The 55,064-nt window shown below is 63.0% G+C and carries 61 protein-coding genes and 1 tRNA gene (2 of these 62 running past the window's edge); 41 read left to right on the top strand and 21 right to left on the bottom strand.

What is annotated here, in order from left to right; all coding sequences use genetic code 11:
• From AU465_RS06135 to AU465_RS06155, 5 genes are all read left to right on the top strand, one after another.
• A protein-coding gene (locus AU465_RS06135) for a Dabb family protein (protein WP_192244950.1) crosses the window boundary here: on the top strand, positions 1-13 show its 3' portion. 278 nt of this gene lie to the left of the window's left edge; only the last 13 of its 291 coding nucleotides appear in the window; the start codon falls outside the window, past its left edge; its stop codon occupies positions 11-13.
• A gap of 80 nt (positions 14-93) precedes the next feature.
• Positions 94-969, top strand: a complete 876-nt coding sequence (locus tag AU465_RS06140; protein WP_192244952.1) for a VOC family protein — start codon at positions 94-96, stop codon at positions 967-969.
• The gene (gene kdsA, locus AU465_RS06145; RefSeq protein WP_192244954.1) at positions 966-1,811 is read left to right on the top strand and encodes a 3-deoxy-8-phosphooctulonate synthase; all 846 of its coding nucleotides are present in this window, start codon (positions 966-968) and stop codon (positions 1,809-1,811) included. Before AU465_RS06140 ends, kdsA begins: the two co-directional genes overlap by 4 nt.
• 76 nt (positions 1,812-1,887) lie before the next feature.
• Positions 1,888-2,091: a dodecin family protein gene (locus AU465_RS06150; protein WP_192244956.1), complete on the top strand. Its 204-nt coding sequence runs from the start codon at positions 1,888-1,890 to the stop codon at positions 2,089-2,091.
• 85 nt (positions 2,092-2,176) lie between these two features.
• A complete protein-coding gene (locus tag AU465_RS06155; protein WP_192244958.1) occupies positions 2,177-2,542 on the top strand; it encodes a PRC-barrel domain-containing protein in 366 nt (121 codons plus the stop codon).
• A 66-nt stretch (positions 2,543-2,608) separates the two neighbouring features.
• On the opposite strand, the gene AU465_RS37080 is transcribed toward AU465_RS06155, so the two are convergent.
• Complete coding sequence (locus tag AU465_RS37080; protein WP_281396695.1) at positions 2,609-2,731, bottom strand: hypothetical protein; 123 nt, start codon at positions 2,729-2,731, stop codon at positions 2,609-2,611.
• A gap of 200 nt (positions 2,732-2,931) precedes the next feature.
• Here AU465_RS37080 and eno point away from each other — a divergent pair, with 200 nt between their 5' ends.
• Complete coding sequence (gene eno, locus AU465_RS06160) at positions 2,932-4,206, top strand: phosphopyruvate hydratase (RefSeq protein WP_192244961.1); 1,275 nt, start codon at positions 2,932-2,934, stop codon at positions 4,204-4,206.
• Positions 4,207-4,354: 148 nt separating this feature from the next.
• On the opposite strand, the gene AU465_RS06165 is transcribed toward eno, so the two are convergent.
• Positions 4,355-4,951, bottom strand: a complete 597-nt coding sequence (locus tag AU465_RS06165; RefSeq protein ID WP_192244962.1) for a gamma carbonic anhydrase family protein — start codon at positions 4,949-4,951, stop codon at positions 4,355-4,357.
• Positions 4,948-5,466, bottom strand: a complete 519-nt coding sequence (locus AU465_RS06170) for a MarR family winged helix-turn-helix transcriptional regulator (RefSeq protein ID WP_192244964.1) — start codon at positions 5,464-5,466, stop codon at positions 4,948-4,950. The genes AU465_RS06165 and AU465_RS06170 overlap by 4 nt, the downstream gene beginning before the upstream one ends.
• 199 nt (positions 5,467-5,665) lie before the next feature.
• On the opposite strand from AU465_RS06170, the gene AU465_RS06175 reads away from it, so the two are divergent.
• The 10 genes from AU465_RS06175 (at position 5,666) to AU465_RS06220 (ending at position 14,466) form a co-directional block, all read left to right on the top strand.
• Positions 5,666-5,989 carry an FtsB family cell division protein gene (locus tag AU465_RS06175; protein ID WP_192244966.1) on the top strand — a complete coding sequence of 108 codons (324 nt, stop codon included), beginning with the start codon at positions 5,666-5,668 and terminating at the stop codon, positions 5,987-5,989.
• A 175-nt stretch (positions 5,990-6,164) separates the two neighbouring features.
• Entirely contained in the window at positions 6,165-7,211 is a 1,047-nt protein-coding gene (pdhA, locus tag AU465_RS06180; RefSeq protein WP_192244968.1) for a pyruvate dehydrogenase (acetyl-transferring) E1 component subunit alpha, read from the top strand.
• Between the two features lie 15 nt (positions 7,212-7,226).
• Positions 7,227-8,612, top strand: coding sequence for a pyruvate dehydrogenase complex E1 component subunit beta (locus AU465_RS06185; RefSeq protein ID WP_192244970.1), 1,386 nt, complete (start codon positions 7,227-7,229; stop codon positions 8,610-8,612).
• Positions 8,613-8,630: 18 nt separating this feature from the next.
• Positions 8,631-9,995, top strand: coding sequence for a pyruvate dehydrogenase complex dihydrolipoamide acetyltransferase (locus AU465_RS06190; protein ID WP_192244973.1), 1,365 nt, complete (start codon positions 8,631-8,633; stop codon positions 9,993-9,995).
• A 14-nt stretch (positions 9,996-10,009) separates the two neighbouring features.
• Positions 10,010-10,435 carry a hypothetical protein gene (locus AU465_RS06195; RefSeq protein ID WP_192244975.1) on the top strand — a complete coding sequence of 142 codons (426 nt, stop codon included), beginning with the start codon at positions 10,010-10,012 and terminating at the stop codon, positions 10,433-10,435.
• A complete protein-coding gene (locus AU465_RS06200) occupies positions 10,432-11,070 on the top strand; it encodes an SGNH/GDSL hydrolase family protein (RefSeq protein ID WP_192244977.1) in 639 nt (212 codons plus the stop codon). The genes AU465_RS06195 and AU465_RS06200 overlap by 4 nt, the downstream gene beginning before the upstream one ends.
• 27 nt (positions 11,071-11,097) lie before the next feature.
• Positions 11,098-12,543, top strand: coding sequence for a dihydrolipoyl dehydrogenase (lpdA, locus tag AU465_RS06205; protein ID WP_192244979.1), 1,446 nt, complete (start codon positions 11,098-11,100; stop codon positions 12,541-12,543).
• Between the two features lie 102 nt (positions 12,544-12,645).
• A complete protein-coding gene (locus AU465_RS06210; RefSeq protein ID WP_192244981.1) occupies positions 12,646-12,903 on the top strand; it encodes a GlsB/YeaQ/YmgE family stress response membrane protein in 258 nt (85 codons plus the stop codon).
• A 130-nt stretch (positions 12,904-13,033) separates the two neighbouring features.
• Entirely contained in the window at positions 13,034-13,999 is a 966-nt protein-coding gene (gene lipA / locus AU465_RS06215; protein ID WP_192245287.1) for a lipoyl synthase, read from the top strand.
• Positions 14,000-14,010: 11 nt separating this feature from the next.
• Entirely contained in the window at positions 14,011-14,466 is a 456-nt protein-coding gene (locus AU465_RS06220) for a type II toxin-antitoxin system RatA family toxin (RefSeq protein WP_192244983.1), read from the top strand.
• Here AU465_RS06220 and AU465_RS06225 read toward each other — a convergent pair.
• Both AU465_RS06225 and AU465_RS06230 read right to left on the bottom strand, forming a co-directional pair.
• The gene (locus AU465_RS06225; protein WP_192244985.1) at positions 14,463-14,951 is read right to left on the bottom strand and encodes a CinA family protein; all 489 of its coding nucleotides are present in this window, start codon (positions 14,949-14,951) and stop codon (positions 14,463-14,465) included. The genes AU465_RS06220 and AU465_RS06225 overlap by 4 nt on opposite strands.
• On the bottom strand, positions 14,948-16,177 hold the full coding sequence (locus AU465_RS06230) for a bifunctional 2-C-methyl-D-erythritol 4-phosphate cytidylyltransferase/2-C-methyl-D-erythritol 2,4-cyclodiphosphate synthase (RefSeq protein WP_192244987.1): 1,230 nt from the start codon (positions 16,175-16,177) through the stop codon (positions 14,948-14,950). The genes AU465_RS06225 and AU465_RS06230 overlap by 4 nt, the downstream gene beginning before the upstream one ends.
• 139 nt (positions 16,178-16,316) lie before the next feature.
• Here AU465_RS06230 and dusB point away from each other — a divergent pair, with 139 nt between their 5' ends.
• Genes dusB through ntrC form a run of 3 tightly spaced genes read left to right on the top strand, consistent with a single transcriptional unit; the run spans position 16,317 to position 19,938 of the window.
• Positions 16,317-17,339, top strand: coding sequence for a tRNA dihydrouridine synthase DusB (dusB, locus tag AU465_RS06235; RefSeq protein WP_192244989.1), 1,023 nt, complete (start codon positions 16,317-16,319; stop codon positions 17,337-17,339).
• Positions 17,336-18,481 (top strand): two-component system sensor histidine kinase NtrB, encoded by a 1,146-nt coding sequence (locus AU465_RS06240; protein WP_192244992.1) that lies wholly within the window; start codon positions 17,336-17,338, stop codon positions 18,479-18,481. Before dusB ends, AU465_RS06240 begins: the two co-directional genes overlap by 4 nt.
• Complete coding sequence (ntrC, locus tag AU465_RS06245) at positions 18,478-19,938, top strand: nitrogen regulation protein NR(I) (protein ID WP_192244994.1); 1,461 nt, start codon at positions 18,478-18,480, stop codon at positions 19,936-19,938. The genes AU465_RS06240 and ntrC overlap by 4 nt, the downstream gene beginning before the upstream one ends.
• A 97-nt stretch (positions 19,939-20,035) precedes the next feature.
• Here ntrC and AU465_RS06250 read toward each other — a convergent pair whose 3' ends face one another.
• Entirely contained in the window at positions 20,036-20,926 is an 891-nt protein-coding gene (locus AU465_RS06250; RefSeq protein ID WP_192244996.1) for an NAD-dependent epimerase/dehydratase family protein, read from the bottom strand.
• Between the two features lie 117 nt (positions 20,927-21,043).
• Here AU465_RS06250 and AU465_RS06255 point away from each other — a divergent pair, with 117 nt between their 5' ends.
• From AU465_RS06255 to hflX, 6 genes are all read left to right on the top strand, one after another.
• A complete protein-coding gene (locus AU465_RS06255; protein WP_192244998.1) occupies positions 21,044-21,865 on the top strand; it encodes an AraC family transcriptional regulator in 822 nt (273 codons plus the stop codon).
• Positions 21,866-22,030: 165 nt separating this feature from the next.
• Complete coding sequence (locus AU465_RS06260; RefSeq protein WP_192245000.1) at positions 22,031-24,322, top strand: sensor histidine kinase NtrY-like; 2,292 nt, start codon at positions 22,031-22,033, stop codon at positions 24,320-24,322.
• Entirely contained in the window at positions 24,312-25,673 is a 1,362-nt protein-coding gene (gene ntrX / locus AU465_RS06265; protein WP_192245003.1) for a nitrogen assimilation response regulator NtrX, read from the top strand. Before AU465_RS06260 ends, ntrX begins: the two co-directional genes overlap by 11 nt.
• An 81-nt stretch (positions 25,674-25,754) precedes the next feature.
• The gene (locus AU465_RS06270; RefSeq protein WP_192245005.1) at positions 25,755-26,618 is read left to right on the top strand and encodes a D-amino-acid transaminase; all 864 of its coding nucleotides are present in this window, start codon (positions 25,755-25,757) and stop codon (positions 26,616-26,618) included.
• Between the two features lie 143 nt (positions 26,619-26,761).
• Positions 26,762-27,007 carry an RNA chaperone Hfq gene (gene hfq / locus AU465_RS06275; RefSeq protein WP_006202172.1) on the top strand — a complete coding sequence of 82 codons (246 nt, stop codon included), beginning with the start codon at positions 26,762-26,764 and terminating at the stop codon, positions 27,005-27,007.
• Positions 27,008-28,396: a GTPase HflX gene (hflX, locus tag AU465_RS06280; protein WP_192245007.1), complete on the top strand. Its 1,389-nt coding sequence runs from the start codon at positions 27,008-27,010 to the stop codon at positions 28,394-28,396.
• Between the two features lie 65 nt (positions 28,397-28,461).
• On the opposite strand, the gene mazG is transcribed toward hflX, so the two are convergent.
• Entirely contained in the window at positions 28,462-29,286 is an 825-nt protein-coding gene (mazG, locus tag AU465_RS06285) for a nucleoside triphosphate pyrophosphohydrolase (RefSeq protein ID WP_192245009.1), read from the bottom strand.
• Positions 29,287-29,367: 81 nt separating this feature from the next.
• Positions 29,368-30,552, bottom strand: a complete 1,185-nt coding sequence (locus AU465_RS06290) for an amino acid aminotransferase (protein WP_192245011.1) — start codon at positions 30,550-30,552, stop codon at positions 29,368-29,370.
• A gap of 159 nt (positions 30,553-30,711) precedes the next feature.
• Here AU465_RS06290 and AU465_RS06295 point away from each other — a divergent pair, with 159 nt between their 5' ends.
• The 5 genes from AU465_RS06295 to AU465_RS06315 all read left to right on the top strand — a co-directional run bounded on the left by AU465_RS06295 (position 30,712) and on the right by AU465_RS06315 (position 34,252).
• A complete protein-coding gene (locus tag AU465_RS06295; protein WP_376774826.1) occupies positions 30,712-31,245 on the top strand; it encodes a sigma-70 family RNA polymerase sigma factor in 534 nt (177 codons plus the stop codon).
• A complete protein-coding gene (locus tag AU465_RS06300) occupies positions 31,242-32,015 on the top strand; it encodes an anti-sigma factor family protein (RefSeq protein WP_192245015.1) in 774 nt (257 codons plus the stop codon). Before AU465_RS06295 ends, AU465_RS06300 begins: the two co-directional genes overlap by 4 nt.
• 36 nt (positions 32,016-32,051) lie before the next feature.
• Positions 32,052-32,768: a Bax inhibitor-1/YccA family protein gene (locus AU465_RS06305; protein WP_192245017.1), complete on the top strand. Its 717-nt coding sequence runs from the start codon at positions 32,052-32,054 to the stop codon at positions 32,766-32,768.
• Between the two features lie 194 nt (positions 32,769-32,962).
• Positions 32,963-33,838: an aldose 1-epimerase family protein gene (locus AU465_RS06310; RefSeq protein WP_192245019.1), complete on the top strand. Its 876-nt coding sequence runs from the start codon at positions 32,963-32,965 to the stop codon at positions 33,836-33,838.
• A 3-nt stretch (positions 33,839-33,841) separates the two neighbouring features.
• Complete coding sequence (locus tag AU465_RS06315; RefSeq protein WP_192245021.1) at positions 33,842-34,252, top strand: hypothetical protein; 411 nt, start codon at positions 33,842-33,844, stop codon at positions 34,250-34,252.
• Here the strand turns inward: AU465_RS06315 and AU465_RS06320 are convergent.
• On the bottom strand, positions 34,249-34,692 hold the full coding sequence (locus tag AU465_RS06320) for a class I SAM-dependent methyltransferase (protein ID WP_192245023.1): 444 nt from the start codon (positions 34,690-34,692) through the stop codon (positions 34,249-34,251). The genes AU465_RS06315 and AU465_RS06320 overlap by 4 nt on opposite strands.
• A 145-nt stretch (positions 34,693-34,837) precedes the next feature.
• Here AU465_RS06320 and AU465_RS06325 point away from each other — a divergent pair, with 145 nt between their 5' ends.
• Complete coding sequence (locus AU465_RS06325; RefSeq protein ID WP_192245025.1) at positions 34,838-35,230, top strand: GFA family protein; 393 nt, start codon at positions 34,838-34,840, stop codon at positions 35,228-35,230.
• Positions 35,231-35,283: 53 nt separating this feature from the next.
• On the opposite strand, the gene AU465_RS06330 is transcribed toward AU465_RS06325, so the two are convergent.
• Complete coding sequence (locus tag AU465_RS06330; protein WP_192245027.1) at positions 35,284-36,801, bottom strand: winged helix-turn-helix domain-containing tetratricopeptide repeat protein; 1,518 nt, start codon at positions 36,799-36,801, stop codon at positions 35,284-35,286.
• 212 nt (positions 36,802-37,013) lie between these two features.
• Here AU465_RS06330 and AU465_RS06335 point away from each other — a divergent pair, with 212 nt between their 5' ends.
• Entirely contained in the window at positions 37,014-37,262 is a 249-nt protein-coding gene (locus AU465_RS06335; protein WP_376774825.1) for a DUF1127 domain-containing protein, read from the top strand.
• Positions 37,263-37,535: 273 nt separating this feature from the next.
• On the opposite strand, the gene AU465_RS06340 is transcribed toward AU465_RS06335, so the two are convergent.
• The 7 genes from AU465_RS06340 to AU465_RS06370 form a co-directional block, all read right to left on the bottom strand.
• The gene (locus tag AU465_RS06340; protein ID WP_192245029.1) at positions 37,536-38,357 is read right to left on the bottom strand and encodes an MBL fold metallo-hydrolase; all 822 of its coding nucleotides are present in this window, start codon (positions 38,355-38,357) and stop codon (positions 37,536-37,538) included.
• 1 nt (position 38,358) lies between these two features.
• Positions 38,359-39,153 carry a TatD family hydrolase gene (locus AU465_RS06345; protein ID WP_192245031.1) on the bottom strand — a complete coding sequence of 265 codons (795 nt, stop codon included), beginning with the start codon at positions 39,151-39,153 and terminating at the stop codon, positions 38,359-38,361.
• Entirely contained in the window at positions 39,153-40,703 is a 1,551-nt protein-coding gene (gene metG / locus AU465_RS06350; protein WP_192245034.1) for a methionine--tRNA ligase, read from the bottom strand. The genes AU465_RS06345 and metG overlap by 1 nt, the downstream gene beginning before the upstream one ends.
• Positions 40,704-40,781: 78 nt before the next feature.
• A complete protein-coding gene (locus tag AU465_RS06355; protein WP_192245036.1) occupies positions 40,782-41,837 on the bottom strand; it encodes a DNA polymerase III subunit delta' in 1,056 nt (351 codons plus the stop codon).
• Positions 41,834-42,508, bottom strand: coding sequence for a dTMP kinase (gene tmk, locus AU465_RS06360; RefSeq protein ID WP_192245038.1), 675 nt, complete (start codon positions 42,506-42,508; stop codon positions 41,834-41,836). The genes AU465_RS06355 and tmk overlap by 4 nt, the downstream gene beginning before the upstream one ends.
• Before the next feature lie 72 nt (positions 42,509-42,580).
• The gene (locus tag AU465_RS06365) at positions 42,581-43,759 is read right to left on the bottom strand and encodes a D-alanyl-D-alanine carboxypeptidase family protein (RefSeq protein ID WP_192245040.1); all 1,179 of its coding nucleotides are present in this window, start codon (positions 43,757-43,759) and stop codon (positions 42,581-42,583) included.
• A gap of 82 nt (positions 43,760-43,841) precedes the next feature.
• Complete coding sequence (locus tag AU465_RS06370; protein WP_192245042.1) at positions 43,842-45,107, bottom strand: septal ring lytic transglycosylase RlpA family protein; 1,266 nt, start codon at positions 45,105-45,107, stop codon at positions 43,842-43,844.
• 807 nt (positions 45,108-45,914) lie between these two features.
• Here AU465_RS06370 and AU465_RS06375 point away from each other — a divergent pair.
• Positions 45,915-46,004 (top strand) — tRNA-Ser (locus AU465_RS06375).
• 239 nt (positions 46,005-46,243) lie between these two features.
• On the opposite strand, the gene AU465_RS37085 is transcribed toward AU465_RS06375, so the two are convergent.
• On the bottom strand, positions 46,244-46,375 hold the full coding sequence (locus tag AU465_RS37085; protein ID WP_281396696.1) for a hypothetical protein: 132 nt from the start codon (positions 46,373-46,375) through the stop codon (positions 46,244-46,246).
• Positions 46,376-46,780: 405 nt separating this feature from the next.
• Between AU465_RS37085 and AU465_RS06380 the strand changes: the two genes are divergently transcribed.
• Positions 46,781-47,242 carry a YybH family protein gene (locus AU465_RS06380; protein ID WP_192245044.1) on the top strand — a complete coding sequence of 154 codons (462 nt, stop codon included), beginning with the start codon at positions 46,781-46,783 and terminating at the stop codon, positions 47,240-47,242.
• 30 nt (positions 47,243-47,272) lie between these two features.
• Here AU465_RS06380 and AU465_RS06385 read toward each other — a convergent pair whose 3' ends face one another.
• Entirely contained in the window at positions 47,273-47,581 is a 309-nt protein-coding gene (locus tag AU465_RS06385; RefSeq protein ID WP_192245046.1) for a hypothetical protein, read from the bottom strand.
• A 93-nt stretch (positions 47,582-47,674) separates the two neighbouring features.
• On the opposite strand from AU465_RS06385, the gene AU465_RS06390 reads away from it, so the two are divergent.
• From AU465_RS06390 to rimO, 7 genes are all read left to right on the top strand, one after another.
• Positions 47,675-47,980: a hypothetical protein gene (locus AU465_RS06390; protein WP_192245048.1), complete on the top strand. Its 306-nt coding sequence runs from the start codon at positions 47,675-47,677 to the stop codon at positions 47,978-47,980.
• A gap of 304 nt (positions 47,981-48,284) precedes the next feature.
• On the top strand, positions 48,285-48,443 hold the full coding sequence (locus AU465_RS06395) for a hypothetical protein (protein ID WP_192245050.1): 159 nt from the start codon (positions 48,285-48,287) through the stop codon (positions 48,441-48,443).
• A gap of 790 nt (positions 48,444-49,233) precedes the next feature.
• A complete protein-coding gene (locus AU465_RS06400; RefSeq protein ID WP_192245052.1) occupies positions 49,234-49,395 on the top strand; it encodes a hypothetical protein in 162 nt (53 codons plus the stop codon).
• Between the two features lie 1,079 nt (positions 49,396-50,474).
• Positions 50,475-50,774 (top strand): hypothetical protein, encoded by a 300-nt coding sequence (locus tag AU465_RS06405; RefSeq protein ID WP_192245309.1) that lies wholly within the window; start codon positions 50,475-50,477, stop codon positions 50,772-50,774.
• A 152-nt stretch (positions 50,775-50,926) separates the two neighbouring features.
• A complete protein-coding gene (locus AU465_RS06410) occupies positions 50,927-51,334 on the top strand; it encodes a DUF930 domain-containing protein (protein ID WP_192245054.1) in 408 nt (135 codons plus the stop codon).
• A gap of 190 nt (positions 51,335-51,524) precedes the next feature.
• Positions 51,525-52,184, top strand: coding sequence for a TerC family protein (locus AU465_RS06415; RefSeq protein WP_192245057.1), 660 nt, complete (start codon positions 51,525-51,527; stop codon positions 52,182-52,184).
• Positions 52,185-52,324: 140 nt separating this feature from the next.
• Positions 52,325-53,638, top strand: a complete 1,314-nt coding sequence (gene rimO, locus AU465_RS06420) for a 30S ribosomal protein S12 methylthiotransferase RimO (RefSeq protein WP_192245060.1) — start codon at positions 52,325-52,327, stop codon at positions 53,636-53,638.
• A 92-nt stretch (positions 53,639-53,730) separates the two neighbouring features.
• On the opposite strand, the gene AU465_RS06425 is transcribed toward rimO, so the two are convergent.
• Complete coding sequence (locus AU465_RS06425) at positions 53,731-54,165, bottom strand: hypothetical protein (RefSeq protein ID WP_192245062.1); 435 nt, start codon at positions 54,163-54,165, stop codon at positions 53,731-53,733.
• Positions 54,166-54,493: 328 nt separating this feature from the next.
• Positions 54,494-55,064, bottom strand: partial view of a BMP family ABC transporter substrate-binding protein gene (locus AU465_RS06430; RefSeq protein ID WP_192245064.1) — the 3' portion only. Its footprint extends 497 nt past the window's final position; 571 of the gene's 1,068 nt are visible here — the last part of the coding sequence; its start codon lies off the right edge, out of view — the gene reads right to left on this strand; it ends in the stop codon at positions 54,494-54,496.

Below are 55,064 nucleotides of genomic sequence, written 5' to 3' on the forward strand. Positions count from 1 at the left end.
GGCCGCCGCATGAACCGAGCAGTCCGCGCCTCCATCAATGCTTTGAACGCCGGACCTTGAACCGCTTTCCGGAATGGGGCACACCGCGCCGGTATGATCGAAACTTCGACCCATCCGCTCGACCACCTGGTTCTGCCGACGCTGAGCCTCGAGATCGCGAGGCAGCGCCTCTCGTCGCTCGGCTTTGTCGTCGCGCCGACCGGCATCCATCCTTTCGGGACCGAGAACGCTTGCGTCTTTTTCGCAGACGGCACCTATCTGGAGCCGTTGGCCGTCGGCGATGAGAAAACGGCGGGACACGCGATAGGCGAAGGCAACGTCTTCGTCGCGCGCGACCGCCTTTACCGCAACAAGCTTGGCGACGAGGGTTTTTCCGCGGTCGTGTTCGGGACCGCCGATGCCGATGCCGACCACGCGCGCTATGTCGAAGCAGGGCTGTCGGCCGGGGATATGCTGAGCTTTTCGCGTGCCTTCACCGACACCGAGGGCAAAAGCGACACGGCATCGTTCAAACTGGCGTTCGTGGCCGATAGAAAAGCAACGGACGCATTCCTGTTCGCCTGTCAGCGCATCAACGCGCCGAAGATCGACCGCACCGCCCTGCAGGCGCATGCCAATGGAGTGACCGGCATCGTCGAGATCGTCGCTGTCAGCGACAGGCCTTCGAGCCAGGCCGGGCTGGTGTCGACCGCAGCCGGCAAGGTCGCGAAGGACGGTGACAAGGTTGAATTGCCCAACGCGACCCTCACCATCCTGACGCCTGATTCAATAGCCTCCCGCTTCGATATTCCGGCAGGGGGCGCTTCGGACCTGCGTTTTGCAGCCATCGTTTTGTCGACCCGCAGCACGGCCGATGTCGCGCATCTGCTTGCAGCCAACGCAATCGAACACAACATGAGCGGCGACGATATCGTCGTGCCGCCGGCGCCCGGTCAGGGCGCGGCGGTCATCTTTCGGGAGATCCCATGAGCGAGTCCCTGACGCCCAATAGATCGGTAACCGTTGGCAAGGTCGTCTTCGCCAACGATGCGCCGCTGTCGCTGATTGCCGGCCCCTGTCAGCTCGAATCGCGCCAGCACGCCTTCGACATGGCCGGCGCGCTGAAGGAACTGACTGAGCGGCTGGGCATCGGCCTCGTCTACAAGACCAGCTACGACAAGGCCAACCGCACCTCGCTGACGGCGACGCGCGGCGCAGGGCTCGAGGCGGCGATGCCCATTTTCGACGATCTGCGCAAGACGTTTTCCATCCCCGTGCTGACGGACGTCCACACCGAGGAACAGTGCGCGATCGTAGCGCCGCATGTCGACGTCCTGCAGATACCGGCTTTTCTATCGCGACAGACCGACATGCTTGTCGCCGCGGCACGGACGGGCAAGGTCGTCAATGTGAAGAAGGGCCAGTTCCTGGCACCATGGGACATGAAGAATGTCGTCGCCAAGATCACCGGCTCCGGCAACCTGAACGTGCTGACCACCGAACGTGGCGCCTCGTTCGGCTACAACACGCTTGTGTCGGACATGCGCGCGCTGCCGATCATGGCTGAAATCGGCGCGCCGGTGATTTTCGACGCCACCCATTCCGTGCAGCAGCCGGGCGGGCAGGGCGGCTCCTCCGGCGGCGAACGCCGCTTCGTCGCAACGCTGGCCTGCGCGGCCGTCGCCGTCGGCGTTGCGGGGGTCTTCATCGAAACCCACCATGATCCGGATAACTCGACCTCTTCCGACGGCCCCAACATGGTGCCTCTCAAGGACATGCCGGCCCTGCTGGAAAAGCTCATGGCGTTCGACCGCGTCGCCAAGGGACGCTGACAGCGGCTGGCTGCGCCGAATCCGGTGGCGGCTTGTACGCTCGCCTTGCAACTGAGCGTCTTGGCAGGAGGAAGCCATGTCTGTCGCCCGCGTCACCGAAATCACGTCGTCGTCCCAGAAGAGCTTTCAGGACGCGATCGAGAATGGCATTGCGCGTGCCGCAAAGACCCTGAAGAATGTCGAGGGCGCCTGGATCCAGGACCAGAAGATCGTCGTCGAAAACGGCAGGATCGCTGCCTACCGGGTCAACATGAAGGTGACCTTCATCCTCACCGACTAGGATCAGGCTGCCGGCGGAAAAGTCTGGAACCTTCACCCGCTCCCCTCATTGTCCAAGCATGCATTGAATCGAGAGGAGCACCACCATGACTACCCCGTCTGGGCATACTGAAGCCATTGCCGCCTCGCGCGTCATCGGCACCTCGGTCTACAATACCGAAGGCAACAGCATCGGCAGCATTGAGGATGTCATGCTCGACAAGATGTCGAACGGCATCATGTTCGCCGTGATCGGTTTCGGCGGTTTCCTCGGCATGGGCGAGAAATACCACGCCATCCCGTGGGCCAGCCTCGACTACGATGCGGACAAGGGCGGCTACGTCGTGCCTTTCACCAAGGACCAGCTCAAGGCGGCGCCCGCGTATTCGATCAAGGAGTTGACCGGCGCCGACGGCGAAGCGGCGCGCGATGCATCCTTCGAGTATTACCACGTAGCGCCTTACTGGCATTGACCGGCAAACAGCGGATCGGAATCGAAAGGCCCCCGGAAATCCGAGGGCCTTTGTGTTTCTGGACCTCTACTCCGCTGCGCGGAGAGTAGAAAGCTCCATCGAGCTTTGCTGGGGTTTCTGATCATCACAGGACGTCAGGAACGCCGCCGCGATCAGGAACAAACTCACGATACCGCTCAACTGGGACATGGCGAAACTCCTCCTGTTTCGCCCCGCGCGAACACGACCATAGATCAGAAGGGCCGGTCATGCGCATGACTTATGATGACAGAAATTTGCGCTTCGTGACTCTTGCCGCCGGCAATAATTGCGGACCGCCCGATTGCCTTTTGCGGTGCTTTGGCTAAGAGGGGCGCGACGCTTCAATCGATCAATCGGGGACATCGCAAATGACCGCCATCATCGACATTGTCGGGCGTGAAATCCTGGACAGCCGTGGAAATCCGACCGTCGAGGTCGACGTGGTGCTGGAAGACGGCTCGATGGGCCGCGCCGCGGTCCCGTCGGGCGCCTCGACCGGCGCCCATGAGGCGGTCGAAGTGCGCGACGGCGGGCCGCGTTATCTCGGCAAGGGCGTTGAGCGCGCGGTCGAGGCAGTGAACGGCGAGCTGTTCGAGGCGATCGGCGGCATGGAAGCCGAGAACCAGATCCATATCGACCAGACGATGATCGAGCTCGACGGCACGCCGAACAAGAGCCGCCTCGGCGCCAACGCCATCCTCGGCGTGTCGCTGGCGGTCGCCAAGGCTGCGGCCGAAGCCGCCGGCCTGCCGCTCTACCGCTATGTCGGCGGCGCGAATGCGCATATCCTGCCGGTGCCGATGATGAACATCATCAACGGCGGCGCGCATGCCGACAATCCGATCGACTTCCAGGAATTCATGATCCTGCCGGTCGGCGCGCCGACGCTGCGCGACGGCGTGCGCTGGGGCTCGGAGATCTTCCACACGCTGAGGAAGAAGCTGAAGGACGCCGGCCACAACACCAATGTCGGCGACGAGGGCGGCTTCGCCCCCAACTTGAAGAGCGCGCCGTCGGCCCTCGATTTCATCATGGAATCGATCGAGAAGGCCGGGTTCAAGCCTGGCGAGGACGTCGCGCTCGGCCTCGACTGCGCGGCGACCGAGTTCTTCAAGGACGGCAACTACGTCTATGAGGGCGAGAAGAAGACGCGCGATCCGAAGGCGCAGGCCAAATACCTCGCCAAACTCGCTTCCGACTATCCGATCATCACCATTGAGGACGGCCTTGCCGAGGACGACTGGGAAGGCTGGAAGATCCTGACCGACCTCATCGGCACGAAGACCCAGCTCGTCGGCGACGACCTTTTCGTCACCAATACGGCGCGGCTGCGCGACGGTATCCGCATGGGCGTCGCCAACTCGATCCTGGTCAAGGTCAACCAGATCGGCTCGCTGACCGAGACGCTGGATGCCGTCGAGACCGCGCACAAGGCCGGCTACACCGCCGTCATGTCGCACCGTTCGGGCGAGACGGAGGATTCGACCATTGCCGACCTCGCTGTCGCCACCAATTGCGGGCAGATCAAGACCGGCTCGCTGTCGCGCTCCGACCGCATGGCCAAGTACAACCAGCTCATCCGCATCGAGGAGGAGCTCGGCAAGCAGGCGCTCTACGCCGGCAGGTCGGTCGTCAAAGGCTGATCCCGGCAATTTCCGGGGAATGCAAGCGCGCTCGTTCGCTGAGCCGCTAATGCATGTCGCTCAAAAGCGCTCAGAACGACATGCATCAAAACAAAGACTTAAAGCGCGCCGCTGGGTCACGCGACGCGCCTGCGAGCACCGCGCTCCCTCAAAAGCTTTCCGTGCGATGCACGCCGAGCGCCACCGATAGGCCTCCCGTGATTTTCTGCATCACATCTGGCTGGTTTCGGTCGACGTCGTAGACGTAACCTGGGAAATCGAGCGGTTGCTGGTGGGACCAGATTGCCTCGTGCTGGTCGGGGGGCAGGACTTGAGCCGGGTCGCCAACGGCAACCCAGCCGATCGGAACGATGGTGCCAGGCTCGAGGCGGGTGCGCAGGTGAACGGTACCGTTGATGCGGACTTCCGATCCACGCCCTATGTGCGCGCCATGGAACACCGCCGCGCCCGTAGCGATAAAAACCTCATCGCCGACTTCTGCGCCAACCACGTGGCTATTGGGGCCTACAAGGCAATTGTTCCCGATCGTGCAAGGGTGACGTGCTGTGGCGCGGATCACCGCATTCTCCAACACGATGCAGTTGCGGCCAATGCGGATCGAGCCGCCTGCCTCCGCCACGAGGCGGGCGCCATGCATGACCCGGCTGCCAGCGCCAATGGCCACATCGCCACACACGGTGGTGTCCGGGGCGACCCACGCGTCGGTATCGACCTCCGGCGAATACCCAGCATAAGAAATGATCATCGCTCGCTCTCCTGTTTCTCGATCTCAGCCGCGCGACAGCCGATCGGGCAGACCTCGGCTCCGCAAAGATCATGCTCGCAGAGGCGACACGTTGTTCTCGCGAAGGCCCGGGAAGTCGTCGCGCCGGCAAGAATCCTATCCAGCATGGAAACAAAGCGCTGCCGCTCATCCGGTCGCAGTGCGGACAGCAATCCGTCGAGCGCGGCGAGTCGGAGAGCTTGCATCTCCTTGACCTGGGCGTGGCCTCTCTTCGTTAGCGTCAGCGGCGTGACACGACCCTCCGGTTTGCCACGCACAATCAGCGCCTGCCGCTGCAGCCCGTCGATCAAACGCACAGCAGTCGGTTGACTGACACCGACAACGTCAGCGAGTTCCGTCGTCGTCAGTCCCGGCTTGAAATGCAGCGTCGACAGCACCGCCGCCGCGCTCGGCGAAAGCTCCCTCAAGGATGCTTCCGTCCTGTCGCGAATCATGGCGCCGAACGCGCCGAGCTTGTTGGCGTCCAATAATTGCATAGCGTATGCATACATTACTTCAGGGCAACGTCAACCTTTTTGCGCATGCAAAGCTGCGCGACCGCAAACGCGTTGAGGCAACTTGCCGCCGGGTCATTCCAGTTCGCCAAAGTCCACGGTCCGTAACCGTCCATTAAGCACAATCGGGCGAAAAAGACTCGGATAGCCACTTGCGTTCGCGGTAGTGAGGGTTCGGGTCATGTGGACACGTCAGCACAAGCAGAGAAACACCGGCAGGCTGATCATTCCGTCGCTCTGCGTGCTGTTCCTCACCTATTTCGGCTTCCATGCCTATCATGGCGAGTTCGGCATCTACTCCAAGTATCGGCTGCAGGCCCAGGCGGTCGAGCTGCAGGCCCAACTCGACGCCGTCAAGGCGCGCCGGGTCGACTTCGAACGCCGTGTCCAGCTCATGCATGAAGGCACGCTGGAGAAGGACATGCTTGACGAGCAGGCCCGAAAGGCGCTCAATCTGTCCCAGCCTGACGAAATCACCATAATGCTGCCCGTCTCGGCAAAATAACCGAATTTCGGTTAATCGCTCTTATTCGCAATGATTCTAAACGCTTAGATGCATGCCAGCCGTGCATTTTTCAGCATGGCGCAATGCATCCTTGCATGTTAGCCTCGCTCAAATCGGTTGGGAGACGATCGCTCTCCCTGAATGTCCGCGAAGAGACGCCAACAGGGAGTGATGCATGGCCACCGCCGCCAGAAAAGCGCCTGCCAAGTCCAAATCCAAATCCGACGGCAAATCGTCGGGCCTTTCCACCCCCAAGCCAGCCGAATTCACCAAGGAAGAAGAGCTTGCCGCCTACCGGCACATGCTGCTCATCCGCCGCTTCGAGGAGAAGGCCGGCCAGCTCTACGGCATGGGCTTCATCGGCGGCTTCTGCCACCTCTATATCGGCCAGGAGGCCGTCGTTACCGGCATGAAGATGGCGCTGATCGAGGGCGACCAGATGATCACCGCCTATCGCGACCATGGCCATATGCTGGCGATGGAGCTGTCGCCGCGCGGCGTGATGGCCGAGCTCACGGGACGCCGCGGCGGCTTGTCGAAAGGCAAGGGCGGCTCCATGCACATGTTCTCCAAGGAGAAGCATTTCTATGGCGGCCACGGCATCGTCGGCGCGCAAGTGTCGCTGGGCACCGGTCTCGCCTTCGCCAACCGCTATCGCGACAACAAGAATGTCTCGCTGACCTATTTCGGCGACGGCGCCGCCAACCAGGGCCAGGTCTACGAGAGCTTCAACATGGCTTCGCTGTGGAAGCTACCGGTGATCTACATCATCGAGAACAACCGCTACGCCATGGGCACGTCGGTATCGCGCTCGTCCGCCGAGACCGACTTCTCCAACCGCGGCGCTTCCTTCAAGATTCCCGGCATCCAGGTCGACGGCATGGATGTGCGCGCGGTCAAGGCCGCCGGCGATGTCGCCGCCGAATGGTGCCGCGCCGGCAACGGCCCGCTCATCCTCGAAATGCAGACCTACCGCTATCGCGGCCACTCGATGTCCGATCCGGCGAAATACCGCTCCAAGGAGGAAGTGCAGAAGATGCGCTCCGAGCATGACCCGATCGAGCAGGTCAAGGCGCGGCTGATGGACAAGAAGTGGGCAAGCGAGGACGAGCTCAAGGCCATCGACAAGGAGGTTCGCGACGTTGTCGCCGATGCCGCCGAATTCGCCCAGAACGACGCCGAGCCGGATCCGTCCGAGCTCTGGACCGATATCGTACTCTAAGGAGAGGGCAAGGACATGCCGATCGAAATTCTCATGCCCGCGCTCTCGCCGACGATGGAAGAGGGCAATCTTTCCAAATGGCTGAAGAACGAAGGCGACAAGGTCGTCGCCGGTGACGTCATCGCCGAGATCGAAACCGACAAGGCAACGATGGAAGTCGAGGCCGTGGACGAAGGCACGCTCGCCAAGATCGTGGTTCCCGCCGGCACCGAAGGCGTCAAGGTCAACGCGGTGATAGCCGTGCTTGCGGTCGATGGTGAAGACGTCGACAAGGCCGGCGAGGGCATCGGCGAAGAGCCTGCCAAGACTGAACCAGCCGCGCCGGCGGCCGCCGCGGCCAAGAGCGAGGCTGCGGCACCTGTCGCGGCCGCGCCGAAGACGGAAGTTGCCGCCGATCCGGATATCCCCGCCGGCACCGAGATGGTCTCAACCACGGTGCGCGAGGCGCTGCGCGACGCCATGGCCGAAGAGATGCGCCGCGACGGCGACGTCTTTGTCATGGGTGAGGAGGTCGCCGAATACCAGGGCGCCTATAAGATCACGCAAGGCCTGCTGCAGGAGTTCGGTCCCCGGCGCGTCGTCGATACGCCGATCACCGAGCATGGCTTTGCCGGCGTCGGCGTCGGCGCGGCGATGGCCGGCCTGAAGCCGATCGTCGAGTTCATGACCTTCAACTTCGCCATGCAGGCGATTGACCAGATCATCAACTCGGCGGCGAAGACGCTCTATATGTCCGGCGGCCAGATGGGCGCGCCGATCGTGTTCCGCGGCCCGAACGGCGCAGCCGCCCGCGTCGCCGCCCAGCACTCGCAGTGCTATGCCGCCTGGTACAGCCATATCCCGGGCCTGAAGGTGGTGATGCCGTACACGGCCGCCGACGCCAAGGGGCTGCTCAAGGCGGCGATCCGCGACCCGAACCCGGTCATCTTCCTCGAGAACGAGATCCTCTATGGCCAGTCCTTCGACGTGCCGAAGCTGGACGATTTCGTGCTGCCGATCGGCAAGGCGCGCGTGCACAAGCAGGGCAAGGACGTCACCATCGTCTCCTTCGGCATCGGCATGACATACGCGGTCAAGGCGGAAGCGGAGCTGCGCGGCATGGGCATCGATGCCGAGATCATCGATCTCAGGACCATCCGGCCGCTCGACTTCGACACCATCATCGCCTCGGTGAAGAAGACCAACCGCCTCGTGGTGGTGGAAGAGGGCTTTCCGCAGAGCTCGGTCGGCGACCATATCGCCAGCCAGGTGTCGCAGCGCGCATTCGACTTCCTCGATGCGCCGGTCATCACCATCGCCGGCAAGGACGTGCCGATGCCCTATGCGGCGAACCTCGAGAAGCTGGCGCTGCCCAATGTCGGCGAGGTCGTCGAGGCAGTCAAAGCCGTCACCTATCGCTGAGCCGGCCGGGAGGATCACATGCCAATCAACATCACCATGCCGGCTCTCTCGCCCACGATGGAGGAGGGCAATCTCGCCAAGTGGCTGGTCAAGGAGGGTGACAAGGTTTCGCCGGGCGACGTGATTGCCGAGATCGAGACCGACAAGGCGACGATGGAAGTCGAGGCCGTCGATGAGGGCACGGTTGCCAAGCTCGTCGTTCCTGCCGGCACCGAAGGCGTCAAGGTCAACGCGGTGATCGCCATCCTGGCCGGCGAAGGCGAGGATGCCGGCGCTGCCGCTAAGAGCGATGGCGGTGCCGCGCCCAAGGCGGAAGCTCCGAAAGCGGACGCAGCGAAGGCCGAAGCGCCCAAGGAAGCGCCGAAGCCGGCGGCAATCGCGGCGCCCGCGCCGGCGAAGGCCGAGCCCGCTCCGGTCGCCAACGGCCATGCCGGCGGCGAACGCGTGTTTGCCTCGCCGCTCGCCCGCCGCATCGCCAAGGATGCCGGCGTCGACGTGGCGGCGCTTAGCGGTTCCGGTCCGCATGGCCGCGTGGTCAAGGCCGATGTCGAGGCGGCGATCGCTTCCGGCGGCGCCAAGGCGGCACCTGCTGCCAAGGCCCCTGCTGGCGCGCAGGCTCCGGCCGCGAAGCCGATGTCGGACGACCAGGTGCTGAAACTGTTCGCCGAAGGCTCTTACGAGCTCGTCCCGCACGACAATATGCGCAAGACCATCGCGCGTCGCCTGGTCGAAGCCAAGAGCACCATTCCGCATTTCTACCTGACGCTCGACTGCGAGCTCGACGCGCTGCTGGCGCTGCGCACGCAGCTCAATGCGGCAGCGCCAATGAAGAAGACCGAGAAGGGCGAGGTTCCCGCCTATAAGCTCTCGGTCAACGACATGGTGATCAAGGCGATGGCGATGGCGCTGATGGCGGTGCCGGACGCCAACGCCTCCTGGACCGACAATGCCATGGTCAAGCACAAGCATGCCGATGTCGGCGTTGCCGTCTCGATCCCCGGCGGCCTGATCACGCCGATCATCCGCCGCGCCGACGAAAAGACGCTGTCCACCATCTCCAACGAGATGAAGGACCTCGCCAGCCGCGCCCGCAGCCGGAAGCTGAAGCCCGAGGAATATCAGGGCGGCACCACGGCCGTCTCCAATCTCGGCATGTTCGGCGTGAAGGACTTTGCCGCCGTGATCAACCCACCGCATGCGACGATCCTTGCGGTTGGCGCGGGCGAGGAGCGTGCGGTGGTGAAGAAAGGCGAGATCAAGATCGCAACCATGATGTCGGTCACGCTGTCCACCGATCACCGCGCCGTCGACGGCGCGCTTGGCGCGGAACTGCTCGGCGCCTTCAAGCGCATCATCGAAAATCCGATGGGCATGCTGGTGTAGGAAGGAAAAAGGCGGTGCGGAAATTCTTCACCAGCCTTTTCGCCTTCATCCTTTCCGGTCTGGCCGGCGGACTGGTCGTTGAAGAACTGGCCGTGCTTACCGGCGCGACCGAGGAATACATTCTGGTCTTCGCGGCGACGGTGATGATCATCATCGTCGTGACGATCGCCTTCTTCCTGGTCCAGTTCCGCGCCGAGCCGGTTGCCGCAGTCGACCGGATGTTGTGGTGGCTGCTCGCGATTTTCGGGATCCTCCTGATCGCGCTCGCCGGCTGGACGTTTTCGGTGCCGCCCGAGAACCGGGCGACCGCGAGCGACCTTTCGATCGTTGCCGGGCTGATCCTGCCCGGCGTCGTGGCGATCATCGTGCAATGGCTGTTCGTGCGCTGGCGGCTAAAGCGCTCGTCGGCAGGATTCGGCAGGGGCGGGGCGACCGTATGAAGACAATTCTCTGCTATGGCGACTCGCTGACCTGGGGTTACGACGCCGCCAGCCTCGGCCGCCATGCGCTCGAGGACCGCTGGCCGAGCGTGCTCAAAGCGGCGCTCGGTGACGGCATCGAGGTCATCGCCGAGGGGCTGAACGGCCGCACCACCGCCTTTGACGATCACCTCGCCGGAGCCGACCGCAACGGCGCCAGGCTTCTGCCGACAATCCTCACGACACACGCCCCGCTCGACCTGATCATCTTCATGCTCGGGGCCAACGACATGAAGCCGTGGATCCATGGCAATCCGGTTGCTGCCAAGCAAGGCATACAGCGCCTGGTCGATATCGTGCGCGGCCACGACTATCCGTTCGACTGGCCGGCGCCGCAGATCCTTATCGTCGCGCCACCCGCCGTGACGCGCACCGACAATGCCGAATTCAAGGAAATGTTCGCCGGCGGCGACGACGCCTCGAAGCGGCTGGCGCTGCAATATTCCGCGCTTGCCGACGAGGCCGGCTGCGGCTTCTTCGATGCCGGCACCGTGGCGACGACCACGCCGCTCGACGGCGTCCATCTCGATGCGGAAAACACGCGGCGGATCGGCCAGGCGCTGGCCCCCCTCGTGCGTGTGATGCTCTCACTCTAACCCCCAGAAAAATCAGGGAGAAAACCCGTGGCTGAGAACTACGACGTCATCATCATCGGCTCCGGCCCCGGCGGATATGTCACGGCGGTGCGCTCAGCGCAGCTCGGCTTCAAGACGGCGATCGTCGAGCGCGAGCATCTCGGCGGCATCTGCCTGAACTGGGGCTGCATCCCGACCAAGGCGCTGCTGCGCTCGGCCGAGATCATGCACTATTCGGACCACCTGAAGGATTACGGCCTGAAGCTCGACGGCAAGGTCAGCCCTGACACGACCGCCGTCGTCGACCGTTCGCGCAAGGTGTCGCTCAGGCTGAACGGCGGCGTCGCCTTCCTGATGAAGAAGAACAAGGTCGACGTCATCTGGGGTGAGGCAAAGCTTTCCAAGCCGGGCGAGATCGTGGTCTCCAAGACCGCCAAGAAGCCGATGGAGCCGCAGCCGCCGGTGCCGAAAGGCGTCAAGGGTGAGGGCACCTATACCGCCAAGCACATCATCCTGGCGACCGGCGCCAGGCCGCGGGCGCTGCCCGGCATCGAGCCGGACGGCAAGCTGATCTGGACCTATTTCGAGGCGATGGTGCCGAAGGAAATGCCGAAGTCGCTGCTGGTGATGGGCTCGGGCGCCATCGGCATCGAATTCGCGTCCTTCTATCGCACCATGGGCGCCGATGTGACGGTCGTCGAATTGCTGCCGGCGGTGATGCCGGTCGAGGACGCCGAAGTCTCGAAATTCGCGCAGAAACAGTTCGAGAAGCAGGGCATGAAGATCCTGCTCGAGGCCAAGGTGACCAAGGTTGAGAAGGGCGCCAACTCGATCACCGCCCATGTCGAGATGAAAGACGGCAAGGTCGAGAAGATCACCGCCGACCGGATGATCTCGGCCGTCGGCGTGCAGGGCAATATCGAGGGCCTCGGCCTCGAGGCGCTCGGCGTGAAGACGGATCGAGGCTGCATCGTCGTCGACGGCTACGGCAAGACCAATGTGCCTGGCGTGTACGCCATCGGCGACGTCGCCGGACCGCCCATGCTTGCCCACAAGGCCGAACACGAGGGCGTGGTCTGCGTCGAGAAGATCGCCAATTTGCCCGGCGTCCACGCCACCGACAAGCTGAAGATCCCCGGCTGCACCTATTGCAGCCCGCAGGTCGCCTCGGTCGGCCTGACCGAAGCCAAGGCCAAGGCCGAAGGCAAGGACATCCACATCGGCCGCTTCCAGTTCGGCGCCAACGGCAAGGCCATCGCGCTCGGCGAGGACCAGGGCTTCATCAAGACCATCTTCGACAAGAAGACCGGGCAGCTTCTCGGCGCGCATATGATCGGCGCAGAGGTGACCGAGCTCATCCAGGGCTTCGTCGTCGCGATGAATCTCGAGACCACCGAGGAAGAGCTGATGCACACGATCTTCCCGCATCCGACGCTGTCGGAGATGATGAAGGAAAGCGTGCTCGACGCCTATGGCCGGGCTTTGAACGCATGATAGATTGGGTGGGCGAGACTCAGACACGACGGCCGGAGGACTCTGACGGCAAGGCAGTTCGTATCCGGATGCATTTTCACCTGATCGAGGAGGAGTTGGCATATGGACGTGAATGGCGTGGGCTGGATTGCAGCCATCATCATCGGCGGCTTGGCCGGATGGCTTGCCGAGATGGTCATGAAGAGCAACACCAGTATCTTTATGAACATCATCCTGGGCATCGCCGGCGCGGTGGTGTTGAACGCAATCCTGCGCGCCCTCAACATCGAGGCCTTCGGCGTCGGCTGGTTCGCCTATCTGATCACCGGCTTCATCGGCGCCTGCCTGCTGATCTTTGCTGGGCGGCTGGTGCGCCGCTGAACTCCAGCGAACTCCGCTATGCGAAAATGGCCGTGGCGGCATGCGCCGGCGCGGCCTTTTTCTTTGCTCCGAAAAGTCCTAGATGACGCAGACAAGCGGCCGCGATGCCAGCGGCCGCGAAGGGTTTGAAATGGTCACTGTTCTCGACACGATCGCCAACGCGCCGCGCCCGCGGCATCCCGAAAAGGCGCACAGGCCGGACCAGGAAGTGCTGCGCAAGCCGGACTGGATCCGCGTCAAGGCGCCGGTTTCGAAGGGCTATGCCGAGACGCGCGAGATCGTGAAGTCGCACAAGCTGGTGACGGTGTGCGAAGAGGCCGGCTGCCCGAACATCGGCGAATGCTGGGACAAGAAGCACGCCACCTTCATGATCATGGGCGAGATCTGCACGCGCGCCTGTGCCTTCTGCAATGTCGCCACCGGCATCCCGACCGCGCTCGACCCCGACGAGCCGGCGCGCGTTGCCCACGCCGTCAAGCAGATGGGCCTCAGCCACGTCGTCATCACCTCGGTCGACCGCGACGATCTTGCCGATGGCGGCGCGCAGCATTTCGCCGACGTCATCCATGCCATCCGCGCGACCGCGCCTTCGACGACCATCGAGATCCTGACGCCCGATTTCCTGCGCAAGGACGGCGCGCTGGAGATCGTCGTGGCGGCCAAGCCCGATGTCTTCAACCACAATCTGGAAACCGTGCCGTCGAACTATCTGACGGTGCGTCCAGGCGCCCGCTACTTCCATTCGATCCGGCTGCTGCAGCGGGTCAAGGAGCTCGACCCGTCGATCTTCACCAAGTCCGGCATCATGGTCGGCCTCGGCGAGGAACGGAACGAGATCCTTCAATTGATGGACGATCTGCGTTCGGCCAATGTCGACTTCATGACCATCGGCCAGTATCTGCAGCCATCGAAGAAGCACCACCCGGTGATCCGCTTCATCACGCCGGACGAGTTCAAGTCCTACGAGACGATCGGCAAGACCAAGGGCTTCCTGCTGATGGCGTCGAGCCCGCTGACGCGCTCCTCGCATCACGCCGGCGAGGACTTCGCCAGGCTTCGTGCGGCGCGCGAGGCGCAACTCAAGAAAGCCGGCTGACCTTTTCGACGATGCCGAAATTCGAAGCCACCCGCCGCGTCGCCCATACGCCGGAAAAGATGTTCGCGCTGGTGGCGGATATCGAGGCCTACCCGCAATTCCTGCCGCTCTGCGAGGCGCTGACAGTGCGCTCGCGCAAGGAGCGCGACGGCCGCACCATCCTCGTCGCCGACATGAGCATCGGCTACAAGGCAATCCGCGAGACTTTTACGACCCAGGTGCTGCTCAAGCCCGACGAGAACGCCATCGACGTCAAATACATCGACGGTCCGTTCAAATATCTGAGCAATATCTGGCGTTTCGACCCGGCCGAAGGTGGCTGCGAGGTCCACTTCTTCATCGACTACGAGTTCAAGAGCCGCATCCTCGGCGCGCTGATGGGCACGATGTTCGACCATGCCTTCCGCATGTTCGCGGAGGCGTTCGAGAAGCGCGCCGACGTGATCTACGGTGCAAAACCGCTCTAGTCTTCGCCAAGCGCGCGCAGCCCTAGTTGCAACGCGTACCGCACCGTCTCGTGGCGAATGAATTCGCGGCCCTTATGACCGAACAGCTGGCGCTCGGCGATGACCGGCCGGCCGGCGAGCGCAAGCCCGAACCAGACCAGGCCCACCGGCTTTTCCGGCGAGCCGCCGCTTGGACCGGCAATGCCGGTGACGGCAAGCGAGAGGCCGGCGCGCGAATGCGCCAGCGCGCCCGCCGCCATCTCGAGCACCGTCTCACGCGAGACCGCGCCATGCGCCTCCAATGTCGCGGCGGAGACGCCGAGCATCTCCATCTTGGCTTCGTAGGAATAGGTGATGAATCCGCGGTCGACCACGGCGGAAGAGCCGGCAATGTCGGTGAGCGCTGCAATGATCATGCCGCCGGTGCAGCTTTCGGCGGTCGCCAGCATGACGCCGCGTTGCTGGCAGGCCTGGAGCAGGGCGACGGCGAGTTCGGCGTTGCTCATGCCGGCACGTCTCCCGGATAGGCGACGCTGGCGGTGGCGATCGCCGCTATGCCTTCGCCGCGCCCGACAAAGCCGAGCTTTTCGTTGGTCGTCGCCTTGATCGAAATGCGCTCCGGCGCAATGCTGAGCATCGCCGCAAGCGCCGTAGTCATCGCCTCGCGATGCGGCCCGACGCGCGGCGCCTCGCAGATCAGCGTGATATCGGCATTGGCAATGCGCCCGCCGCGCTCGCGTACCAGCTTCGCCGCATGCTCGACGAATATCTTCGAGGCGACACCCTTCCACTGTGGGTCCGATGGCGGAAAATGCGTGCCGATGTCGCCCGCGCCGCAGGTGGCGAGCAGCGCATCGGTGAGGGCATGGAGGCCGACATCGGCGTCCGAATGGCCGGAAAGTTTCCGATCATATGGGATGGCGACGCCGCACAGCGTGACGTGGTCGCCGGGCTCGAAAGCGTGCACATCGTAGCCGTTGCCGGTGCGGATGTCCGGAAAGCGCGGCAACGCGCAGGAAAGCCGCTGGTCGGCCATCGCAATATCCCTTGCCCAAGTGAGTTTGACGTTATCCGGCGAGCCGGTGACGATCTTGACCGGAATATGCGCCCATTCGGCGATGGCTGCATCGTCGGTGAAATCGGTCTTGCCCAAATGATGCGCCTTCTCATGCGCGGCAAGCAGCGGCCAGAACGGGAAGCCTTGCGGCGTCTGTGCGGTGTGCAGACCGGCCCTCGACACCGTCTCCTCGATCATGCCCGTTGCGGATTCCCGTTTGAGCGTGTCGGCCACGGGAAGCGCAGGCAGCGCGCCCTGGCGCTCGCCGATGGCTTCGATGGTGCGGTCGATGAGCCCGGCATCGACGAATGGGCGCACCGCGTCATGCACAAGTACCTTCGTCGGCGCCAGCTCCCTGAGCGCCAATAGCCCGAGGCGGACGGAAGCCTGGCGGGACGGACCGCCGGTGACGGCGAGGACACGCTCGGCATCGGCTCCGGCGGCACGGTCGAAAAGTTCGCGGTCGTCGGCATGGATCGCCACGACCACCGGTCCGACATTCGGGTGCGAGAGGAACTTTTCCAGCGTATGCGCGATGACCGCTCGGCCGCCGATGCGCTGATACTGCTTCGGCCCGTCGGCCTGTCCGGCGCGCGCGCCGCGCCCGGCGGCGACGATGACCACGCCGACCTTGCCGCCCGCATCCGAAGCCCGATTTGCACTTGCGTCAGTCATGGCGAGAGGCTTAGTCGCGGCTCGAAGGGAAGGCCAGCATTTTCCAAAATGCGCCTTAATGTGACGTCATTGCGCGTTGCACAACGGCTTGCATCTGGCTAGAGAATGTGCAGCAATCGAACATGCTTGGTTTTTGTGCATGGCTGAACTGACCATATTGGCTTCACCGCTCGATATCGGCGGCGTGAGGATTCGCAACCGCGTGTTCCTTGCGCCGATGTCTGGCATCACCGACCAACCGTTCCGGCAACGCGCCCATGCGCACGGCGCCGGGCTGGTCGTATCGGAAATGGTGGCGAGCGGCGAACTGGCCAGGGGCAGGGCGGGCTGCGACCTGCGCATCCGCCATTCAGGGCTGCCTGTCCATATGGTGCAGCTTGCCGGCCGCGAGGCGGCGCATATGGCCGAAGGCGCCCGAATCGCAGCAGGCGAAGGCGCCGACATCATCGACATCAACATGGGCTGCCCGGCGAAGAAGGTGACGGGCGGCTATGCCGGTTCGGCGCTGATGCGCGATCTCGACCATGCGCTCTCGCTGATCGAAGCCGTGGTCGGCGCGGTCGCGGTGCCGGTGACGGTAAAAATGCGGCTCGGCTGGGACGAAAGCGCGCTCAACGCGCCGATGCTCGCGCGCCGCGCCGAGCAGGCCGGCGTGCGCATGGTGACTGTGCATGGCCGCACGCGCTGCCAGTTCTACCAGGGCAAGGCCGACTGGCGCGCCATTGCGCGCGTCAAGCAAGCGGTCTCTATTCCCGTGGTGGCCAATGGCGACGTCGGGTCGCCGGAAGAAGCGACGACCATTCTCGATCAGTCCGGCGCCGACGCGGTGATGATCGGACGTGCCCATTACGGCGCGCCATGGATTGCCGGCAGCATCGCGGCGGCCGGTACGTCGGCGCACGACATTCCCCAAACGTCGCAAGCTCTCGCCGACTACGTCGTCGGCCACTACGAAGACATGCTCTCGCTCTACGGCACCGAAAGCGGTCTGCGCCAGGCGCGCAAGCATCTCGGCTGGTATCTCGACCGTCACGCGACCGGTATTTCCACCGGGCAGCGCAAGCAAATTCTCACTTCGTTCGAAGCAGCTAAGGTCATCGCTGGACTGCGTAGCGCGTTCTGCGACGGCGTAACATCGTCTGAATTGCGGAGCGCGGCATGACGGCGAGCCTCCCCCAAGCAGCCGACGGCGTGGCGGACGCTGCCAACATTGTGCTGAACACCATCCGCCGCCCGGTGATCATGGTCGATCCCGACGGCTTCATCACTTTCGCCAATGCGGATGCCGAAGATTTCTTCCGCTCCAGCGCCACCATGCTGGCCCGCAACACGCTCTCCAAGCTGGTGCCGTTCGGCAGTCCGCTGCTGACGCTGGTCGATCAAGTGCGCGAGCGCCGCGCGCCGGTCAACGAATATCGCGTCGATATCTCCTCGCCGCGCCTCGGCATCGAGAAGATGGTCGACCTCTATGTCGCGCCGGTGCCCGAGTTTCCGGGCTCGGTCGTGGTGATGTTCCAGGAACGATCGATGGCCGACAAGATCGACCGCCAGATGACGCATCGCGGTGCTGCCCGCTCGGTCACCGGCCTCGCCGCCATGCTGGCGCACGAGATCAAGAACCCGCTCTCCGGCATTCGCGGCGCCGCGCAACTGCTCGAGCTGTCGGCTTCCGACGAGGACCGGGCGCTCACCCGCCTGATCACCGACGAGACCGACCGCATCGTCTCGCTCGTCGACCGCATGGAAGTGTTTTCCGACGAACGGCCGATCGAGCGCTTTCCCGTCAACATCCACGTCGTGCTCGACCATGTGAAGGCGATCGCAAAGAACGGCTTTGCGAAAAAAATCAAGATCTTGGAGGAGTATGATCCATCGCTTCCTCCGGTCTTTGCCAACCGTGACCAGCTGATCCAGGTGTTCCTCAATCTGGTCAAGAATGCCGCTGAGGCGATCGGCGCCGACCCGCAGGGCGAGATCGCGCTCTCGACCGCCTTTCGGCCGGGCATCCGCGTTTCCGTGCCGGGAACGCAGGACCGCGTTTCGCTGCCGCTCGAATTCTGCGTGCATGACAACGGCCCCGGCGTTTCCGAGGACATCCTGCCGATCCTGTTCGATCCGTTCATCACCACCAAGCCGAACGGCTCGGGCCTTGGGCTGGCGCTGGTCGCCAAGATCGTCGGCGAGCACGGCGGCATCATCGAATGCGACTCGACGCCGCGCGGAACCACGTTCCGCGTCCTGATGCCAGCCTGGAAGGAGACTGCGCCCGGCGCCGGCGATGAAACTGAAGGAGACCGCAAATGACCGCTCGCGGCAATATTCTCGTCGCCGACGACGATGCGGCCATCCGCACGGTGCTGAATCAGGCGCTGTCGCGCGTCGGCCACGAAGTACGCGTGACTTCGAACGCCTCGACGCTGTGGCGCTGGGTGGCGGCGGGCGAGGGCGATCTCGTCATCACCGACGTGGTGATGCCGGACGAGAACGCCTTCGACATGCTGCCGCGCATCAAGAAAGCCCGGCCGGAACTGCCGGTCATCGTCATGAGCGCGCAGAACACCTTCATGACCGCCATCCGCGCTTCCGAGACTGGCGCCTACGAATATCTGCCGAAGCCGTTCGACCTCACCGAGTTGCTCAACATCGTCAACCGGGCGCTGGCCGAGCCGAAGCGGCCGAAGCTCGATTCGCGCGCCGACGAGCAGCCGGAGACGATGCCGCTGGTCGGCCGGTCGGCCGCCATGCAGGACATCTACCGCATGCTGGCGCGCATGATGCAGACCGACCTGACGGTGATGATCAGCGGCGAATCCGGCACCGGCAAGGAACTGGTGGCGCGCGCGCTGCACGAATATGGCCGCCGCCGCGGCGGCCCGTTCGTGGCCATCAACATGGCGGCGATCCCGCGCGACCTGATCGAATCGGAGCTGTTCGGCCATGAGAAGGGCGCTTTCACCGGCGCCCAGAACCGCTCCACCGGCCGCTTCGAGCAGGCCGAAGGCGGCACGCTGTTCCTCGACGAGATCGGCGACATGCCGATGGAGGCGCAAACGCGCCTGCTGCGCGTGCTGCAGCAGGGCGAATACACGACCGTCGGCGGCCGCACGCCGATCAAGACCGACGTGCGCATCGTTGCCGCCACCAACAAGGATCTGAGGACGCTGATCAACCAGGGTCTGTTCCGCGAGGACCTGTTCTACCGCTTGAATGTCGTGCCGCTGAGGCTCCCGGCGCTGCGCGAGCGCTCCGAGGACGTTCCGGACCTGGTCAGGCACTTCTTCAAGCAGGGCGCCAGCGAAGGCCTGCAGACTAAGCGCATTTCCGCGGGTGGCATCGAGCTGATGAAGCGCTATCCCTGGCCCGGCAATGTGCGCGAGCTGGAAAATCTGGTGCGCAGGCTGGCTGCGCTCTATTCGCAGGACGAGATTTCGGCCGAGATCATCGATGCAGAGCTCAAGACCGGCGAAAGGCCTGTTGTGCCGGACGGCGGCGCGCTGATGCCCGACGATCTGTCGATCGGCCAGGCGGTCGAGCATTTCCTGCAGCGCTATTTTGCGTCTTTTGCCGGCGACCTGCCGCCCTCCGGACTCTACCAGCGCATCCTCGCAGAGGTCGAATATCCGCTGGTGCTGGCCTCGATGACCGCGACGCGCGGCAACCAGATCAAGGCGGCCGAGCTTCTGGGCCTGAACCGCAACACGCTGCGCAAGAAGATCCGTGAGCTCGGCGTCAACGTCTACAAGTCCTCAAGACAGATCTAGGCCTTCGATGCCGGCCAGGTGCTTCGCCGGCCCGTCTCGTTTGTTCCGCCCGCCGGTCGACGGGCGGAACGCTTCATTCCCACTCGATATAATTGGTTCAGAGATAGTCTCTGAGGGTATCCGCGATCATTACGTCAATGCTGCTGGCCTTCACGCCGAGGAGATGCTCGGTGTCGGAAGAATCGACCAGCAGCGGGCGATCGAAGAGATATTGCATTTCCACGAGCTCATGCATGCCCAGGGCTTCCATCTCGGCGACGGAATAGCAGCGCATTGGCGCAACCTCCCTTCCGAGCATCGCCGCGGTTCTGCGGATAAGATCGCGGGGCGAGGCATATTGCGACGGGACATGGAAGGCACGTCCCCATTCGCCCGCGTAGAAGGCTGACGCGACGAGCGTTCGGGCGACGTCCTTGATGAAGGCCCAGGCATGATCGGCGTCGAGGTCTCCCAAGAAAGCGACAGGCTTTCCTTCAACGACTGACGGCAGCGCGAGAAGCGAGAAGTAGGTGACCGCGCCATATCCCAGATAGTCGCTGGAACGCACCTCGATGGCCGGCACGTTGGCGCGAAACACACGCTGCCACATTATCGTCCGGACAGTGCCCTTCCTCGATGTCGGGTCGAGAGGCAGGTCTGAATGAAGGGGACCGTCGGCGTTCTCGCCATAGCCGTAGAGGTTTCCGAGCAGGATGATCTTCGCATTAACGGCTTCCGCCGCGCGGACTGTGCCGTCGACGATTGGAAAGAAGTCGGTCGGCCACCGGTGGTAAGGCGCCATGGCACACATGAAAATGGCATCCGCGCCCCGGCTGATGCGCGAAAGTTCGGCGGCATCGGTGGCGTCCGCCTGCATCGCGCGGACGCCGGGCAAATCGATCTCGCCGACGCTCCTGCTTGTGAGGACGACGTCATGCCCTTGCTCCCCGAGCAGGCGAGCCGTTTCGCGCCCGACCGGGCCTGCTCCGACGACAACATAGTAACTCATATGAACCTCTTTGCGTTGGCAAACGAGGCGCAGGTCTAAAGGGCATCGGCATTGAAAATCGCGCAGGAACCGCCAAATGTTGGGCAGGTTCTGCTACGATTTTGAGGCTCGTTTCGCATGTATCCGCAGTTCGCTCCGGCCCGGGCCTCGGCTGGCATATCGATCGCTTCCCGGCATATCGAAGCAGGCACCCACCGGCTGCCGCGAACGGATCATCACCGCATCATGGTCCATGCCAGCGCAGCGACGCGCTCCTATTGCAATGACGCCGGGCGATATTTCTTACGGCGCGCCGGTGACATTGATTTCGTACCCGCGGGACAGGAGGGCGGGTTCGAGGCCGAAACCTCATTTGAGACGAGGGAGGTTCGCCTGCCGCCCGCCATGCTCGACGGTGTGGCGTCGGAGATCGGGGGCAGTGTGAGGGCGCGCCGGTTCGACACGCGGCACCTGCTTCGGGACGAACGCATCGAATACCTCGTCCGGGCACTTGAAACCGACCAAAACGCAGGCTCGCCGGGTGGGACTCTGTTCGCCGAAAGTGTCGGCATCGCGCTTGCGGTGCGGCTGGTTGGTCTTGACGATTTGGAGACTGATCGAACGGTTCGGCTGTCGGATGCGCAGCTCAAGCGCGTCCTGGACTATGTCGACGCCCATCTTTCCGAACCGCTCACGATCGACACGCTGAGCCGCATCGCCAACGCCAGCAGCTCGCATCTCAGGACATGGTTCAAGGCGGCGACCGGCACGACCCTTCACCGCTATGTGCTGAGACGGCGGGTTGAGCGTGCCCGCTCCCTGATTCTGGGAAGCGACCTCAGCACCAGCGAGGTGGCCTATCTGACAGGCTTCGCGCATCAGTCGCATATGGCGCATTGGATGCGCCGCGAGATCGGGCAGACGCCCCGCAGCTTGCGACGGGGGCAACCGGGGAAGTGACGCGAGCGATCGCATCGCCGGGCCTCGTTCGGCGGCATTGGATCGCCTGTATGGTCCTTTTGCGTGAATGAGCCGGGGAAAGATTTCCGTCCTGGCCACACTTGTTGCATAATCGCCACAATGCGTTGCATACATCCGACGCAATGACCGACTCTAGACGGCGATATGGCTGCTGAGGCTCCGACACCGAACCAACCGCTTTTTAGCCGGGCCGGCGTTCGCGACGGCCGCCGGCTGCTGGCGCTGCCCGGCGTAGTCGCGATCGTCGGCGCGATGATCACGGCTGCGATCTCGTTCGCTATCCTTGTCGGCGCGACCCCGATTGCACCGAATGCCAACGCCACTTGGGCGCTGATTGCGCTCAATGCCGTCTTCGTCCTGTTCCTGATCGCCCTGGTCAGCCGCGAGATCCGCCGCATCGTCATGGCACGCAAGCACGGCCGTGCGGCCTCGCGGCTGCACGTGCGCATCGTCGCCATGTTCGCGCTGGTCGCCGCCATCCCGGCGATCATGGTGGCGATCATCGCCTCGATCACGCTCGATATCGGCCTCGACCGCTGGTTCGAGATTCGTACCAAGACGATCGTCAATTCGTCGCTGTCGATCGCCGATGCCTATGTCCAGGAAAATGCCCGCAACCTACAGGGCACGACCCTGTCGATGGCCTACGACCTCGATGCCTCGCGCACGCTCTATGGGCTCGATCGGACCGGCTTCCTCGATCTCATGAACAAGGAGGCCGTTGGCCGCGGACTGGCGCATGCGGCGCTGATCAAGCCTGACGGCTCCTTCGTCATGAGCGCCAAGACCGACGCCGACTTCGCAATGCCGGAGCCGCCTCCCGGCGCGGTCAACACGGCAGCGGACGGCAAGCCGGTGTTGATTGAGCCGCGCACCCGCAACATCATGGGCGCCATCGTCAAGCTGCGCGAGATCGAAGGTCTTTACCTTTACACGATCCGGCTCGTGGACCCGGACGTTATCAAGGCGCGGCAGATCGTTCGGTCGAACACCGACGAGTATCGCGGGCTGGAGGAGAATCGTCGCACTTCGCAGGTCGCTTTCGCTCTGCCCTATCTGTCGCTGACCCTTATTGTCATCCTTTCGGCGATCTGGACCGGCATTGCGGTCGCCGACCGGCTGGTCCGGCCGATCCGCCAGCTGATCGGCGCGGCCGACGAGGTGGCGACCGGCAATCTCGACGTTGCCGTCCCCGTGCGCCAGTCCGACGGCGACGTCGCCTCGCTTGGCGAAACCTTCAACAACATGATCCTCGAGCTCAAATCGCAGCGCAACGAGCTGTTGTCGGCCAAAGACCTGATCGACGAGCGGCGGCGCTTTTCGGAGGCGGTGCTGGCCGGCGTGACCGCGGGCGTCATCGGCGTCGATCCCTATGGCATCATCACCATCGCCAATCGCTCGGCCGAAACCATGCTGGCAATCTCGGCAAGTGCCGCGCTCGGACAGAACCTGTCAGCCATCCTGCCGCATGTCGGCCGCGTCTTCGAGATCGGGCGCCAATCCGGCAAGCCGGTCTATCGCGAGCAGGTGACTTTCTTCCGCGCCGGCATGGAACGGACTTTCAATGTCCAGATCACCGTCGAGGCGGGCGACGACGGCTCGGAAGAAAAATCCTATGTCGTCACTATCGACGACATCACCGATCTCGTGCAGGCACAGCGCTCTTCGGCCTGGGCGGATGTGGCGCGGCGCATTGCCCACGAGATCAAGAATCCGCTGACGCCGATCCAGCTATCGGCCGAGCGCATCAGGCGCCGTTACGGCAAGGTCATCACTGAGGACCGCGAGGTCTTCGACCAGTGCACCGACACCATCATCCGCCAGGTCGAGGATATTGGCCGCATGGTCGACGAATTCTCGGCCTTCGCTCGCATGCCGAAGCCGGAGATGAAGGTGATAGACCTGCGCGAATCGCTGCGCGAAGCCTCGTTCCTGGTGGAAGTCAGCCGTTCCGACATTGCGTTCCAGCGCGATTTCGGCAACGAGCCGCTCAAGGGCACGTTCGACAGCCGCCTGATGGCGCAAGCCTTCGGCAACGTCATCAAGAACGCCGCCGAGGCCATCGACGGACTTGATGCGCAAGACCGTTCCGACGGCACAATCCGGATTCAAGCCGGGCGCCAAGATGGCGCCATAAGAATCGACGTAATCGACAACGGCAAAGGGCTGCCGCGCGAGAATCGGCAGCGGCTGCTCGAGCCCTATATGACGACGCGCGAAAAAGGCACCGGCCTTGGCCTCGCTATCGTCAAGAAGATCGTGGAGGACCATGGCGGCCGGCTCGAACTGCACGACGCGCCGCCGGATTTCCACGGCGGCCGGGGCGCGATGATCTCGATCATCCTGCCGCCGGCGGCGGTCGTTGCCGCACCGCCACGCGGCGAAGGCCGCAACGAACACGAACGAGAAACTGAAAAGGTCGGTAATGGCGTCTGACATTCTCATCGTCGATGACGAGGAAGACATCCGCGAACTCGTCGCCGGTATCCTGAGCGACGAAGGTCACGAAACCCGCACGGCGCACGATGCCGACAGCGCCCTGGCGGCGATTGCCGATCGCGCGCCGCGGCTGATTTTCCTCGATATCTGGCTGCAAGGCTCGCGCCTCGACGGTCTGGCGCTGCTCGACGAGATCAAGACGATGCATCCGACCATGCCGGTGGTCATGATCTCCGGCCATGGCAACATCGAAACGGCGGTGTCGGCCATCCGGCGCGGCGCCTATGATTTCATCGAGAAGCCGTTCAAGGCCGACCGTCTCATCCTGGTCGCCGAGCGCGCGTTGGAAACGTCCAAACTGCGGCGCGAGGTCTCCGACCTCAAGCTGCGCAGCGGCGAGACCTTCGACCTGATCGGCATGTCGTCGGCCATGAGCCAGTTGCGGCAGACCATCGAGCGCGTCGCGCCGACCAACAGCCGCATCATGATCATCGGCCCGTCCGGCTCCGGCAAGGAACTAACGGCGCGCGCCATCCACGCCCTGTCGGCGCGCAAGGCGGGACCGTTCGTGACGCTGAGCGCCGCCACCATCACGCCGGAACGCATGGAGATCGAGCTGTTCGGCACCGAATCGAACGGCACCGAGCGCAAGGTCGGCGCGCTGGAGGAGGCGCATCGCGGCATCCTCTACATCGATGAAGTGGCTGACATGCCGCGCGAGACGCAGAACAAGATCCTGCGCGTGCTGGTCGAGCAGCAGTTCGAGCGGGTAGGCGGCACCAAGCGGGTCAAGGTCGACGTCCGCATCATCTCCTCGACGGCGCAAAACCTCGAGGCGATGATTGCCGACGGCCGCTTCCGCGAGGATCTCTATCATCGCCTGGCGGTGGTCCCCGTCATGGTGCCGGGTCTCGCCGAGCGGCGCGAGGATATTCCCTATCTGGTCGACAATTTCATGAAGCAGATCGCGCGCCAGGCCGGCATCAGGCCGCGCCGCATCGGTGACGACGCTTTAGCCGTGCTGCAGGCGCACAACTGGCCGGGCAACGTTCGCCAGCTGCGCAACAATGTCGAGCGGCTGATGATCCTGGCGCGTGGCGGCGACGTCGATGCGCCCATTACCGCCGACCTTTTGCCCTCCGAGATCGGCGACGTCATGCCGCGCACGCCGAACCAGTCCGACCAGCACATCATGGCGCTGCCGCTGCGCGAAGCGCGCGAGCAATTCGAGAAGGACTATCTGATCGCCCAGATCAACCGCTTCGGCGGCAACATCTCGAAGACGGCCGAGTTCATCGGCATGGAGCGCTCCGCCTTGCACCGCAAGCTGAAGTCGCTGGGCGTGTAGCGAGCGGTTGGCCCACGCGATTGTTCATTACGGCAGCGGCGGAATCGCCTAAGAAAGCCGGACATTTCCCTGAGGTAACCCATGCCGCGCATTGCCTATGTCAACGGGCGCTACGTCGCCCATGCCGAAGCCCGCGTCCATATCGAGGACCGCGGCTACCAGTTCGCCGACGGCGTCTACGAGGTCTGCGAGGTGGCGCGCGGCTTTATCGTCGACATGCCGCGCCATCTGGCCCGTCTCAAGCGCTCGCTGAAGGAATTGTCGATCGCCTGGCCCGTCTCGGAGGGCGTCCTGCCGATGCTGATGCGCGAGGTCGTGCGCCGCAACCATGTCGTCAACGGCCTGGTCTATGTCCAGGTGACGCGCGGCGTCGCCAGCCGTGAATTCTTTTTCCCATCGGCCGACACCAAGTCGTCGCTGGTGATAACGGCCCGAAAGGCTGATCCCGCTGCGGCCGCCAAGCGGGTTGAGACCGGCATCAAGGTCATCACCGTCCCGGAGAATCGCTGGGACCGCGTCGACATCAAGAGCACCGGCCTTTTGCCCAATGTGCTCGCCAAGCAGAAGGCCAAGGAAGCCGGCGCCCAGGAGGCCTGGTTCGTCGATGCCGACGGCACGGTCAAGGAAGGCGGTTCGTCCAACGCATGGATCATCACCAGGGACGGCGTGCTGGTGACGCGACCGGCCGAGCACGGCATTCTGCGCGGCATCACGCGCACGACCTTGTTCGATGTCGCCGCCAAGCTCGGCTTGAAGATCGAGGAGCGCGGATTTTCGGTTGCCGAGGCCAAGGCGGCGCGCGAAGCTTTCATCAGTTCCGCGACCACGATAGCCATGCCTGTGGTCGAAATCGACGGCGCTTCGATCGCGAATGGCAACCCCGGCTCCATGACACTTTCGTTGCGGCAGGCATTTTTTGACATTGCGGAAAAAAGTCCAGCCTGATAACCGCAAAGGTGGAATGAACCTCAACTATCTCGTTCTGCTTGTCGTTTAGACGGCAAGAGGGGGTTTGCGCGCTTGACAGGTGCCGCGTAATTTGGCGCATTGGCCCGCAGACCGAAGGGGATCGGCGAAAGACAAAAACAATGGCGGAACGATCGCAAAACCTTCAGGACCTGTTCCTGAATTCAGTTCGCAAGAGCAAAAATCCACTTACCATCTTCCTCATCAACGGCGTGAAGCTGACCGGCGTCGTCACTTCGTTCGACAATTTCTGTGTGTTGTTGCGGCGCGACGGCCATTCCCAGCTCGTCTATAAGCACGCCATTTCCACGATCATGCCGAGCCAGCCGGTTCAGATGTTCGATGGCGAGGAAAGCCAGGGCGCCTGATTGGCACGTGAGAAGGACGCGGACCGTAGCGTTCGCGGGAAACAAGGACACCAACTCGGGCCGGAATCCAAGGATCCGACCCGGGCTGTTGTCATTGTGCCGGTGCTTACGCGCCAGCCGCGCGGCGACGACGATTCGAGCCGCCCGCGCCTGAACCGCTCGGCGGATGCCCGCCACGACGAGGCGGTCGGGCTTGCCAGCGCCATCGATCTCAATCCGGTCCACACTGCGGTGGTGACGGTCGCCGATCCGCGTCCGGCAACGCTGCTCGGCAGCGGCAAGGTGGCGGAGTTCGCCGACATCGTGAAGGAGCGCAAGGCGGAGCTGGTTATCGTCGACCATCCGCTGACGCCCGTGCAGCAGCGCAACCTCGAAAAGGAACTGAACGCCAAGGTGCTCGATCGCACCGGGCTGATCCTCGAGATCTTCGGCGAGCGCGCCAGGACCAAGGAAGGTACCCTCCAGGTCGAGCTGGCGCATCTCAACTACCAGAAGGGTCGGCTGGTGCGGAGCTGGACCCACCTCGAACGGCAGCGCGGCGGCGCCGGCTTCCTAGGCGGTCCCGGCGAAACCCAGATCGAGTCGGACCGGCGCATCCTGCAGGACAAGATCACCAAGCTGAAGCACGAGCTGGAAACGGTTCGGCGAACCCGCGACCTGCACCGCGCCAAGCGCAAGAAGGTGCCGTTCCCGGTTGTGGCGATCGTCGGCTACACCAATGCCGGAAAGTCGACGCTGTTCAACCGGATGACCGGGGCGGGGGTGCTGGCCGAGGATATGCTGTTTGCCACCCTCGATCCGACATTGCGCCGGGTGCGGCTGCCGCATGGCACGCCGATCATCCTGTCGGACACGGTCGGCTTCATCTCGGACCTGCCGACGCACCTAGTCGCGGCCTTCCGGGCGACGCTGGAAGAGGTCGTCGAGGCCGACCTCGTGCTGCATCTGCGCGACATTTCCGATCCCGACACGGCCGCCCAGGCCGAGGATGTCGAGCGCATCCTCGGCGATCTCGGCGTCGATGCCGCTGACACCAGCCGCGTGATTGAGGTGTGGAACAAGATCGACCTGCTCGACGAAGGCAATCGCGAACGCCTGCTTGCCGAGAGCGCCGGTGGCAACGCGCCGCCGATCGCGATATCGGCGGCGACCGGCGAGGGGATCGACGCGCTGAAGGCGCTTATCGAGACCAGGGTGTCGGGCGAGCTGGAAACCATGACGGTGACGCTGAGGCCCGCAGAGCTCGGCCAGGTCGACTGGCTATATCGCAACGGCGATGTCGTTTCGCGAACCGACAATGAAGACGGCAGCGTCACCATCTCGCTGACGGCGACGCACAGCGCCCGCCAGGAGATCGAGAGCCGGCTGCACCGCAGGAAGCACGGCTAAGCTACGAAGCAATTCCAGGAAAAGTGTGTAGCGGTTTTCCGTCCGGAATTGCTTAGAACAAACACTTATTTTGCGTTTTTGGCCTGCTGCCAGAGCGCTTCCATCTCATCCAGCGTCGCCTTCTCCAGCGAACGGCCGGAAGCCTCGAGCGCTTGCTCGACATAGTGGAAGCGCGAGCGGAATTTCTCGTTGGTGCCGCTGAGCGAGGCTTCGGAATCGAGCTTGAGGTGGCGGCCGAGATTGACGATGGCAAACAGCATGTCGCCGAACTCGTCCTTGATGGGTGCAGCGTCGCCCTTGGCGAGCGCCTCGCGCAATTCGCCGATCTCTTCCTCTATCTTGTCGAGAATCGGTGCCGCCTCGCTCCAGTCGAAGCCGACGCGGGCAGCCTTCTCCTGCAGCTTCAGCGCGCGGGTGAGCGCAGGGAGCGCAACCGGCACGCTGTCGAGATAGCCCTTGCCGTGATCTTCCGGGTCGAGGCCGCGCGCGATGCGGGCATTGCGCTTGTCGGCCTTCTCCGCCGCCTTGATCTTCTCCCACATGCCCTTGGCCATGCCGGCGCTGCGCGCCTTCTCGTCACCGAAGACATGCGGATGGCGGCGGATCATCTTGGTGGTGATGCCTTCGACGACATCGCCGAAGGCGAACTCGCCGGCTTCCTCGGCCATTTGCGCGTGGTAGACGACCTGCAGCAGCAGATCGCCCAGTTCCTCGCGCAGATCGTCGAGATCGCCGCGCGCGATCGCGTCCGCCACCTCATAGGCTTCCTCGATCGTGTAGGGCGCGATGGTGGTAAAATTCTGCTCGATGTCCCACGGACAGCCGGTCTTCGGTGCTCGCAGCGCCGCCATGATCTCGATCAGCCGGGAAATGTCTTTCGAGGGTTTCATCCTACAAACCCTAGCGCGTGCAGCGGCGGGCGACCAATCCCGCCGGCGGGCAAAAGCCTATTGTCCACAGCTGCGCGGCTCTCAGTCGAGAACCGAGACGATCGCCTTGGCAAGGTCGTCCAATCCGTCCTCGGGCAGGCCGGCCACGTTGATGCGGCTGTCGCCCACCATGTAGACGGCATGTTCGGTGCGCAGGCGCTCGACCTGCGCTTCCGTCAGCCCAAGACGGGAAAACATGCCGCGATGGCTGGCAACGAAATCGAAGCGGTCGGAGTTGGACTGCCGGCGCAACGCCTCCGCGAAGGCGACGCGCAGCTTGAGCATGCGCAGCCGCATCTCCTCGAGCTCGGTTTCCCAATCCTTCTTCAAGTCGGCGTCTTCAAGCACCATGCGCACCGCCGCCGCGCCATGGTCCGGCGGCATCGAATAAAGGGCACGCGCCGCGGCCAGCATCTGGCTCATCGCCACATCCGCCTGCGCGCCATCGTTGGCCATGATCATCGCGGCACCGACGCGGTCGCGATAGACGGCAAAATTCTTCGAGCAGCTCGAGGCGACGACCATCTCCGGCACCTTGTCGGCGAGCAGCCGCAAGCCGGCAGCGTCGGCGTCGAGGCCTTCGCCAAAACCCTGATAGGCGATGTCGACGAAGGGCAACAGACCGCGCTCCACCAGCACGCCGGCGACCTTGGCCCATTGCGCGGCATCCAGATTGGCGCCGGTCGGGTTATGGCAGCAGCCATGCAGCAGCACGACATCGCCGCTGTTCGCGGTCTTCAGCGCCGTCAGCATGTCGTCGAAACGGACGGCGCCGGAGGCTGCGTCGAAATAGGGATAGTCGCGCACTTGTAAGCCGGCGGCACGCATCACCGGAAGATGGTTGGGCCAGGTCGGATTGGACAGCCATACCGTCGCGCCGGCGCGCGTGCGCTGCAGAAGCTCCGCCACCAGCCTGAGCGCACCCGATCCGCCCGGCGCTTGCGCGGCGCGGATGCGCGAAAGGTCGGCCCTCTCGCCGAAGGCAAGCTTGATCATCGCGGCGTTGAAGCCGATATCGCCGGCAAGGCCGAGATAAGTCTTGGTGTCCTGGCTGGCGAGCAGCCGCTTCTCGGCCTCGCGCACGGCGCGCATCACCGGCGTCCTGCCGTCGCGGTCCTTATAGACACCGACGCCGAGATCGACCTTGCCGGGGCGCGTGTCGGCGCGATAGAGGCCGATCAAGGCAAGGATTTTGTCGGCGGGCGCAGGCTGCAGGGTTTCGAACATCGATAGGGCTCCAATCGCGGCGGAGTGATACGCAAATCGGCCGCGCTTCGCCAGCGGTTTCCTCCGGATGCCCGCTCGCCTTTGCGAGGCAATGTCCGTCGGAGCGCAAAAGAAACGGCAGGCCGGGATTAAAATCCCCACATGCTCCGTAAACAGGGCATGAAACGGTCGATGGCACGCTTCGATATCGTCGGGCAGCTGGGGTCGCTGCGGCGCTACGCGCGCTCGCTGACGCGCGACAGCGCCGATGCCGAGGATTTGGTCCACGATGCGCTGGTGCGCGCTTACGAGCGGCGCGGCACCTTTCGCTCGGGCGGCAACCTGCGCGCCTGGCTTCTGGCGATCGTGCACAACATCTTCATCGACCGCATGCGCTCGCGCCGTTCCGAAGCGGCGCGCATCGAGCAGGCCGGCCGTCTCGCCGATCTAAGCGTGGCGGCATCTCAGGACCACGCGGTCCGCCTTTCGCAGGTGCGCGAAGCTTTTCTCTCGCTGCCGGAAGAGCAGCGCTCCGCCCTGCATCTCGTCGCCATCGAAGGGCTTTCCTATCAGCAGGCCGCCGAAGTGAGTGGCGTGCCGCTTGGAACCCTGATGTCACGCATCGGCCGCGCGCGTGCGGCGCTGCGCGAGATGGACGAGGGCGCTCCGGCGCGCGGCAAAAATCACTTGAGGATCGTGGGAGGTGAATCATGACCGCTGTCGTCGATCCCGTCACCGATGCCGATCTCGACGCCTATGTCGACGATCAGCTCGACGTCGCTCGCCGCATCGAGGTGGAAGCGTTCCTGTCCGCCCGTCCCGAGGTGGCGGCGCGCGTGATGTCCGATCTCAGAACACGCGACGAATTGCGCGTGGCGCTTGCCGGCCCCGTCGGCATGGCGCGCCCGGCAACGACAGAGGCGGCGCGGCGGCTGGAGCGGGCGCTTGCCAGGGGGCGTGTCTTTTCCGTGCTGCAGCGCGCCGCCGCGGCGGCCGTGCTGGTGGCGGCAGGCTGGCTTGCGAACGGCATCTTCGGGCCGATCACTGTCACTAAGGTGGTCGCCTCGACGCAACCGCCCGCCTATGTCGAGGAAGCGGTGAGCGCGCACCGTACGACGCTGGTGCGCGAGACGATGCCATCGCAGCCGGAAGCGCCGGGCTACAATGCCGACGAAATCCGCGCCGCGACGGCGATCGTCATGCCCTCATTGCCCGACGACTGGAGGATCCGCGATGTCCAGATCTATCCGTCGCGGTACGGACCGAGCGTCGAGATGGCACTCGAAACGAAGGATCTCGGACTGGTCTCGCTGTTTGCGATCAGGCCAGGCACGTTCGATGTGGTGAAGCCCACCGTCGCGCCGTCGGGAGATATCTCGTCCGCCTATTTCCAGATCGGCGAGGTTGCCTACGCCGTCGTCGGACGAGGCGATGCGGGTGATCTCGATCGTGCCGCCGAGAAGCTGGCCCGGACGCTTTACTGACACTCAACCCAACCAATCCAACCAAGGAGAACCCAAATGAACAGCCCCAATCTGGGATACCGAATGGGCACCGGCGCCCAGGCCGGAGCGGTCTATGACGAAGGCCTGCGCCGGCACATGCTGCGCGTCTACAACTATATGGGCCTGGGCTTGGTCGTCACCGGTCTGATCGCCTTTGCGGTGGCCTCGACGCCGGCGCTTTATGTGCCGATCTTCTCCAGCCCGCTGAAATGGGTGGTGATGCTGGCGCCGCTTGCCTTCGTTATGCTCTTCTCCTTCAAGATGCAGACGATGTCGGCGGCTAGCGCCCAAGCCATGTTCTGGGCGTTCTGCGCCGTCATGGGCCTGTCGCTGGCTTCGGTGTTCCTGGTCTTCACCGGCACCAGCATCGCGCGCACCTTCTTCATCGCAGCCACCATGTTCGGCGCCACCAGCCTCTACGGCTACACGACCAGGCGCGACCTGACGCAGTTCTCGTCCTTCCTGATCATGGGCCTGATCGGCGTCGTGATCGCGAGCCTCGTCAACCTGTTCCTCGGCTCAACCGCGCTGCAGTTCGCCATTTCGGTGATCGGCATCGCCGTCTTCATCGGCCTGACCGCCTGGGACACGCAGACGATCAAGGAGCAGTATGCCGAGAATTTCGACGCTGAATCTCAGCAGAAGCTCGCCGTCTTCGGCGCCTTCTCGCTCTATCTGAACTTCATCAACATCTTCCAGTTGCTGCTGAATTTCACCGGCGAGCGCGAATAATCTGGATCGTAGCAGGCAACACTGCTGAACAAAAAAGTGGCTGGAGGGCAACCTCCGGCCACTTTTTTCGGGTAGGGCGGGGCTCATGGATCGTTCGTCTTGAAAGCGTGAAGCGCGGCTTAGTCCGCCGCCCTTGAGTTCACGCGCGGCCTTTTGCTAGCCTGCCGGACATACGAGCCCAGCCGCGAGGACGCATGGAACAGGTGACGCTTCAGGCTGACGGCATCTCGGCGGCGATCGTCGGGCAGGGGGCCGAGCTGGTCTCGTTGCGAGACGCCGACGGCATGGAGCTTTTGTGGCAGGCTGGCCCCGCCTGGCGTCGCCACTCTCCGGTTCTGTTTCCGATCGTCGGCCGGCTCAAGGGCGACCAGTTGCGTCATCGCGGGCAAAACTACCCGATGAAGCAGCACGGCTTCGCCCGCGACAGGCGCTTTGCCTGGGCGGAGCAGGGGACTTCCTCCTGCACGCTGGTCCTGAGCGACGATGCCGAAACCCGCATCCATTACCCATTCGCCTTCAGGCTGGCGATAAGCTACAGCCTTGCACCTCGCCAGCTCGGCGTGACCTTCGAGGTCACCAACACAGGCGATGAGGTGCTGCCGGCCTCGATAGGCGCCCATCCGGCCTTCAACTGGCCGCTGCTGCCGGACCTGCCCAAGGAAGCCTACCGGCTGACTTTTGCCAGCGATGAGTCCGCGCCGATCCTTCGCCTGAAAGACGGGCTTTTGCTCCCAACACCGCTGCCAACGCCCATCGATGGCAAGACGCTTGCGCTCTCCGAGCGGCTGTTCGACGACGACGCCGTCATTCTGGACAGGCCGGCCAGCACCAGCGTGCGCTATGCCGCCGACCGCGGTCCGGCGATCGAGATGTCCTGGCAGGGATTCAACGAGCTCGGCATCTGGTCCCAGCCGGGCGGAGCGCCGTTCCTGTGCATCGAGCCCTGGCACGGCATCGCAAGCCCGGTCGATTTCGATGGCGAATTTGCCGACAAGCCGGGCGTGATGCTGATCGAGCCGGGCGCGAAGCGCACGCTGATCTACCGGATCGCCCTCGGCCGGGAGCCGTAACGCGTGGCCTTTGCGATCAAGGCCGAGGTCAAGGAACCGCTGGCGGAGACCTTCTCATTCGCCGCCTACAAAACCATGTTTGGCGGCAAGCATATCGCCGAAGGCGACACGATCTTCGTATTCGCCAGCGAGAATGAAGGTGGGCAAGGGCTTGTCGCGCGCGGCGTGGTCACGTCTTGCGAGGCCATTCCCAGAAGGCCTGACCTCGAACGGCAGACGCCGCGTGTCAGCGTTTCCATCCGCCGTACCGCGCTGGTCGCGCGGCGATTGGGTCGAGACGAGCTCAAGCGGTTCAAGGACTGGAAGGACGGTCGGCCCGAGACCGAGCTCAACTTCAAATTCTATCGCCAGGCGACCAACAAGATCATCGGCATCTCTGGCGAGGCGGCAGCGTTTCTCGGCGGATTTTTCTAGGACGGCAAGCCACGGAACAAGTCGATCTCCTTCAATGGATCGCCGCCGTCAATGAAGAGCCTGCCATGTGGCCTCAAGGCCGCCTTGATGCGCGCCAATGCCGCCCGGCCAGCCTCGGGGTGACGCCCGTCGAGCGCGCCGACCCGCATGGCAAAGGCGATATCGAAGAGGGCATCGCCGGACCTCAATGCGAAGTCCTCGATTGCTACACGCCTGAAATCCAGGCTGCCGAAAGCCATCTCATCGGCCGATCCCGCACGCGCCAATCGGATTGCCTTTTCCGAGCGGTCGATGGCCAGAATGAAGCCGTGACCGATACGGCAAGCGACAGCGCGAGCGGCAACGCCCGGGCCGCATCCGATCTCCAGGACGCGAAGTCCCGGTTTCAACGGAAGAGCTTCGACGAAAGCGGATATCCGCTCAGAGATTCCTGCAGCCATGACACGAGTTATGCAATTCGGTTCGTGGGCCACGCAAGCGAGGCGGTGCCGAGCGGGATAGCTGGCAGGGCAGGGCATGAGTTCATGGACGCTCCAGCGCGTTCGTTGCTAACGTTCAGCGCCACGACTTTAGAGGAGATGCAACATGGACCGGTTCACGGGCGGTTGCCTGTGCGGCAATATCCGACTTGTGGCGTCGGGCCGCCCTTACCGGGTCGGCATCTGTCACTGCCTCGACTGCCGCAAGCACCATGGCGCGCTCTTTTATGCTGCCGCGGTATTCCCTCAGGACGCGGTGACGATCGATGGCGAGACCAGCGACTATGCCGGACGATTTTTCTGTCCGCGTTGCGGCTCCTCCGTTTTCGCGCGCACCGCGGACGAGATCGAAGTGCATCTGGGTTCCCTGGATGAACCTGACCAACTGGTGCCGACCTACGAACTCTGGACCGTCCGTCGCGAGTCCTGGCTGCCGCCGTTTCCGCTCACGAGACAATACGAACGCGATCGTGACGCCACGGGTCGCTCTGGAGAATAGGGGCGACCGGCAGCTTTCGGGTCGAATGACCGTCTGCGAGGTCAAGCCGGCCGTCACTCCGGAAGACCGGCCTTGCGAAAGCCGTCGACGAAATGCTCAAGCGTCGCGTCGTCGCGGAACGGCTCGGTCCAGACCCAGTGGCGGGTCGTGAAATGCGGGTTGGCGATGAGGAACATCTCGACCTCGGCGTGCGCCTCGTCGAGCCGGCCGAGCTGGGCAAGGCTTGCCGCCAGGAAGCGGCGTGAGCTCGTGCGATAGGTCTCGTCCCTGCGCAGCGTCTCGACGGCGGCTTCGTATTCGCCGGCCCCATATTGCGCCTGGCCGAGCGTCAGATAGTACCAACTCGGCGGAAACGGGTTCAGCCGGAACGCCTTGCGAATGTGTTCAAGGCTTTCCTCGATCCGCCCGGCCAGAACCTCAATGTCGGATATCGTCGCCCAGGCGTCGGCCTCGTTCGGGTCGAGCTCGAACGCCCTGGCGAATTCAGCGTCCGCCTCGTCGAAGCGCCGCTCATAGGCGAGCAGGTTGGCGAGTACCCATCGGCAGCCGGCATCGTTGGGGTCGATCGCGACGGCCTTGCGCGCCAGTTCCAGGGCAACGCTACGGTTAGGCTCGATCGGCTCGCCCCAATGCACCCATCCCATCCAGTGGTTCATGGCAAGCCAGCGATAGGCCTCGGCGTATTCGGGGTCGAGCGAAATCGCGCGCGTCAGCATCAGATGCGCTTCCCGTGCCGTCTGCGGCGAATCGTCGATCAGCTTGCGCGCCCGCACGCACAGATCGTAGGCGTCGAGATTCTTGGGCCGGTTGCGCGGCGGCGATGCGCGCAGCCTGCCGAGCAACGCCTCCACGATCTTGGCCGTCACCTCGTCCTGGACGGCAAAGATATCTTCCACGCTGCGATCGAAGCGTTCCGCCCACAGATGTTCGCCGCTTGCTGCGTCGACCAACTGCGCGTTGATGCGCACGCGCCCTGCGGCGCGCCTTGCGCTCCCTTCAAGCAGGTAGCACACGCCGAGATCCTCGGCGATCGCGCGCACATCCATCGCCTTGCCCTTGTAGGCGAAGACCGAGTTGCGCGCGATGACGAACAGGCCGGCGTTTCTGGACAGGTCGGTGATCAGGTCTTCGGTCAACCCGTCCGCGAAGGAGTCCTGCTCGGGATCGTTGCTGAAGTTGACGAAGGGCAGCACGGCTATCGACGGCTTGCCGGGCAATGGCAAAGGTTTTCGCCTCACGTCACCGAGCTGTTCGATGACGCCGGTGAAGCGGTAGCCGACGCGCGGAACCGTGGCGATCCATTCACCGCCGTCGGCGGCCGGTCCGAGTAGCTTCCTGAGCTGCGCGATCTGGACGGTGAGGTTGCCTTCCTCGACGGCCGTGCCCGGCCATGCCGCGTCCATCAGCTCGGCCTTGGCCAGGATTTCGCCGGGGCGTTCGACGAGCGCCGCAAGCAGCTTCAGCCCGCGATAGCCGGCGGCGACGGGCACATCGTTTCGAAGCAGCGTTCCCGCAGCCGAATCAAGTACGTACGGGCCAAAGGCAAAGCGCGATCCCTGCATGCGGCGCATCTATAGAGCAATTCCAGGAAAAGTGTGAGACGGTAGAGCGGTTCGTCGTGTCCGTGAAACGATGAACCGCTCAAGCCCATTTTGGAAGTTTTGAGAACTATTTGGACGGGCTTAATTACGGCGCTGCCGGCATCCTGCAGAATTCAACCTCATTCAGGTCGAAGGCCTCCAACTCCCAAGCCGTATGGGGCCTCAAACCACAGGAGGTTGCCATGAACGATACCTTTGCATCAGTCCCGCATCGGGCAGCGCGGTCGGAAATGCTGGTCGGGCAGGCATCGCGTTGGCGCTACAGCCTGGCGGCCCTGCAAAGCATGATCGCGGCCCGGCGCGAGCAGAACCGCTTTCGCTGGGATCTCAAGCGAATCTCGGAAGCCAACCCGCATCTGATCGACGATATCGGCCTGACGAAACGGCAGGCCGAGGAAGAGATCGCCAAGCTGCCTTTCTGGCAACGCTAGGGGAAGGTTGCGCGGCCGCTATCCGCGGGCCCGAGCGCGGCGACATTCCTACTTTGCATAAGTCGCATAAGATAGATTATGGAACTGAGGTGCAGGCAGAGATCCGGGAATTGCTGCAGTTTTCAGCCAGTCCACACCCACGCCAAATGTCATATTGAACGCTGTGGCACGGCGCTGCTGTTGAGAAACGCCGCGGATATAGGACGCGGCTTCAATGGTGCTGACAGCGATGATGCTCGGAGCCGAGAACAGTGTCGCGATGAGAAAGCGCGTCTATTGCTCTGACTCATAAGGGATTTCGATCGCCATGCCGTCATAGGCCGGCACCACGTGGTCCGGCGTCTCGGCCATCACGGCGGCATAATCCAGCGGCACGTGCATATGCGTCAGCACGGCGTTTTTCGGCGAAAGCTTCTCGGCCCAGCCCAACGCCTCGCCGAGCGACAGATGGCTCGGATGGGTATTGTACTGCAGCGCGTCGATCACCAGCGTGTCGAGGCCGCGCAACCGCTCGGCCGTGGCAGCCGGGAAGTCGCTGATATCGGGGCAATAGGCGATCCCGCCGATGCGGAAGCCCAGCGAGATGATATCGCCATGGATCTGCGGCAGCGGCTCAAGGGCGAGGGAACCCCCCTCGCCTTCGATCGTCACCGGTCTGCCATGATCGATGGGATGCGGCTTGACGATCGGCGGATAGGAGCTACCGGGCGGCGTCTCGAAACAGTAGCCGAACGCCTGCCTAAGGCGCTGCATCGTCGGCTCATCGGCATGGATATCGATGCGGTGCCGCTGCTCGTGCACATAGCCGCGCAGGTCGTCGATGCCATGGATATGGTCGGCGTGCGGATGGGTATAGACCACCGCGTCGATGCGCCTGACCGAGGCGAGCAGCATTTGCTCGCGGAAATCCGGCCCGGTATCGATGACGACCGTGGTGCGGCCGCCGTTGGTCGCGATCCGCTCGACGAGGGCCGCCGTGCGCATGCGCCGGTTTCTCGGATTGGTCGGATCGCAATTGCCCCAGTCACCTGTGATGCGCGGCGTGCCGGGCGACGAGCCGCAGCCGAGAATGGTGAGGCGCAGCCGGTCGCTCATGTCAGCTAGCCGCCACGTCCGGGCGCGGCATCTTGGTGAACAGCCGGAAGACGTTTTCGGTGGTTATGTCGGCGATCTCCGTCTGGCTGACGCCGATGGTTTCAGCCAGCACCTTCGCCGTGTTCGCCACATAGGCGGGCTCGTTGCGCTTGCCACGATGCGGGACAGGCGCAAGGTAGGGCGCGTCGGTCTCGACCAGCAATCGATCGCGTGGAACATCGGCGGCGATGGCGCGCAGTTCGGTCGAGTTCTTGAACGTCAGGATGCCCGAGAAGGAGACATAACCGCCCAGCGCCACGCCGACCTCAGCCAGCCTGCGCCCGGACGAAAAGCAATGCAGAATGAAGGGGAAGGCGCCCTTCCCTGTCTCGTCCTCGAGGATCGCCGCCATGTCGTTGTCGGCATCACGCGAATGGATGACCAGCGGCAGACCGGTCCGGCGCGCAGCGGCGATGTGGGTGCGGAAGCTTTGCGCCTGCGCCTCGCGCGGCGCGCGGTCATAGAAATAGTCCAGTCCGGCTTCGCCGATCGCCACCACCTTGGGGTGGCTGGAAAGCTGCACCAGTTCGTCAGCGGTCACATCGAGTTCTTCCGCCGCGTTGTGCGGATGGGTGCCGACCGAGCAATATACGTCGTCAAAAGTCTCAGCGATTTCAAGGATCTGCTGAAACCGCTTCACGCGCGTCGAGATCGTCACCATGCGGCCGATCCCGGCGGCAAGAGCGCGGGCGACGATGGCCGCCCGCCCCTCGGCGAAGTCCGGAAAGTCGAGATGGCAGTGACTGTCGACAAGCATCAGGCTTTTGCGTCCTGCTCGACGTAACGCGGAAACACGCCCTCAGGCGCCGGCAAGGCGGTGCCGGGCACGAGCGCATGTTCCGCATGGACGTGCTCGAAATTGCGCTTGTCCGCAGGCACGGCCAAAAGGTCGAGCAGCTTCGCGGCCGACCCCGGAATGAAGGGCTGGCTGAGCACCGTCACCCGCCGCACGACCTCGGCCGTCGTCCACAGCACCGTTTCCATGCGCTCGGGATCGGTCTTGCGCAGCGCCCATGGTTCCTGGGACGCGAAGTAGCGGTCGGCTTCGGCCACCACGCCGAAGATCGCCGCCAGCGCCAGATGGATGCCCTGCTCCGCCATTGCCCTGCGCGCCACAGCAAGCGCCTCGACGGCCTGGTCGAGGATCGCTGTATCGGCCTCGATAAGGTCGCTGCGCTTCGGCACCGCGCCGCCGCAGTTCTTGGCGATCATCGACAGCGAACGCTGCGCCAGATTGCCAAGGCCGTTGGCGAGATCGGCGTTGGTGCGGTTGACGATCGCCTCGTGGCTGTAGTTGCCGTCCTGGCCGAACGGCACCTCGCGCAGGAAGAAATAGCGCACCTGGTCGACGCCGTAATGCTCGACCATGGTGAACGGGTCGATGACGTTGCCGACCGACTTCGACATTTTCTCGCCGCGGTTGAACAGGAAGCCGTGGCCGAAGACGCGCTTGGGCAGCGGGATCCCCGCCGACATCAGGAAGGCAGGCCAGTAGATGGCGTGGAAGCGCACGATGTCCTTGCCGATGATATGTGCGTCGGCTGGCCAGAAGCGCCATTTCTCAGCATTTTCATCGGGATAGCCGACACCGGTAATGTAGTTGGTCAAGGCGTCGACCCACACATACATCACATGCTTCTCGTCGCCCGGCACCGGCACGCCCCAGTCGAAGGTGGTGCGCGAGACCGACAGGTCCTTCAGCCCCGACTTGACGAACCTCATTACCTCGTTGCGGCGCTCGGCCGGGCCGATGAAATCGGGTTGGCTCTCGTAGAGCGCGAGGAGCTTGTCCTGATAGGCCGAAAGTCGGAAGAAGTAACTCTCCTCCTCGACCCATTCGACCGGCGTTCCCTGCGGCCCATAGCGGACGTTATCTGCTCGGACTTCGGTCTCCTCCTCGCCGTAATAGGCTTCGTCGCGCACCGAATACCAGCCGGCATAGCCGCCCTTGTAGATGTCGCCATTGGCGGCCATCGCCTTCCAGATCGCCTGCGAGGACGCATAGTGCCGCTCCTCGGTGGTGCGGATGAAATCGTCGTTCGAGGCGTTGAGCGCGCTCGCCATGCTCTTGAACTCGGCCGCGTTGCGGTCGGCGAGCTCGCGCGGCGAAATGCCTTCCTTGCGCGCCGTCTGCAGCATCTTGATGCCGTGCTCGTCGGTGCCGGTCAGGAAGTAGACCTCCTTCCCGTCGAGCCGCTGGAAGCGGGCGAGCGCATCGGTGGCGATCAGTTCGTAGGCATGGCCGATATGCGGCTTGCCGTTCGGGTAGGAGATCGCAGTCGTGATGTAGAATGTGTCGCGTGACATGAATGAACCGTCATGAATGTCTGAATGTCAGTTGTGGCGATAAACTATCGGCATGGCGATTGCCATCCCGTAGGGCCGTCACATTCGCATCACAGAATTCAGGCGGTCGATCATGGTCAGGGCGTGCTGCTTCTTGTCGAGATTGTAGGTCTCTGTCTCAGATATCGTGTTCAACGCCTCGTGCCAAGCCTCGGACAGCGTTTTGGCTCTGGCGAGATCGCCGGCCAAAGCCGCTTCGCTGGCCGCCGCCGACAAAAGATCGAGCGCGCGGCGGTTGAAGATATCGAACTGGATCGCCTGGTCGCGGCCGGCGACGGCTTCGGCAAGACGGTGCGCTCCGGCAATGTCGGGCTTTTGCGCGGCCACCAGGGCATCGAGCGCGCCGGCGATTTCCAGCCCGCCATATTGGGTAAGCAGGATCGCGTTGCGGGCACTGCCCCCTGCCCGCTCGGCCAGTGCCGCGCGCGCCGCCGGATCCCTCGGCGGCGGCGGCTCGACGTTTTCCAGCACGGTCATTAGTTCGTCCGGCGCAAGAGGCGTCAGCCGCACCATCTGGCAACGTGACCGTATCGTCGGCAATAGGCTGCCCGGCGCATGCACGATGAGGACGAACAGGGTGCGCGCCGGCGGCTCCTCGAGATTCTTGAGCAAGGCATTGGCGGCATTGGTGTTCATGTCGTCGGCCGGGTCGACGATGACGACGCGGTAGCTGCCGTCATGCGAGGTCATCGACAGGAAGCGGCTGACCTTGCGGATCTCGTCGACGGTGAGCACCGTCTTGAAGCTCTTGGTCTTGTCGTTGGCCGGACGCGTCAGATGCAGCACCGAAGGATGGGCGCCGGTGGCTATCTGGCGAAACAACGACGACGCCGGATCGGGGACTGCGAGCGTCTCGGGCGCACCCCGAAAATCCGGATGTTTGAGAAGGTGATGCGCCAGGTGGAAGGCAAGCGTCGCCTTGCCGATGCCGTGCGGTCCGGCCAGGATCAACGCGTGCGGCAGCTTGCCGGCACGATAGGCTGCAGCAAGCATGCCGGCTGCCTGAGCATGGCCGATAAGCCGAGGTGTCTCCGACGGCTCGGGGACGCCGTCCAGCGTGTCGTGCTGTTCGGGGGCGATGCGTTCGAAGATCATACCGGCGCCGTCTGCTTCCTTTGCGCAGGCATCTGTTTTTCCAGCTCCGCGAACACGGCCGCGGTGACGACGTTTTCCACTGTTTCGGGATCGGCCGACGCATCGATGACGATGCAGCGATCCGGTTCCGCCTCGGCGATGGCCAGGAAAGCCTCGCGCCGGCGCTGGTGGATGGCTAAAGTCTCCTTCTCGAAGCGATCGGCGCTGTCGCCGGCGCCACGGCGCGCCGCGGCGCGTTTCAGGCCTTCGGCCGGATCGATGTCGAAGATCAGCGTCATGTCGGGAACCATGCCGTTGATGGCGACCGCTTCCAGCGCTTCCATGAAATCGGGATCGAGTCCGCCGGTGACGCCCTGATAGACGCGCGAGGAATCGATGAACCGATCGCAGAGCACGATCGTGCCGCGTTCGACCGCCGGCCGGATCACCTGCTCGACATGATCGGAGCGCGCGGCGGCGAAGAGGATCGCCTCCATCTTCGGGCCGAAGGGCTCGGCAGCGCCGGACAGAAGCACATGTCTCACCGCCTCGGCGCCCGGCGAGCCGCCCGGCTCGCGCGTCACCAGAACCTCATACTTCTTGGCGCGCATGCGTCGCGCCAGCCGCTCGATCTGCGTCGACTTGCCGGCTCCTTCGCCGCCTTCGAAGGTGATGAAAAATCCGCTCGCCAATCGAGGATGCCTTCGCCCGTGCTGGCCGCTGTCATAGCTCCCGTCCGACAAAAGGTCCACGAGCCGGCCCGATCACAAATGTTTCTGACGCAGCCAGCCGACAGCCAGTTCCTTGGCGGCGTCGAGCGCACGCTGCGGCAGCGTGCCGACCTTCACCGGCTCGGCGGCGAAAAGCGGCGTTCGCTGACTGAGCGTGTCGCCTATCCAAACGCGCAGCTCTCCGACCGGTTGCCCCTCCTCCACCGGCGCCGCCACCGGACCGTCATAGACGATCCTGGCGGTCAGCTTGTCGCGGTTGGCTATCGGCAGAAAGATGTCCACCGGCCCCTTGGCTTTCAAGGCCACGCCGGATTTGGCGCCTCCAAAAACCTCGGCTTCGCCGACAATCTCGTCCTTGGCGAAAATCTCCGTCTTCTGGAAGGAGCGCGACCCCCAGTCCAACAGCTTGCGCGCCTCCTCGGAGCGCTCCCGGTCGCTCGCCAGCCCGCTGAGCGCCGCGATCACGCGGATGCCGTTGTGGCTGACCGTGCCGACAATGCCGAAGCCGGCAGACTCGCTCGCCCCGGCCACGAAGCCGTCGGCATCGATGCCCATGCCCAAGAGCGGATTGCGGTTCCTCTGGGAGATCTTGTTCCAGGTGAAATCCGGCTGGCCGTAATAGTGGAAGAACTCGGGATAGTCGCGCCAGATGTGGAGCGCCAGCATCGTGAGTTCCCGCACCGTCGTCTGCTGGCCATCTGCCGGCAGCCCGGTCGAATTGACGAAGGTCGATTTCGAGAGACCGATCTCGCGGGCGCGCTCCGTCATTTGCGCAGCGAAATTTGCCTCCGAGCCCGCCATGCCTTCGGCGAGCACGATGCAGCCGTCATTGGCGGCCTGCACGGTCACGCCCTGGATCAGATCCTCGACGCGGACCGCCGATTTGAGCTTGGCGAACATGGTCGAGGTTCCGGACGGCGCGCCACCGGTGCGCCAGGCGTTTTCGCTGACCACGAAAGTATCGTCGAGCGTGATCCGCTTCGATTTGATGGCGTTGAAGACCACCTCCATCGTCATCAGCTTGGCCATGGAAGCCGGGGGAATCGGTTTGTCGGCATCCTTGGCAAACAGCACCGTGCCGGTATCGGCATCTATCATGAAGGCTTGGGCCGCCTTGGTCTCGAAAAGCTGCGCACTCGCCGGGACGACGCCAAGCAGCACTAGCACCAATCCCAGGAATCCGGCGAAAGGCGGAAAAATGCGGAACTGCATGAAGTATCGACCCATTAGCCGGACTGGCCCGGCCAAGCTATCAGGGTTCGTTCCGCCGGATCAACGGCGCTCGCGAAATTGATCAGTTTCGCACAACCAATGCGTCCGGCGCCCCGTGCGACCAGGCCGCCTGCAGCAGCTCGTCGATGCTGCCATGGCCATCCGGATAGACGTTGACCGCGTACCAATCGTTGCCGTCGAGCTCGGTGCGCTGGATTTCGGTCCTGCCGAACGGCTCGAGAGCCGCCGCCACGCGCTTTGCCTGGGCGGCATCGTCGAAGGAGCCTGCCGCGACGTAGACCGCAGCCGGCGCCTGTTCCTGGCGGTTCGATTTCTTCCACGACTGCAGGATGTCGGCCGGCGACATGCCGCTGCCGTCGAGGGCCGCGAAGACGTCGGCGCGATTGACGCGCTCATCCGCGTAGGAAAGCGAGGCCATGGCAAAGGGTGAATTCGGCGGCAACCTGAACTCCGGCCGCTCCGGCACGATCGGCCCGAAATCGGGCAGTGTGACATCGCTGGCGCCCGGTGCCTGCGCCGACATCGCCGGTTGCGCGGTCGGCTGCTCCGATAGCCCGGGCTGCGCGGCGAAAGCCTGACCTGAATCGGTCAACTGGCCTGGGAACGGCACGGCGGCCGGCGGCGCGTCCACCTGAATGCTTGGCGACGGACCATTCATGGCTACCATCACACCGGTCGGCAGGCCGTCGGACGGATCCGGCCGTCTGTTGCCGGGATGGTAGGAGGCCATCAGATACTGGTCGTCATTGCCGTCGAGCGGCGCCCGGCCGACATATTCGACCTTCACTCTTGCTGTGCCGACCTTGCCATAGTCGAGCATTTGCGCGGCACGCTCCGAGACGTCGATGATACGGCCCTCATGGTATGGGCCGCGGTCGTTGACGCGCACGATGACAGAGCTGCCGGTGTCGAGATTGGTGACGCGGGCATAGCTCGGCAGCGGCATGGTCGGATGCGCCGCCGTCAGCTGCGCCGTGTCGTAGACTTCGCCATTTGCGGTCAGCCGGCCATGGAAGGCGTCGCCATACCAGGAAGCCAGACCTACCTTGGCGTAGCGCCTGTCTTCCTTGGGATAGTACCACTTGCCGCGTACCTGATAGGGCTTGCCGAGCTGGTCGCGGCCGCCGCCGCGGCGCATGTAGTTGACGCGTGGGCTCGCCTTCACGCCATATTCGGATTCGGCGAAATATTCCTTGGAGCGCGGCCGCTTGTCGATCATCGACTTCGGCTGCGGCGTTGAGGTGCAGGCGGCAAGCAGCACCGCCGACAGGGCGCACAGCGCGAAAGCAGGAGCGCGACGAAGACGCGGGCGCGCCGAAGTCTGCATGTTTCGATTGTCCCCTACAGTCTCGCCGCCATCAGTCGGAGCCAAGCGCCCGCGAATGCCAGCAACACCTTGATCCCCAATCCCTTTGTGCGCAGGAATTGCTTATCACGATGTTAATCGATTATGGCCGGAACCAGGCGAGATTATGGCGAGAACTGCCAGGGAGGGGCCTTGCATAGATGAGCGCCGGATGGAGGGGCAGCTTTTTGGAGGGGGGACTTCCATTTCCAACCGGCGCTCACAGCGCTGGAACTCCCTGCGCCAACCAGGAGTCTAGCATGGGCGTCGTCAAGGGCTTTCTAACCGAACGGACGACTCGGTTCATCTATATTAGCTATCGGATGATGGACCTTGGCCGCGACCGTCGGAGACGCTTTCGATCCCTGCCGGAGGCGTTGCCCGTCGGGCTCGCCTTCGCGGGATAAGAAAACGCCCACCACGTTTTCCGTAGCGGGCGCTAGTTCGGGAGGAAATGAGACGCGTTGCGGTCAGGGGCGTCCCCTTTACCCACCGACGACGGTACGCCTCGCTTGGCTGGATAATAAGCGCGCACCGGTTGAAGCGCTGCATATTCAAGCTGCGTGACTTTTCCGCCACAGATGTAAGACACCCGGCCGACTAAGCAGCCGGATATGCGCATCTTCTGCCTGACAGCGGGAAGGCATCGCCGCGGTGGTTGACGCAGCCCCGACCACCGCACTACAGGAGAAGCGCGAACCGGTCGGGAACGCCTCCGGCGCCAATCTGGCGCCGACCATTTGAAAATCGACCGATAGCGATGATCCCAAGTGGTTGAAATACCACGATGGAGGGATGGCCGAGCGGTTTAAGGCACCGGTCTTGAAAACCGGCGTGGGCGCAAGTTCACCGTGGGTTCGAATCCCACTCCCTCCGCCACAGAGCCAATAAAAACAGCTAGTTAACTACCGAAAGCAGGGCTTGCCATAACGTCCCAGACAAGGTGACCTTGACATGTGATGCCTGCGGGGTGACAGGCAGTATCACCCGAAGAACACCCGCCAGGGTAAGCCGCTCCCGCGACATTGAAGCCGGTTGCCTGCGCGCGTTCGTCGCCGCCGCGGTCCCACGCAAACCGTCTGGCGGGATCTGGCGCCTGCGTGTGGCCCATGCATGCGCTATCGGTTTGGCTGATCTTCGCGCATGACGTTATAGAGAAGGAGGCCCGCCGTTAGAGACACGACGGCGCCTAATACATCGTTGCCGGTCAGCCCCAAATAATGAACGAAAGTGAATGTCAGCTCGGCCATGGCCCGACCTCCTAGAAGGTTGCTCTAGAGAACCCTTAGGGATCACTAATGTTCCGATCGTTTGAGCGGGCGCTGAACCTCATCGTCATGGCGATCTCCGGTGATTGAGGTCGCCCCATCGGGAAGGATTATATTCCTCATTCGGCTGACGCTGGCAAGTGCAGGCAGAATCTCGTGGCGGCCCTCCAGCGAACGCAATGTGCGCTCCAGGGTGTGGGGACCATGGCCGGGATTGTCATTGTATTAGCGAAAGCGCATATTGTCCCTGCAAGCGGCCTGCTACGCCCCGTCTGTAAAGACATTCATTGGGCGCGCCGATGTCCGACAAGACCCGGCAATTACTCGCCCTCGTCGTCTTCATCTGCACATGGTCTTCGCTGGCCGGCTTTCAAAGGGAGGACTTCGATGCGCTACCTTCTAGCCACATGTTGTTTCGTCGCACTAGTAGTTATCGGCGGTGGCGAACCTGCAGGTGCCCAGACAGCCCAATCAAGCATAGAGGCGAACAATGCGGACTTTGTTGCGAAGTTTGCCGCCAAGGATGCGACAGGCCTGGCTCAACACTACACCGAAGACGCGGTAGCGTTTCCTCCCAACGAAGAGCGGGTCGCCGGCCGCGAAAGCGTTCAGAAGATGTGGCAGAGCTGGATCGATGCAGGATTGACCGATCTGACCCTGAAAGCGGCGCAGGTCGAGGAGAGTGGCAATCTCGCCTATGAGGAGGGCAACTACTCTATCAAGATCCCCGGTAGTGACGGCAAGACCAGTGAGGAAATCGGCAAATACATTGTCGTTTGGAAGAAGGGCGCCGACGGCGAATGGCGACTGCATCGGGATATTTGGAATGCGAACCCTGCTAAGAAGTAGAGTTATCACTCCCGTTCCATTGTCTTGACGCTACCCGGGCGGCGCACCGGATTTCTCATCGGCTCGCCTCGGTACGGGGCGCAAAGAAACAGCGGATATACGAAAACGGCGGGGATACTGGCTGTCTTCGCTCTCTATGACGCGGTTCTTGGGAATGAAATATCGCGTCTTGGACCCCGTGCGGACATTGAAATTGCCGCCCGGTAGCGGCTCAACAAAGCGCGGGTTGATGACCCCACAATCCTTCTTATCGTCGCAACATTCATAGCCGGTGACCGGATCATGGTAGCCGGTGTACCAGCTGTGAGCGACAGCGAATGCGATCAGAAGAAGCTTCATCGCCTACCTAACTTAACATGGCGGCCGACTAGCGGGCCATACCATACATTAGCTATCGCTTGACGAAGACGCCGTCCGCTCCAGACTCATCGCATGGCCAGGGGCATCAACATTGGCGATGAGGTCGCTGTCACCGCGACGGTGAGGCGTCGAGTGACCGAAGACCGCGTGAGCGTGTCGATCCCAAGCTATGGCTTCCCGCACTCGATTGTCGATCGAACGTCCAAGGTAAAAAAAGGCCAGCAGATAGAGCTTGTCGGCGACGTCACCCATATCGATGGTGAGTGGGTCACGGTGAACCTGGGCGTCCAGGTTACAGTGAATATGGATACGCTGAGACTGGTAACAGCCTACAAGCCGCCTTCGAGAAAGACGGCCCTCATCGACAAGCCGACTTAAAGGGCAGGCCCGTCCGGGAACAGTCAATTAGCTTTAACTAATTATAGACCCGCGCTGTCCTATTCTGGGACAGCGCGGATCAGTGCCCACTGCCGCGCAGGCGGCTCCGGCAGACCCAGCACCCCCGCCCACTGTCGGGGCCGCCACCTACCTTTCACACATACCAGCAGTGGTTGAATCAACCGTTACCACACGTGCCTACCAACACGCTTTCCTGATCGTTAGACTTTGATGGACCGGAGGGATTCACATCTCACCAGAACTGATCTAGTCTTGCCGCTCGAAGAAATCGCAGGTGGCAACCATGGAAGCGATGTTCGATGACCTCGCGGCGGCCCTTAGAGAGCCCCGTATAGACGTATCTGCTACTGTCCGCGCTTATGCCCTAGACCTCGCCGGCAAGCTCTTCCTGGGCATTGCTATTGGCGTTGGCATCGGCATTGGGCTAGCGATCGCCGGTTAGCTCCTCGGGAAGGCTTACCTCACCTGTCCGCTTGCTAGAACATACCGCTTTTGGTCTTGCGATTGGCGTAGGTATCGCGCTGAGCTACCTACTATATTAGCAATAGGCTTACATACAGAGTCGGACATACCATCAAGCGTTTTTCAGGCGCGTGCGGGGGAGTTTGCAATGCGCACAATTCTGGCTCTAGCCGCACTCACAACCTGTTTCGCTCTCTGGGATCGATTTGCGAACGACGGGATCTATAGCGCCACTCTGCAGCGAAACATTTTCGGTAAAGTGCTTTCTGGATGACCAGCCATTGACCGGCATCGGTTTGCCGTCTGCACGCCATCGCTGGCATAAATAGTCTTACCGGCTCAGTTGCGCTTCCCACCTGTCGGCAAGCATGATCCGCGCAACAAGGCTCTCAAGTGCATCGGCCTGCGGGTGCTTCCACTGCTTGAGGGCAAGGGCGAGCCGATATGCGCACTCGGCATTTCCTTGTTGGCCATCTTGATCTTGCCCGACTGCTTGATGTTCCGGGCAACGATTGTGACCGTCGCCTCGTCGTCTCCGCTGGCCTCATGCTCCCTTGTTTCGTTTCAGGACGGGAATGCTGGCACCCAGGTTGCACCGGAGATGTTGCCGGTACTCTCCTGGGGCCGGCAGCTCGCCGGGCTTGAAGGTCGTTGTTGGGGGCCTCGCCCGGCGGGTTTGCCATTACATTAGCAATTGCTTGTAAATAGACCGAGGTAGGAACATAATTGCATCGCGAGGAGCTTTGAGGGAGGTTCCTATGCGATGGCCCTTGGTCGTGATCGCGCTGGTTATTGGCCTGGTCCTCTGGGACCACTTTGCCAATGACAGCGCCTATACCGCCGATGTCGAGCGAAGCTTTGCGTCTCTGGATATGCCGGGGGGCTGGAGGGCGCCTCCCGCCATCACCTTCCACAATCCAGACGACCAATGAACGATCTAGCGGCTTGAACCAATTGCGTAGGTCGCGCTGAGGTTTGGCCCCAATTGCTTGAGGAATTGCCGGTAGCTTCGGATACGCGCCCAGAACTTCGCGCATTTGAAGTACGCCGCTCCGCCCGCCGCACTGCGGAAGTCTTCTAACAAACGCGATCTGGTTCTATCTGCGCCGCGACTTCATCCGCACGGCCGCCTGCCTGTTCATGGCCGGCCTGGCTTTCTATCTGCTTCTTCGCCGATGGCGCCTTAGTAGCCGCCGCCACCCATGCCGCCGGTACCGCCGGTACTGCCGGAGCTACTGCTGCCCCCGTTGCTGGTCTGCGTCGAGGAATGCTGTGTTCCATTGCTGCTGGTCATGCACCCGGCGACACCTGTTAGGATCAAGAGCAAGACGGCAATTGTGATGTGACTCCGCATAGTTGTCTCCCTTCTGGGGTTCCCACCGCGCATCCGTTCAACAACATTGAACTCGGCTTTATTCCATCACAATCGAGTGACGGATTTGGCCAAGCGGTTGCTGAGCCGCTACCAGCCGCGCCAGCGCAGCACCCGAGCATCCCACCAGATTTTGTCTATCTCCTTCCATGGCCTTAATGGAATAAGGGGCTATATGCTTCGTTTATTCGGACCAATGCGCTTGGAAGCCAAGACCTCAGCCGATTGCGGGCCCGCTGGCAAATAAAGCACTTTGTCGCGCCGGCTGATAACCCCAGCCCCCCGCCCATCAGTCGGCGCATGGCCCGGCTTGCGAACCTCAATCCACCCCAAAAGCAAGCCGGGCTTTCACCTAACACCCGTGCCGAACTTGGAAGCACCGCATGATCACTTACGTCCTCGTTGCGTGGCTCCTCCTCCAGGCCGCCAGCATCATCGTCGGCAAGTCTATTGCCTTCGCGAGCCAGTGATGGGCATCGGCGACGAGGTTGCCATAACCGCGACTGTGCGCCACCGCGTAAACAACGACAGGGTCAGCGCTGTGCCAACTCTCGGCCTTAATTAGCGATTGCTGAAATCCGCAAGGTTGGCACCAGCCAGCCATGCTAAATGGCGGCGGTCATCTACCGGAGCGCAGCCATGACCTCTCCCATTGGAAGCCAGCAAACCGCTGGCGCAGTGCAGCGTACCATCGGACTTCCGGCATCACCCGAGGCGACTTTTCCAGGCAAAAGTGCTGACAGCGTCGGTCATCTCGCGAAAGCCTCGGTTTTGGAGACGGGCGACAGCGAGCCTGGCGCTCAAGGTCGGGCAGCATCTAGAATCGCTCGCATGGACGTGACGGTGCTTCCCCCGGCCGGCCCAGGCGATAATCGAGTGTCCGATAAAGCAAACGAAGACAACGGGGCGGCGGATCAGGATGCAGGAGGAATCGGCTGACGCGGCCCCAAAAGCAGTCGGGCCGAATTTCGTCACGGCGGGCATTTTTTAGATCCGTTCGGCCGTCGGCGGAGTCGAATCACGAGCCGGTGCTGCCGAAGCCGGCAGCAGCCTCACAAGCGCGTGCGTTTGGTTGATTTCTCAGACAAAATATGCTGCTTGTCGCGCCCATGAAAAAGCTCTGCCTGATGGTTGTGGCGTCTCTGGCGCTGGCCTGGCCGGCCAAGGCGATGGACAACGCGCTTCGCGCCGGCCTGCTGAAACTCGATCCGCAGACTCGCCTCGAGCAGCGTTGCGACGCCGAAGTGCTCGACCGGATCAGCCACGACGATCACAAATTCAAGGCCGACCGTGTGGTGGCCTATGCCTTCGCCACGCCGCAGATGAGCGCCGATGCGATCAGGAGTCCCGGCGCAGCCTTTCGCAGCAACGGTCAGTGGTACCGACTGAAGTTCAAGTGCCAGACCGCGCCCGACCACATGCAGGTGCTTCAGTTCCGCTACAAGATCGGCGACGAGATCCCGGAAACCGACTGGGCAAAATACAATCTTTACGACTGACGGATTGCCCTCGATTAGCGGCCCCCGCGCCAGCCTTCGCTTGCAAAAAGTCCAATAGATTTTCGCTGGAACAAGATGCCTTGCGACGGCTCGTTCCGGCTGTTCTCTTGACGCGCGCGAACCATACACGTTAGGGCGTCAGAACTTTCGAAGATCGGCACTCGACGAACAGCAAAAGGGCTTCCAGACGATGGATATTTTCAGCGCCGCAAGCCTGACCGCTCTTCTTCAGGTCATCGCGATCGACCTGGTGCTCGCGGGCGACAATGCCATCGTCATCGGGCTGGCGGCTGCCGGTCTGCCTTCCGAGCAGCGCAAGAAGGCAATCTTGATTGGTGTGCTGGCGGCCACGGTGCTGCGCATCCTGTTTGCGGCGGTTACGGTCAAGCTGCTTGCAATCGTCGGTCTGCTGCTTGCCGGCGGCATCCTGCTGTTGTGGGTGTGCTGGAAAATGTATCGCGAGTTGCGCACCTCCGCTGCCGACGAGCAGGAGGCGACGGAGGCGCTGTCCAATGCGGACCTCAATGACGACAAGATGGTCGCCGGCAAGGCGCCGCGCAAGACGCTTGGCCAGGCCGCGTTGCAGATCGTCGTCGCCGACGTGTCGATGTCGCTGGACAACGTGCTGGCCGTCGCAGGTGCGGCGCGGGATCATTTCTGGGTGCTGGTCATCGGGCTCGTATTGTCGATCGGCTTGATGGGGCTTGCCGCGAGTTTCATTGCCCGGCTGCTGCACCGTTACCGCTGGATTGCCTATGTCGGCCTGGCGATCATCCTCTACGTCGCGCTCGACATGGTCTATCGCGGTGCGATGGAGGTCTGGCCGCACGTCAACAACGCGGTGAGCTGACACCGCCCCCCGACGCGGACTTCGGCCGGCCTGCGATCTGGCCCTTCGCATTGCGTTTTGCCGCAGCAAGGACCAGCCCATACCAATGCCGCAATTAGTGTGATATTGCGCCGCCGATCCCGAAAAGCCTGGAAAACCTTATGTCTGCCCCTCGTGTCAGTTTCGTCAGCCTTGGATGCCCGAAGGCGCTCGTCGATTCCGAGCGCATCATTACGCGGCTGCGTGCCGAAGGTTACGAGATTGCCCGCAAGCATGACGGCGCGGACCTCGTCGTCGTCAACACCTGCGGCTTCCTCGATTCCGCGCGCGACGAGTCGCTCAACGCGATCGGCTCCGCCCTTTCGGAAAACGGCCGTGTCATCGTCACCGGCTGCCTCGGCGCCGAGCCGGAGGTCATTCGCGAGAAGCACCCCAATGTGTTGGCGATCACCGGCCCTCAGGCCTATGAGAGCGTGATGGCGGCCGTGCATGAGGCGGCTCCCCCTAGTCACGACCCCTATGTCGATCTCCTGCCGCCGCAAGGCGTGAAGCTCACGCCGCGCCACTACGCCTATCTGAAGATTTCGGAAGGCTGCAACAACCGCTGCACCTTCTGCATCATCCCGGCGCTGCGCGGCGACCTCGTTTCGCGGCCGGCGGCCGACGTTTTGCGCGAGGCCGAAAAGCTCGCCAAGGCCGGCGTCAAGGAGATCCTCGTCATCTCGCAGGACACCAGCGCCTACGGCATCGACATCAAATACCAGACGAGCCTATTCGGCGATCGCGAGGTGCGCGCAAAATTCCTCGACCTCGCTGAGGAACTCGGCAAGCTCGGCATCTGGATACGCATGCATTATGTGTACCCCTACCCGCATGTCGCCGACGTCATTCCGCTGATGGCGGAGGGAAAAATCCTCCCCTATCTCGACATCCCCTTCCAGCATGCCTCGCCGCAAGTGTTGACGAACATGCGCCGTCCCGCTCATGGCGAAAAGACCCTGGAGCGCATCCGCGGCTGGCGCGAGGTCTGCCCGGATCTCGCCATCCGCTCGACCTTCATCGTCGGCTTCCCCGGCGAAACCGAAGACGACTTCCAGATGCTGCTCGACTGGCTGGACGAAGCGAAAATCGATCGCGCCGGCTGCTTCAAATACGAACCGGTCAAGGGCGCGCGTTCCAACGACCTCGGCCTCGAGCAAGTGCCGCAGGAGATCAAGGAGGCGCGCTGGCATCGCTTCATGCAACGTCAGCAGAAGATTTCCGCAACGCAGCTTGCCAAGAAGGTCGGCAAGCGCCTGCCCGTGCTCATCGACGAGGCGCACGGAACTTTGGCCAAGGGCCGAACCAAATATGACGCGCCCGAGATCGATGGCTCCGTGCACATCCAGTCGCGGCGGCCGCTTCGGGCCGGCGACATCGTCACGGTCAAGATCGACCGGGCCGACGCTTATGATCTTTACGGCTCGGCGGTCTGATACCCCGCGCGAAAGTAGACGTCTCCGATGAAGTAGGGCGCCCTGCGGCGCCCTTAGGCTCTTGACGGCCCCTCGGCTTCAGCGGCGTCTCGTCAGAGCTTCACCGCCTCGATTGCGGCCAGGGAACGGTCGATCACCTGATCGAAGGTCTCATCGAGGCGCGTGCCCGTTGTGACCGCCGACAGCCGTGCGGCAAATCCCAAATGGTAGTCTACGAACCATTCAGGGCGCAGCTCCGGCTCCGGAAACGGTCCCCACCACGGGGGAAGCTTCGGTATCTTCGGCCGCGTGGGGCACCAGTCATCGAGGTCGCTCAAAAGCGCCTTCATATCGAGCCCGCCTCGCTCAGCCACCCAAGCATGGCGGACAAATTCGTCAGCAACCGCTGCGCCCAGTTCATGCGGCGGGAGCGGCTGTGGATTGAGTGCGACCCGCGCAAGCCCACCCTGCGGTCCGCGCGGGATGACATCGAAGATGGCGGGAAAGCGCTTCCCGATGATCGCCAGAAGTTTTTTATTCAATTGCATAAGACCCCTTTCTGCGGGCGCTTGTCACGCCAGCTGATTTCGTCTGATTTGCATGATCACCATGGAAGTGGAAGTCACTGACGTATGTGAAAGTGGTCACGGAACCGGTCACAGATATTGCCAAGATCCCATGAGAATCTGAAATTCTGAAAAAGATAGAGCGAGATTTATCTTAAATACTTGGCACGCAAGATCGTGCAACGATCTTTAACCGACTGGCAAAAAGCCAGTTCAGCTTCCGCCCTAGGCGGGGAAATCTTGCCAATCGATCTTAAAACGAATGAGGGCGCCACGAGGCGCCCTCTCCGGTTCGAAATTTCGTTGCCGCTTATCGCGGCAGCTTGTCGTCAATACCCTTGACGTAGAAATTCATGCCGAGCAGCGTGCCGTCGTCGGCAACCTCACCGTCCTTCAGCCAGGGCGAGCCGTCCTGCTTGGACACCGGACCGGTGAAGGGGTTCCAGCCGCCGGCGATCTTCTTCGTGGTCGCCTCGGCCATCGCCTTGACGTCGTCGGGCATGTTGGTGAAGGGCGCGAGCTTCACGGCGCCGTCCTTGATGCCCAGCCATACATTGTCCGGCTTCCAGGTGCCGTCGAGCGCCGCCTGAACGCGGCTGATGTAGTACGGACCCCATTCGTCGGTCAGAGAGGTCAAGGCCGCATTCGGCGCAAACTTGATCATATCGGACGACTGGCCGAAGCCGTGCAGCTTGCGCTCCTCGGCGACCTGCAGCGCGGCGGTGGAGTCGGTGTGCTGGACGATGATGTCTGCGCCCTGGTCGAACAGCGCCTTGGCGGCATCGGCTTCCTTGCCCGGATCGAACCAGGAGTTCACCCATACGATCTTGACCTTGAAGTCCGGATTGACCGACTGTGCGCCGAGCATGAACGAATTGATG

The sequence above is a fragment of the Mesorhizobium silamurunense genome (assembly GCF_014843905.1).
Lineage (GTDB): Bacteria > Pseudomonadota > Alphaproteobacteria > Rhizobiales > Rhizobiaceae > Mesorhizobium > Mesorhizobium silamurunense.

Bases quoted from the DNA above. Each gene is read 5' to 3' on its own strand.
- AU465_RS06250 (WP_192244996.1), bottom strand. From the start codon at position 20,926: ATGAGTTACTATGTTGTCGTCGGAGCAGGCCCGGTCGGGCGCGAAACG.
- AU465_RS06300 (WP_192245015.1), top strand. From the start codon at position 31,242: ATGACCGCTGTCGTCGATCCCGTCACCGATGCCGATCTCGACGCCTAT.
- metG (WP_192245034.1), bottom strand. From the start codon at position 40,703: ATGTCACGCGACACATTCTACATCACGACTGCGATCTCCTACCCGAAC.
- AU465_RS06405 (WP_192245309.1), top strand. From the start codon at position 50,475: ATGACCTCTCCCATTGGAAGCCAGCAAACCGCTGGCGCAGTGCAGCGT.
- AU465_RS06210 (WP_192244981.1), top strand. From the start codon at position 12,646: ATGGACGTGAATGGCGTGGGCTGGATTGCAGCCATCATCATCGGCGGC.
- AU465_RS06200 (WP_192244977.1), top strand. From the start codon at position 10,432: ATGAAGACAATTCTCTGCTATGGCGACTCGCTGACCTGGGGTTACGAC.
- AU465_RS06320 (WP_192245023.1), bottom strand. From the start codon at position 34,692: ATGGCTGCAGGAATCTCTGAGCGGATATCCGCTTTCGTCGAAGCTCTT.
- hfq (WP_006202172.1), top strand. From the start codon at position 26,762: ATGGCGGAACGATCGCAAAACCTTCAGGACCTGTTCCTGAATTCAGTT.
- AU465_RS06335 (WP_376774825.1), top strand. From the start codon at position 37,014: ATGAACGATACCTTTGCATCAGTCCCGCATCGGGCAGCGCGGTCGGAA.
- AU465_RS06255 (WP_192244998.1), top strand. From the start codon at position 21,044: ATGTATCCGCAGTTCGCTCCGGCCCGGGCCTCGGCTGGCATATCGATC.
- AU465_RS06290 (WP_192245011.1), bottom strand. From the start codon at position 30,552: ATGTTCGAAACCCTGCAGCCTGCGCCCGCCGACAAAATCCTTGCCTTG.
- AU465_RS06165 (WP_192244962.1), bottom strand. From the start codon at position 4,951: ATGATCATTTCTTATGCTGGGTATTCGCCGGAGGTCGATACCGACGCG.
- AU465_RS06220 (WP_192244983.1), top strand. From the start codon at position 14,011: ATGCCGAAATTCGAAGCCACCCGCCGCGTCGCCCATACGCCGGAAAAG.
- AU465_RS06395 (WP_192245050.1), top strand. From the start codon at position 48,285: ATGGAAGCGATGTTCGATGACCTCGCGGCGGCCCTTAGAGAGCCCCGT.
- AU465_RS06370 (WP_192245042.1), bottom strand. From the start codon at position 45,107: ATGCAGACTTCGGCGCGCCCGCGTCTTCGTCGCGCTCCTGCTTTCGCG.
- AU465_RS06390 (WP_192245048.1), top strand. From the start codon at position 47,675: ATGGCCAGGGGCATCAACATTGGCGATGAGGTCGCTGTCACCGCGACG.
- AU465_RS06385 (WP_192245046.1), bottom strand. From the start codon at position 47,581: ATGAAGCTTCTTCTGATCGCATTCGCTGTCGCTCACAGCTGGTACACC.
- AU465_RS06305 (WP_192245017.1), top strand. From the start codon at position 32,052: ATGAACAGCCCCAATCTGGGATACCGAATGGGCACCGGCGCCCAGGCC.
- pdhA (WP_192244968.1), top strand. From the start codon at position 6,165: ATGGCCACCGCCGCCAGAAAAGCGCCTGCCAAGTCCAAATCCAAATCC.
- AU465_RS06330 (WP_192245027.1), bottom strand. From the start codon at position 36,801: ATGCGCCGCATGCAGGGATCGCGCTTTGCCTTTGGCCCGTACGTACTT.
- AU465_RS06345 (WP_192245031.1), bottom strand. From the start codon at position 39,153: ATGCTTGTCGACAGTCACTGCCATCTCGACTTTCCGGACTTCGCCGAG.
- AU465_RS37080 (WP_281396695.1), bottom strand. From the start codon at position 2,731: ATGTCCCAGTTGAGCGGTATCGTGAGTTTGTTCCTGATCGCGGCGGCG.
- dusB (WP_192244989.1), top strand. From the start codon at position 16,317: ATGGCTGAACTGACCATATTGGCTTCACCGCTCGATATCGGCGGCGTG.
- AU465_RS06325 (WP_192245025.1), top strand. From the start codon at position 34,838: ATGGACCGGTTCACGGGCGGTTGCCTGTGCGGCAATATCCGACTTGTG.
- AU465_RS06310 (WP_192245019.1), top strand. From the start codon at position 32,963: ATGGAACAGGTGACGCTTCAGGCTGACGGCATCTCGGCGGCGATCGTC.
- AU465_RS06260 (WP_192245000.1), top strand. From the start codon at position 22,031: ATGGCTGCTGAGGCTCCGACACCGAACCAACCGCTTTTTAGCCGGGCC.
- AU465_RS06230 (WP_192244987.1), bottom strand. From the start codon at position 16,177: ATGACTGACGCAAGTGCAAATCGGGCTTCGGATGCGGGCGGCAAGGTC.
- AU465_RS37085 (WP_281396696.1), bottom strand. From the start codon at position 46,375: ATGGCCGAGCTGACATTCACTTTCGTTCATTATTTGGGGCTGACCGGC.
- AU465_RS06380 (WP_192245044.1), top strand. From the start codon at position 46,781: ATGCGCTACCTTCTAGCCACATGTTGTTTCGTCGCACTAGTAGTTATC.
- AU465_RS06190 (WP_192244973.1), top strand. From the start codon at position 8,631: ATGCCAATCAACATCACCATGCCGGCTCTCTCGCCCACGATGGAGGAG.
- AU465_RS06410 (WP_192245054.1), top strand. From the start codon at position 50,927: ATGCTGCTTGTCGCGCCCATGAAAAAGCTCTGCCTGATGGTTGTGGCG.
- AU465_RS06340 (WP_192245029.1), bottom strand. From the start codon at position 38,357: ATGAGCGACCGGCTGCGCCTCACCATTCTCGGCTGCGGCTCGTCGCCC.
- AU465_RS06355 (WP_192245036.1), bottom strand. From the start codon at position 41,837: ATGATCTTCGAACGCATCGCCCCCGAACAGCACGACACGCTGGACGGC.
- lipA (WP_192245287.1), top strand. From the start codon at position 13,034: ATGGTCACTGTTCTCGACACGATCGCCAACGCGCCGCGCCCGCGGCAT.
- rimO (WP_192245060.1), top strand. From the start codon at position 52,325: ATGTCTGCCCCTCGTGTCAGTTTCGTCAGCCTTGGATGCCCGAAGGCG.
- AU465_RS06295 (WP_376774826.1), top strand. From the start codon at position 30,712: ATGAAACGGTCGATGGCACGCTTCGATATCGTCGGGCAGCTGGGGTCG.
- AU465_RS06240 (WP_192244992.1), top strand. From the start codon at position 17,336: ATGACGGCGAGCCTCCCCCAAGCAGCCGACGGCGTGGCGGACGCTGCC.
- ntrC (WP_192244994.1), top strand. From the start codon at position 18,478: ATGACCGCTCGCGGCAATATTCTCGTCGCCGACGACGATGCGGCCATC.
- AU465_RS06425 (WP_192245062.1), bottom strand. From the start codon at position 54,165: ATGCAATTGAATAAAAAACTTCTGGCGATCATCGGGAAGCGCTTTCCC.
- AU465_RS06155 (WP_192244958.1), top strand. From the start codon at position 2,177: ATGACTACCCCGTCTGGGCATACTGAAGCCATTGCCGCCTCGCGCGTC.
- AU465_RS06365 (WP_192245040.1), bottom strand. From the start codon at position 43,759: ATGCAGTTCCGCATTTTTCCGCCTTTCGCCGGATTCCTGGGATTGGTG.
- eno (WP_192244961.1), top strand. From the start codon at position 2,932: ATGACCGCCATCATCGACATTGTCGGGCGTGAAATCCTGGACAGCCGT.
- AU465_RS06150 (WP_192244956.1), top strand. From the start codon at position 1,888: ATGTCTGTCGCCCGCGTCACCGAAATCACGTCGTCGTCCCAGAAGAGC.
- AU465_RS06415 (WP_192245057.1), top strand. From the start codon at position 51,525: ATGGATATTTTCAGCGCCGCAAGCCTGACCGCTCTTCTTCAGGTCATC.
- mazG (WP_192245009.1), bottom strand. From the start codon at position 29,286: ATGAAACCCTCGAAAGACATTTCCCGGCTGATCGAGATCATGGCGGCG.
- AU465_RS06140 (WP_192244952.1), top strand. From the start codon at position 94: ATGATCGAAACTTCGACCCATCCGCTCGACCACCTGGTTCTGCCGACG.
- AU465_RS06225 (WP_192244985.1), bottom strand. From the start codon at position 14,951: ATGAGCAACGCCGAACTCGCCGTCGCCCTGCTCCAGGCCTGCCAGCAA.
- AU465_RS06175 (WP_192244966.1), top strand. From the start codon at position 5,666: ATGTGGACACGTCAGCACAAGCAGAGAAACACCGGCAGGCTGATCATT.
- AU465_RS06270 (WP_192245005.1), top strand. From the start codon at position 25,755: ATGCCGCGCATTGCCTATGTCAACGGGCGCTACGTCGCCCATGCCGAA.
- kdsA (WP_192244954.1), top strand. From the start codon at position 966: ATGAGCGAGTCCCTGACGCCCAATAGATCGGTAACCGTTGGCAAGGTC.
- ntrX (WP_192245003.1), top strand. From the start codon at position 24,312: ATGGCGTCTGACATTCTCATCGTCGATGACGAGGAAGACATCCGCGAA.
- AU465_RS06170 (WP_192244964.1), bottom strand. From the start codon at position 5,466: ATGCAATTATTGGACGCCAACAAGCTCGGCGCGTTCGGCGCCATGATT.
- AU465_RS06185 (WP_192244970.1), top strand. From the start codon at position 7,227: ATGCCGATCGAAATTCTCATGCCCGCGCTCTCGCCGACGATGGAAGAG.